This window comes from Shewanella sp. OMA3-2 (assembly GCF_021513195.1).
GTDB lineage: Bacteria > Pseudomonadota > Gammaproteobacteria > Enterobacterales > Shewanellaceae > Shewanella.
Map to the genome: position 1 here is coordinate 2,393,839 of NZ_CP090974.1, position 57,671 is coordinate 2,451,509.

Annotated in this window: 42 protein-coding genes, 5 tRNA genes and 7 pseudogenes (1 of these 54 running past the window's edge); 28 read left to right on the top strand and 26 right to left on the bottom strand. The window is 40.0% G+C overall.

Features of this window, described 5'->3' with window-relative positions; translation table 11 throughout:
• Nucleotides 1-141 precede the first annotated feature (141 nt).
• The 6 genes from L0B17_RS10650 (at nt 142) to L0B17_RS10675 (ending at nt 5,587) form a co-directional block, all read left to right on the top strand.
• Nucleotides 142-1,290, top strand: a complete 1,149-nt coding sequence (locus L0B17_RS10650; RefSeq protein WP_235089754.1) for a lytic murein transglycosylase — start codon at nt 142-144, stop codon at nt 1,288-1,290.
• A gap of 90 nt (nt 1,291-1,380) precedes the next feature.
• Nucleotides 1,381-1,863, top strand: a complete 483-nt coding sequence (locus L0B17_RS10655) for an FKBP-type peptidyl-prolyl cis-trans isomerase (RefSeq protein ID WP_235084699.1) — start codon at nt 1,381-1,383, stop codon at nt 1,861-1,863.
• A gap of 60 nt (nt 1,864-1,923) precedes the next feature.
• Nucleotides 1,924-2,151: a DUF3389 domain-containing protein gene (locus tag L0B17_RS10660; protein WP_226415690.1), complete on the top strand. Its 228-nt coding sequence runs from the start codon at nt 1,924-1,926 to the stop codon at nt 2,149-2,151.
• A 40-nt stretch (nt 2,152-2,191) separates the two neighbouring features.
• On the top strand, nt 2,192-2,863 hold the full coding sequence (locus L0B17_RS10665) for an alpha/beta hydrolase (RefSeq protein ID WP_235084702.1): 672 nt from the start codon (nt 2,192-2,194) through the stop codon (nt 2,861-2,863).
• Between the two features lie 335 nt (nt 2,864-3,198).
• A complete protein-coding gene (gene ushA / locus L0B17_RS10670; RefSeq protein ID WP_235084703.1) occupies nt 3,199-4,905 on the top strand; it encodes a bifunctional UDP-sugar hydrolase/5'-nucleotidase UshA in 1,707 nt (568 codons plus the stop codon).
• A gap of 232 nt (nt 4,906-5,137) precedes the next feature.
• The gene (locus L0B17_RS10675; RefSeq protein WP_235084706.1) at nt 5,138-5,587 is read left to right on the top strand and encodes an Hsp20 family protein; all 450 of its coding nucleotides are present in this window, start codon (nt 5,138-5,140) and stop codon (nt 5,585-5,587) included.
• Nucleotides 5,588-5,697: 110 nt separating this feature from the next.
• On the opposite strand, the gene soxR is transcribed toward L0B17_RS10675, so the two are convergent.
• The gene (gene soxR / locus L0B17_RS10680; protein WP_235084708.1) at nt 5,698-6,144 is read right to left on the bottom strand and encodes a redox-sensitive transcriptional activator SoxR; all 447 of its coding nucleotides are present in this window, start codon (nt 6,142-6,144) and stop codon (nt 5,698-5,700) included.
• A gap of 124 nt (nt 6,145-6,268) precedes the next feature.
• On the opposite strand from soxR, the pseudogene L0B17_RS10685 reads away from it, so the two are divergent.
• The 3 genes and pseudogenes from L0B17_RS10685 (at nt 6,269) to L0B17_RS10695 (ending at nt 10,895) form a co-directional block, all read left to right on the top strand.
• Nucleotides 6,269-6,684: pseudogene (locus L0B17_RS10685) on the top strand (VOC family protein).
• Nucleotides 6,685-6,696: 12 nt separating this feature from the next.
• A complete protein-coding gene (locus L0B17_RS10690; RefSeq protein WP_235084709.1) occupies nt 6,697-7,194 on the top strand; it encodes a flavodoxin family protein in 498 nt (165 codons plus the stop codon).
• A gap of 1,139 nt (nt 7,195-8,333) precedes the next feature.
• Nucleotides 8,334-10,895 carry a TonB-dependent receptor plug domain-containing protein gene (locus L0B17_RS10695; protein WP_235084711.1) on the top strand — a complete coding sequence of 854 codons (2,562 nt, stop codon included), beginning with the start codon at nt 8,334-8,336 and terminating at the stop codon, nt 10,893-10,895.
• A 98-nt stretch (nt 10,896-10,993) separates the two neighbouring features.
• Here L0B17_RS10695 and gloA read toward each other — a convergent pair whose 3' ends face one another.
• The 14 genes and pseudogenes from gloA to L0B17_RS10765 all read right to left on the bottom strand — a co-directional run bounded on the left by gloA (nt 10,994) and on the right by L0B17_RS10765 (nt 20,973).
• Nucleotides 10,994-11,404: a lactoylglutathione lyase gene (gene gloA / locus L0B17_RS10700; protein WP_235084712.1), complete on the bottom strand. Its 411-nt coding sequence runs from the start codon at nt 11,402-11,404 to the stop codon at nt 10,994-10,996.
• 404 nt (nt 11,405-11,808) lie between these two features.
• Nucleotides 11,809-12,450: an endonuclease III gene (gene nth / locus L0B17_RS10705; RefSeq protein ID WP_235084714.1), complete on the bottom strand. Its 642-nt coding sequence runs from the start codon at nt 12,448-12,450 to the stop codon at nt 11,809-11,811.
• Between the two features lie 8 nt (nt 12,451-12,458).
• Entirely contained in the window at nt 12,459-13,154 is a 696-nt protein-coding gene (locus L0B17_RS10710; protein ID WP_235084716.1) for an electron transport complex subunit E, read from the bottom strand.
• On the bottom strand, nt 13,147-13,770 hold the full coding sequence (gene rsxG / locus L0B17_RS10715; protein WP_235089756.1) for an electron transport complex subunit RsxG: 624 nt from the start codon (nt 13,768-13,770) through the stop codon (nt 13,147-13,149). Before rsxG ends, L0B17_RS10710 begins: the two co-directional genes overlap by 8 nt.
• A gap of 24 nt (nt 13,771-13,794) precedes the next feature.
• Nucleotides 13,795-14,847, bottom strand: coding sequence for an electron transport complex subunit RsxD (rsxD, locus tag L0B17_RS10720; protein WP_235089758.1), 1,053 nt, complete (start codon nt 14,845-14,847; stop codon nt 13,795-13,797).
• Nucleotides 14,848-14,849: 2 nt separating this feature from the next.
• Nucleotides 14,850-17,017: pseudogene (gene rsxC, locus L0B17_RS10725) on the bottom strand (electron transport complex subunit RsxC).
• Complete coding sequence (rsxB, locus tag L0B17_RS10730) at nt 17,017-17,592, bottom strand: electron transport complex subunit RsxB (RefSeq protein ID WP_443019886.1); 576 nt, start codon at nt 17,590-17,592, stop codon at nt 17,017-17,019. Before rsxB ends, rsxC begins: the two are co-directional and overlap by 1 nt.
• A complete protein-coding gene (rsxA, locus tag L0B17_RS10735) occupies nt 17,592-18,170 on the bottom strand; it encodes an electron transport complex subunit RsxA (RefSeq protein ID WP_235084718.1) in 579 nt (192 codons plus the stop codon). The genes rsxB and rsxA overlap by 1 nt, the downstream gene beginning before the upstream one ends.
• A gap of 147 nt (nt 18,171-18,317) precedes the next feature.
• The gene (locus L0B17_RS10740) at nt 18,318-20,216 is read right to left on the bottom strand and encodes an EAL domain-containing protein (protein ID WP_235084720.1); all 1,899 of its coding nucleotides are present in this window, start codon (nt 20,214-20,216) and stop codon (nt 18,318-18,320) included.
• 273 nt (nt 20,217-20,489) lie between these two features.
• A tRNA-Asn gene (locus L0B17_RS10745) sits at nt 20,490-20,565 on the bottom strand.
• A gap of 28 nt (nt 20,566-20,593) precedes the next feature.
• A tRNA-Asn gene (locus tag L0B17_RS10750) sits at nt 20,594-20,669 on the bottom strand.
• A 20-nt stretch (nt 20,670-20,689) separates the two neighbouring features.
• Nucleotides 20,690-20,765 (bottom strand) — tRNA-Asn (locus tag L0B17_RS10755).
• Between the two features lie 23 nt (nt 20,766-20,788).
• A tRNA-Asn gene (locus L0B17_RS10760) sits at nt 20,789-20,864 on the bottom strand.
• A 33-nt stretch (nt 20,865-20,897) separates the two neighbouring features.
• Nucleotides 20,898-20,973 (bottom strand) — tRNA-Asn (locus tag L0B17_RS10765).
• A gap of 1,179 nt (nt 20,974-22,152) precedes the next feature.
• On the opposite strand from L0B17_RS10765, the gene uvrB reads away from it, so the two are divergent.
• The gene (uvrB, locus tag L0B17_RS10770) at nt 22,153-24,171 is read left to right on the top strand and encodes an excinuclease ABC subunit UvrB (RefSeq protein WP_235084722.1); all 2,019 of its coding nucleotides are present in this window, start codon (nt 22,153-22,155) and stop codon (nt 24,169-24,171) included.
• Nucleotides 24,172-24,249: 78 nt separating this feature from the next.
• Here uvrB and asnS read toward each other — a convergent pair whose 3' ends face one another.
• On the bottom strand, nt 24,250-25,650 hold the full coding sequence (gene asnS, locus L0B17_RS10775) for an asparagine--tRNA ligase (RefSeq protein WP_235084723.1): 1,401 nt from the start codon (nt 25,648-25,650) through the stop codon (nt 24,250-24,252).
• A gap of 251 nt (nt 25,651-25,901) precedes the next feature.
• Here asnS and L0B17_RS10780 point away from each other — a divergent pair, with 251 nt between their 5' ends.
• On the top strand, nt 25,902-26,237 hold the full coding sequence (locus L0B17_RS10780) for a hypothetical protein (protein ID WP_235084726.1): 336 nt from the start codon (nt 25,902-25,904) through the stop codon (nt 26,235-26,237).
• Here the strand turns inward: L0B17_RS10780 and L0B17_RS10785 are convergent.
• Nucleotides 26,214-26,819 carry a CoA pyrophosphatase gene (locus L0B17_RS10785; protein ID WP_235084727.1) on the bottom strand — a complete coding sequence of 202 codons (606 nt, stop codon included), beginning with the start codon at nt 26,817-26,819 and terminating at the stop codon, nt 26,214-26,216. The genes L0B17_RS10780 and L0B17_RS10785 overlap by 24 nt on opposite strands.
• Before the next feature lie 191 nt (nt 26,820-27,010).
• Here L0B17_RS10785 and L0B17_RS10790 point away from each other — a divergent pair, with 191 nt between their 5' ends.
• Nucleotides 27,011-27,907 carry a DMT family transporter gene (locus L0B17_RS10790; protein ID WP_235084730.1) on the top strand — a complete coding sequence of 299 codons (897 nt, stop codon included), beginning with the start codon at nt 27,011-27,013 and terminating at the stop codon, nt 27,905-27,907.
• Between the two features lie 137 nt (nt 27,908-28,044).
• Here L0B17_RS10790 and L0B17_RS10795 read toward each other — a convergent pair whose 3' ends face one another.
• Nucleotides 28,045-29,454 carry an anti-phage deoxyguanosine triphosphatase gene (locus tag L0B17_RS10795; protein ID WP_235084732.1) on the bottom strand — a complete coding sequence of 470 codons (1,410 nt, stop codon included), beginning with the start codon at nt 29,452-29,454 and terminating at the stop codon, nt 28,045-28,047.
• Between the two features lie 254 nt (nt 29,455-29,708).
• On the opposite strand from L0B17_RS10795, the gene L0B17_RS10800 reads away from it, so the two are divergent.
• A complete protein-coding gene (locus L0B17_RS10800) occupies nt 29,709-30,374 on the top strand; it encodes an SDR family oxidoreductase (RefSeq protein ID WP_235084734.1) in 666 nt (221 codons plus the stop codon).
• A gap of 279 nt (nt 30,375-30,653) precedes the next feature.
• On the opposite strand, the gene yfaE is transcribed toward L0B17_RS10800, so the two are convergent.
• The 5 genes and pseudogenes from yfaE to ubiG all read right to left on the bottom strand — a co-directional run bounded on the left by yfaE (nt 30,654) and on the right by ubiG (nt 36,587).
• The gene (gene yfaE, locus L0B17_RS10805; RefSeq protein WP_235084736.1) at nt 30,654-31,028 is read right to left on the bottom strand and encodes a class I ribonucleotide reductase maintenance protein YfaE; all 375 of its coding nucleotides are present in this window, start codon (nt 31,026-31,028) and stop codon (nt 30,654-30,656) included.
• On the bottom strand, nt 31,018-32,148 hold the full coding sequence (gene nrdB / locus L0B17_RS10810; protein WP_235084738.1) for a class Ia ribonucleoside-diphosphate reductase subunit beta: 1,131 nt from the start codon (nt 32,146-32,148) through the stop codon (nt 31,018-31,020). Before nrdB ends, yfaE begins: the two co-directional genes overlap by 11 nt.
• A 76-nt stretch (nt 32,149-32,224) precedes the next feature.
• Nucleotides 32,225-34,512 (bottom strand): annotated as a pseudogene (gene nrdA, locus L0B17_RS10815) (class 1a ribonucleoside-diphosphate reductase subunit alpha).
• A gap of 646 nt (nt 34,513-35,158) precedes the next feature.
• Nucleotides 35,159-35,836 carry an HAD family hydrolase gene (locus tag L0B17_RS10820; protein WP_235084741.1) on the bottom strand — a complete coding sequence of 226 codons (678 nt, stop codon included), beginning with the start codon at nt 35,834-35,836 and terminating at the stop codon, nt 35,159-35,161.
• 28 nt (nt 35,837-35,864) lie between these two features.
• Nucleotides 35,865-36,587, bottom strand: a complete 723-nt coding sequence (ubiG, locus tag L0B17_RS10825; protein WP_235084742.1) for a bifunctional 2-polyprenyl-6-hydroxyphenol methylase/3-demethylubiquinol 3-O-methyltransferase UbiG — start codon at nt 36,585-36,587, stop codon at nt 35,865-35,867.
• A gap of 379 nt (nt 36,588-36,966) precedes the next feature.
• Here ubiG and gyrA point away from each other — a divergent pair, with 379 nt between their 5' ends.
• Together gyrA and serC are read left to right on the top strand one after the other, a co-directional pair.
• The gene (gene gyrA, locus L0B17_RS10830) at nt 36,967-39,690 is read left to right on the top strand and encodes a DNA gyrase subunit A (RefSeq protein ID WP_235084744.1); all 2,724 of its coding nucleotides are present in this window, start codon (nt 36,967-36,969) and stop codon (nt 39,688-39,690) included.
• Nucleotides 39,691-39,880: 190 nt separating this feature from the next.
• A pseudogene (gene serC / locus L0B17_RS10835) lies at nt 39,881-40,971 on the top strand (3-phosphoserine/phosphohydroxythreonine transaminase).
• Nucleotides 40,972-41,163: 192 nt separating this feature from the next.
• Here the strand turns inward: serC and L0B17_RS10840 are convergent.
• Complete coding sequence (locus L0B17_RS10840) at nt 41,164-42,354, bottom strand: amino acid aminotransferase (RefSeq protein ID WP_235084745.1); 1,191 nt, start codon at nt 42,352-42,354, stop codon at nt 41,164-41,166.
• A gap of 450 nt (nt 42,355-42,804) precedes the next feature.
• Between L0B17_RS10840 and aroA the strand changes: the two are divergent.
• The 9 genes and pseudogenes from aroA (at nt 42,805) to L0B17_RS10885 (ending at nt 50,930) form a co-directional block, all read left to right on the top strand.
• Nucleotides 42,805-44,087, top strand: a pseudogene (aroA, locus tag L0B17_RS10845) (3-phosphoshikimate 1-carboxyvinyltransferase).
• A 192-nt stretch (nt 44,088-44,279) separates the two neighbouring features.
• Nucleotides 44,280-44,965, top strand: a pseudogene (gene cmk / locus L0B17_RS10850) ((d)CMP kinase).
• A gap of 137 nt (nt 44,966-45,102) precedes the next feature.
• Complete coding sequence (gene rpsA, locus L0B17_RS10855) at nt 45,103-46,770, top strand: 30S ribosomal protein S1 (RefSeq protein ID WP_226409904.1); 1,668 nt, start codon at nt 45,103-45,105, stop codon at nt 46,768-46,770.
• A gap of 79 nt (nt 46,771-46,849) precedes the next feature.
• Nucleotides 46,850-47,137: an integration host factor subunit beta gene (ihfB, locus tag L0B17_RS10860; RefSeq protein WP_235084747.1), complete on the top strand. Its 288-nt coding sequence runs from the start codon at nt 46,850-46,852 to the stop codon at nt 47,135-47,137.
• A gap of 122 nt (nt 47,138-47,259) precedes the next feature.
• Complete coding sequence (locus L0B17_RS10865) at nt 47,260-47,568, top strand: lipopolysaccharide assembly protein LapA domain-containing protein (protein WP_235084749.1); 309 nt, start codon at nt 47,260-47,262, stop codon at nt 47,566-47,568.
• 2 nt (nt 47,569-47,570) lie between these two features.
• Complete coding sequence (gene lapB, locus L0B17_RS10870) at nt 47,571-48,731, top strand: lipopolysaccharide assembly protein LapB (RefSeq protein ID WP_235084750.1); 1,161 nt, start codon at nt 47,571-47,573, stop codon at nt 48,729-48,731.
• Between the two features lie 72 nt (nt 48,732-48,803).
• Nucleotides 48,804-49,502, top strand: a complete 699-nt coding sequence (pyrF, locus tag L0B17_RS10875) for an orotidine-5'-phosphate decarboxylase (protein ID WP_235084752.1) — start codon at nt 48,804-48,806, stop codon at nt 49,500-49,502.
• A 49-nt stretch (nt 49,503-49,551) separates the two neighbouring features.
• On the top strand, nt 49,552-50,364 hold the full coding sequence (locus L0B17_RS10880) for an SDR family oxidoreductase (RefSeq protein WP_235084754.1): 813 nt from the start codon (nt 49,552-49,554) through the stop codon (nt 50,362-50,364).
• Nucleotides 50,365-50,378: 14 nt separating this feature from the next.
• Nucleotides 50,379-50,930 carry a DUF2058 domain-containing protein gene (locus tag L0B17_RS10885; RefSeq protein WP_235084756.1) on the top strand — a complete coding sequence of 184 codons (552 nt, stop codon included), beginning with the start codon at nt 50,379-50,381 and terminating at the stop codon, nt 50,928-50,930.
• Nucleotides 50,931-50,974: 44 nt separating this feature from the next.
• Here L0B17_RS10885 and L0B17_RS10890 read toward each other — a convergent pair whose 3' ends face one another.
• Nucleotides 50,975-51,814: a hypothetical protein gene (locus L0B17_RS10890; protein ID WP_235084758.1), complete on the bottom strand. Its 840-nt coding sequence runs from the start codon at nt 51,812-51,814 to the stop codon at nt 50,975-50,977.
• A gap of 189 nt (nt 51,815-52,003) precedes the next feature.
• Here L0B17_RS10890 and L0B17_RS10895 point away from each other — a divergent pair, with 189 nt between their 5' ends.
• Nucleotides 52,004-53,758 (top strand): acyl-CoA dehydrogenase family protein, encoded by a 1,755-nt coding sequence (locus L0B17_RS10895; RefSeq protein WP_235084760.1) that lies wholly within the window; start codon nt 52,004-52,006, stop codon nt 53,756-53,758.
• Between the two features lie 97 nt (nt 53,759-53,855).
• On the opposite strand, the gene dacB is transcribed toward L0B17_RS10895, so the two are convergent.
• Nucleotides 53,856-55,385 (bottom strand): D-alanyl-D-alanine carboxypeptidase/D-alanyl-D-alanine endopeptidase, encoded by a 1,530-nt coding sequence (dacB, locus tag L0B17_RS10900; RefSeq protein WP_235084761.1) that lies wholly within the window; start codon nt 55,383-55,385, stop codon nt 53,856-53,858.
• Nucleotides 55,386-55,616: 231 nt separating this feature from the next.
• Between dacB and L0B17_RS10905 the strand changes: the two genes are divergently transcribed.
• From L0B17_RS10905 to L0B17_RS10915, 3 genes and pseudogenes are all read left to right on the top strand, one after another.
• Nucleotides 55,617-55,949 carry a DUF1904 family protein gene (locus L0B17_RS10905; protein WP_235084763.1) on the top strand — a complete coding sequence of 111 codons (333 nt, stop codon included), beginning with the start codon at nt 55,617-55,619 and terminating at the stop codon, nt 55,947-55,949.
• A 10-nt stretch (nt 55,950-55,959) separates the two neighbouring features.
• Nucleotides 55,960-57,273, top strand: a complete 1,314-nt coding sequence (gene pssA, locus L0B17_RS10910) for a CDP-diacylglycerol--serine O-phosphatidyltransferase (RefSeq protein WP_235084765.1) — start codon at nt 55,960-55,962, stop codon at nt 57,271-57,273.
• 70 nt (nt 57,274-57,343) lie between these two features.
• Nucleotides 57,344-57,671, top strand: a pseudogene (locus tag L0B17_RS10915) (tRNA-uridine aminocarboxypropyltransferase) (it continues 433 nt past the right edge of the window).

The window sequence follows — 57,671 nt, forward strand, 5'->3', positions numbered from 1 at the left end:
AAGCGCTTGTTAAGTTGGTGGCAATCAGTCACGATAATCGTACAATCTTATTCTTTATTAATTGGGTGCCACTTGAGTCTTATGCGCGTTAATCTCTCTATTACAGCATTATTATTAAGCGTCAGTTTTTCTCATTCTACGATGGCGAGTGATGATTTTGCACAATGTGTAAGTCAATTACAGTTAAAAGCAAAGCAACAGGGTATTTCACAGCAAACTATTGATACCACGGTTGCTAACTTAACCTTTGTGCCTAGGGTGATTGAACTTGATAATCAACAGCCCGAGTTTACCACCACATTTAAAGATTATTATGATAAACGTGTCACTGAATGGCGTATTAATGAAGGACGTAAGCTCTATGTTAAGCATAGCCAGTTACTAAGGCAGTTAACTGCTAAGTATGGTGTTCCTGGTCAGTATATAGTCGCGTTTTGGGGGCTTGAAACTAACTACGGTAACTATAAAGGTACTATGTCAGTGCTTAATTCGTTAGCGACTTTGGCTTGTGATCCTCGTCGCAGTGAATACTTTACCCAGGAGTTAATGCAAGCGTTAACCTTGAAAGAGCGTTACCAGTTTGCTGATAAAGATATGGTGGGGTCATGGGCAGGAGCGATGGGGCATACCCAGTTTATGCCAACTAATTATCTTAAATATGCAATTGATGGTGATGGCGATGGTAAGGCGGACTTATGGAATAGTACTGCTGACGCTCTAACCTCTGCGGCAAATTTTCTGCAACAATTGGGCTGGCAAGCTAATGAGCGTTGGGGACGAGAAGTGCAGTTACCGCAAAATTATAATTTTGCTTATATGGGCAGCAAAGATACGCAGTCATTAACAGATTGGGCTAAGTTAAATATCAAGCAATCAAATGGTAAACCATTATCAACACCCGATATGCAAGCGGCCTTGTATGTACCAGCAGGACATACTGGACCGGCTTTTCTAGGTTATGAAAACTTTAACGTGATTATGCGCTGGAATCGATCTGAATTTTACGCTATTGCGGTGGGTAAATTAGCCGATCAAATTAATGGTGGTGCAGGTATTTCTAAGCCTCTACCTGATCATCCGCGTTTAAATCGTGAAATGGTCCTGCAGTTACAACAAAAACTCACTGATGAAGGATTTGATGTGGGTAAACCAGATGGCATTTTAGGCCGGAATTCGGTTATAGGATTACAAGCTTATCAGCGTAAACATGGTCTAATAGCGGATGGTTATCCTGATAATACAACATTTGAGACGTTAGGAATAAACTTAAACAAATTGCCGACCCAATAAGCATTTGTTAAGCTCTTGCCACTTTTTTAATAGCCGTTAACGGTATAATCGACAGTTAACGCAAATACAGATGAATTTTAAGGACACGTAATGAGCATTAAAGACAATATGGTTGTGCAGTTTAATTACACGCTGCGCGATGAAAAGGGCGAAGTGTTGGAATCAAATGAAGGTCGCGATCCAATTGCTTATCTTCATGGCAACGACAACATGATGCCAGGTATTGAAGATGCAATTACCGGTAAAGCTATCGGCGACAAGTTCAGCGTTACACCTCCTGCGGCTGACACCTATGGTGAACGTCAAGAAGGTGCTGAACAACGTGTATCTGTTAAACATTTATCAGGCGCTAAAGTGTGGAAGCCTGGTATGGCGGCCATCGTTAATTCGGATCAAGGTCAACGTCAAGTGACCATCGTAAAAGTCGGCAAATTTATGGCGACTGTGGATGTTAATCATCCATTAGCAGGCCGTGAGTTAACGTTTGATATTGAAGTCGTTGGGGCACGTGATGCAACTGATGAAGAAATCGCCCATGGTCATGCCCATGGCGCCGGTGGTCATCACCATTAATTAGCTATTTTCGTTCCAAGCCTTTAATAGGCTTGGGACAAACCTTTAATAAGTACCCATATGATCCTCGAATTTTCCCAAGGTAAGCTCATCATTACCCCCAATGAAATACAATGTCGTCTTTTTGAGAACCATATTATTCTCAGCGCGGTTGTCGATGACATCAGTTGTTTTCATCATGGATTAGTTATCGCCGCTGATGCCGGTACGGTGAAGTGGACAATTAAACTGGATAATCCACAGCAGTTTGAGCAATTGTTACAAGAAACCGGTATTCATGCTCAATAATATCGACGGCACGTCACTTAATAAATAGATAAGGAATCACATGACTCAATCATCTCTAGAAGCCATTGTTGTTGAGCCTACGAGTAAGGCTGCATCTTGTGTTATCTGGTTGCATGGCCTAGGTGACTCAGGTGCGGGTTTTGCCCCTGTTGTGCCAGTATTAGGCTTACCTAGCGACCACAGTATTCGATTTATTTTCCCCCATGCGCCGGAGCAAGCGGTAACCATTAATGGTGGCTATATCATGCGTTCATGGTATGACATTAAAAGTATGGATTTACATGACCGTGCTGATATTACCGGTGTGCAGGCATCAGAGTTACAAATAAAACGTCTCATTGAACAACAAATTAGCGCAGGTATTCCGGCAAACAAAATTGTGTTGGCTGGGTTTAGTCAGGGTGGGGTAATGAGTTTGTTTACTGGCTTACGCTTTGAGCAATCTTTAGCAGGCATTATGGCTTTATCGTGTTATTTGCCTGGTGGAGAGCATCTGCCTGAACAACTTGCACAGGCTAATAAAGCCACACCAATTCTGCAAAACCATGGTGAACAGGATGAAGTTGTGCCCTTATTTGCGGGAAAAATGGCATATGATGCTTTGAATCATGCCGGTTACAACAGTGTATGGAAAACCTATCCAATGGCACACAGTGTGATACCTACCCAATTATCTGAAATAGGTCAATGGTTAAATAAAGTGTTGAATTAAGAAATAACATTTACTTACCTAGCTGTTCTGAATTTAAAACAATGTTACTTCGTTAGGTTGATTTTAAAATAATCATTTATTTATAAAGGCTTAACTCCATATAGGGGGTTAAGCCTTTATTGTTTATGGGTGAGGAATTCGATAACTGAAACAACCTTGTTCGGCACAGGCAATAGTTTAGTTTGTAACTCATTGTTAATATTGTACTAAGTGTCATTATTTTGTCATAAAGTTGTCACGTAAATTGGTCATTGTTTGCTATCATTTTGAGGCGAATTATAAATTCGCTTATCTATACAACTAAAAAACAAGATAAATAATAAATGGGGTTACATATGTCTAAAGTATTAATAAAAGGGATGTTAGCGTCAGCTATATTCGTCGCACTAGTGGGCTGTAATAGTGACGATGATGCTAAAGTTGCAACGACCTGTGCTGAAGCTGGAACTGATTGTAAAATCTTTACTGTACTTCACACCAACGATAACCATGGCCGTTTTTGGGAAAACAGCAATGGTGAATACGGCATGGCAGCGCGCAAGGCGTTAATAGATCAAATTCGTGCTGAAGTGAGTGCTAATGGTGGTGAAAGTATTCTTTTATCAGGCGGAGATATTAATACCGGTGTACCTGAATCCGATTTACAGGATGCCGTCCCAGATTTTATTGGTATGAACGAAATTCGTTATGACGCCATGGCTGTTGGTAATCATGAGTTTGACAACCCATTAGCTGTATTAGACTCACAGCGTTCTATTGCTAATTTTCCAATGCTAGCTGCAAATATTTATCATGCTGATGGCACCACACGTTATTTTGAACCCTACAAAATATTCGACGTTAATGGAGTGCGTATTGCAGTAATTGGTTTAACAACTAAAGATACTGAGAAATTAGGTAACCTGGAATACATTCAAGATATCAAGTTTACCGATCCAACCACAGAAGTCGCAAAAGTGATTGCTGAAATTAAAGCGAATGATAGTGCAGATTTAATTTTTGCCACGACCCATATGGGACATTATGCCGATGGCAAACATGGTAGCAACGCACCTGGTGATGTTGAAATGGCAAGAGCGCTTACTGCAGGTGATTTACAAGCGGTTATTGGCGGGCATTCACAAAATCAAGTGTGTATGGAGCCAGGTACCAATGAATACGCTGATTTCCAACCTGGTGATGACTGTGTGCCAGATATACAAAATGGCACCTATATCATGCAAGCCCACGAATGGGGCAAGTATGTGGGACGTGCGGACTTTGAATACTTCAATGGTAAATTAAATCTTGCTAGCTATAAGTTGATCCCAGTTAACCTGAAGAAAACAGTTGAAGATGCTGAAGGTAAAAAAACCACGGTATTTATTGGTGAAGAAATTGTACCTGATGCGGATTTAAAGCAATTACTGTCTTATTATCAGGCAAAAGGTCAAGGTCAATTAGGTGAAGTGATTGCTGAAACTGACGCTAAACTTGAAGGCGATCGCGCTATCGTTCGTGGTGAGCAAACTAATCTAGGTCGTTTAATTGCAGAAGCACAGCGCACTAAAGTTAATGCTGACTTTTCAATAATGAACTCTGGCGGAGTACGTGCATCAATTGCAGCTGGCAATATCTCTTATCGTGACGTATTAACCGTACAGCCATTTGGTAACATGGTTACCTTAAACACATTGACTGGTGCGCAAGTGTCAGAATACTTAGCAACAGTGGCGACATTCCAACGTGGTTCTGGTGCTTATGCACAAATTACCGGCGTTAAAATGACAGTCGACTGTGCTGCTAGCAGTGTTGATATCAGTGAAATCAATGGTAAGACGTATACTGCCGAGGGTAGCTACACCTTTACTGTACCAAGTTATAATGCCGCTGGTGGTGATGGCTATCCAAAACTTGAGTCTGTACAAACAGGTTATGTAGATGCTGAAGTGCTTTACACTTACTTTAAAGATAAAGGCATGATCGTTGCTGCTGATTTCGCGCCAGTAGGGGATATTGTTTACACTAACTCTAATAGTGTTTTAGGTTGTCAGTTAAACTAATTTCAAACAAACGTTAAAACATAAAAGACAGCTAATTTAGCTGTCTTTTTTTAATTTTTTTATTTTCCCTTGAATTAAAAAATCCCGTCCCTATATCTTATTTGTAACAAGATGAAAGTTAAAAACGCTCGATAGAGGTTTTGATATTTTGTTACCCATTGTGCCGAAAGGGCAATGAAACCCTGCCAATAATGGCTTAATTTTACATATTGCTTTAGACAAGGATATGATTATGCGTAATTTTTCTATTTCTCCAGATTTAACCCCACTGTACCGTAGCGCTATTGGCTTTGACCGTTTAGCTCAGCTCGCAGAGCATGCAGCAGCGAACAATGGTAATAACGGTTATCCTCCGTACAACATCGAATTACTCGGTGAAAACTTGTATCGTATAACGATGGCCGTGGCTGGTTTCAGTATGACTGAACTTGATATCACCAGTGAAGGTGAAAAGTTATTAGTTAAAGGTAACAAAGCCAATCAAAAAGATGAACGTAAATATCTTCATCAGGGCATTGCCGAACGAGGCTTTGAGCGAGTGTTTCAGCTTGCTGACCATGTCAAAGTTGTCGGCGCGGAATTAGAAAATGGTTTGCTGAACATTGATTTGGAACGCGAAATTCCAGAGGCGATGAAGGCACGTAAAATTGAAATTACTCGTTCTCGTATAATCGAAGAGTAACATTTGATTCACTGCAGATTCATTGTGTCAGTCCCCCCCAAATTAGATGACTAATTTCATCAGGGCTTAGTGTAAATGACTAAGCCCTTTTTGGTATTTATGGATATATTTTAATGAGCTATATCCAGTAATACCGCGCCATTACCTTTATTGGCTAACGTATCGTCTGGGTTATAAATAGGACAGCTGGTCATCGACAGGCATCCGCAACCAATGCAACCTTCAAGTGAATCCCTTAAATCTTCTAGTGCTGTAATTTGTTTATTTAATTGTGTTTTCCACGTTTGCGACAGTTGAGTCCAGTCATCTTTGTTTGGGGTTCTTTGGTTTGGTAGATGGCTAAACGCAGTCTGGATAGCCTGTAGGCTGATCCCAAACTGCTGAGCCGCTTTAATTACCGACACCCGCCGTAATACATCACGTTGATAACGACGCTGATTACCTTGATTTCGCAATGATTTAATTAAGCCTTTTTGCTCATAAAAGTGCAGTGTCGATACCTTAACACCACAGCGCTTTGCCACTTGTCCTACAGATAAATCGTACTCGTTCAACATATATAAGCCATGCAAGGAAAATGATTATTGATAAAATAACGAAAAAAACACTTTACCTCAAGTTAACTTGAGGTTTTATCCTGTGTCCAGATAATTTAACTGAAATTAAAAATAAGGACATATTATGCATTTAGAGCATGTAAATATCGTGGTAAAAGATTTAGAGCAAACATTAGCTTTCTACCGTGCCGCCATGCCTCATTGGCGTATTAGAGGAGGCGGTGAGTCAACTTGGTATGGCGTGCCACGCAAATGGGTACACTTTGGTGATGACAAGCAGTACTTATCATTTAGTGATTCTGGAACCGGTAAAGTGAGAGACTTACGTTCTAATGATTTGGGTTTAGCGCACTTTGCGTATGTAGTGACTGATTTAGACAGTTTAGTTAAGCGTTTAAATCATGCGGGATTTGAGGTGCGTATTTGGGGGGTATTGAGCCCCATGCAAAGAGTGTTTATTTTATTGACCCCAATGGTTTTGAAGTCGAGTTCGTACAGTATTTAACTGATCTGCCATCTGAGCGAAATATTTATCTATAACAAGGACGTCATATGAACACCGCAATTATTATCGGCAGTAGTCGAAGTAAGGGTAATACCGCTATGCTTGTGAAACAATATCAGCAAGCTGCTACCTCGAACGTCAGTGTGTATGACTTAAATACGTTCACTATAGGTGAGTTTGATTATACGTATCAAAACAAATCTGATGACTTCAACTCGCTATTTAAACAGCTACTGACGTACCAAAGACTCATTTTTGCGACGCCTGTTTATTGGTATTCACCCAGTGCAAGGATGAAAATATTTCTCGATAGAATTTCAGACTTACTCAGTCAAGAAAAAGAGATGGGGAGGGCGCTAAGGGGGAAGTACGTTGCCTTGTTAGCAACGGGTGGCGATGTAGAAGTAAAGCCGTGCTTTGAAGAGATATTTATTCACACATTTGACTACTTAGGCTGCGTTTATGATGGAATGCTATATATTCCATTTGATGGTAACACGCCAAAAATCCCCATGTATCAATTAGTTGAACAATTTGTCAGCTAAATTTTGTCATTGGTTTTTTGATAAAAGACAATAGAGGTTGTCTTTTATCTTCCACTCGATTGCTAACCTATAGTTTTTAACCAACAAAAAGTGGACTTTACAACCGCTTTATCTGCATCGCTTCAGTATCAGTTGATGTTTATCTTATTCTGGATCGACTGGCCATATCTGCACCGAAATGGTGCTCATGGTCTCAATACCACACTAGAACACCCACGAACATACAAGTTGCTATTTACGACTCAGCAATAGCGATTAAACATTCGAAAACTCCACAGCGAGATCGCGCATGTTTGCGTACATATCTACTATGTAAAACGAACGTAAATTACGCATTTAATCATCATGGCTTATACAAGCATGTCAGGTTAAATATGTGCATTAACCTTATTGCTCATCAGTGAATACTCATACTCTCGACCTGGTCGAAACTATAGGGTTTATATATAAATGAAATACGAAAATCTATTTTGTAGCCTAAGCTATAAATATCAAAAATATTCATGTTACCTTTGTTAAATAAACGCTACTATCTTTATTTAAATTAACAAGTGTATCATTTTAATTAAGTGGAGCGATTTGTTTAGGCTTGGTTTTCAGCATAAGTTGATTTAGTTATTAATGTCGAAGATGTTACGTTAATGTTTATCATTTAAAATAATTGATACAGAAATGAACCTCAGTGTAGGCAGGTAAAATTTTTTAAAAATATAAAGGTAATATTAAAGAGTTAAAATAGCCAGGTTACTCTGCTTTTGTTTGTAAACAGCCATTTTCACGTAATTACAGAATGAAAATAGTTCATTTTCAGTTTGTTAAAAGTCTTTTGTGTGATGCAGATCACATTTTTTGGGTTTGCTAGGTATATTAAATGTTACTTTTTTTATAGGTGATTCAACTTTAAAAACTAATTTTCCTAGAAGTATTGATGTTATATTGTAAAGTTAAAAGTAAATATGATTTTCTGTTAACAAATATACTTATTATTGGTTGATTAATTTTAACATCCCTTGTCGTTAATTAATTGTCTTTATGTTTGATCTATTCAATGAAATTATTCAGTATCTGGTCATCGTTATATTCAGTTAGATTTTAATTAACGATAAAATAACAATAAATATGACTGGGAGTTAATAATTATGATTCAAAAAACATTTCTTTCTTTAAGTATTAAATCAGCTTTAATTGCCTCAATTGCTGTTTCTTCAAGTGTATCAATATCTGCTTTAGCTGCAGAAAGTACGGCTAAAGTTGAACGTATTGAGGTCACAGGTTCTCGAATTCAACGTCAAGATATGGAAACCGCCTCACCGGTAACTGTTATTGATGCTGCAGCAATTAAGGCGGAAGGTTTTACTTCTGTAGATGAACTTCTACAAGCGCAAACTTCTATGGCAGGAGCTGCGGTTGGTTCAAGTACTAACAATGGCGCAGATGGTGTTGCTCAGGTTGATTTGCGTGGGATGGGATCGCAGCGGACACTGGTTCTACTCAATGGTCGTCGCATGGTTAATTCAGGATCTGGTGCCAACAGCTCGGTAGATTTAAACGCAATTCCTGTCGCGATGATAGCCCGTGTCGAAATATTAAAAGACGGTGCTTCTGCTGTATACGGCTCTGATGCTATTGCAGGTGTGGTCAACATCATTACTAAAAAAGATTTTGAAGGCTTTCAACTTGATGTTCAAGGTGGCATGACTGATAAAAGTGATGGTGAGAATGGCGAAATTAGTGCGCTTTATGGTATGAATACCGACTCAGGCAATTACACCTTTGGTGTTGCTTATTCTAAACGTGAAGGCGTTATTCAGTCAGATCGTGACTGGACTGACCCTGGTTATAGCTCATTTATCCCAACAGGTACATTAGGCGGTAAAGTACTCAATGATGCAGGTGAATGGGTTAATCGTGATAGTGGCTATGACTATACTCAAGACAGTTTTTATCAAACGCCGAATGAACGTACCAGTGTATTTGCCAATATGGTTCAAGAAATCAACGATGACACGATTTTTACCGGTGATTTTCTATATACCAAACGTAAATCCAGCCAGCAAATGTCTGCTCAACCAGCAGATATTATGCTAAATGTGTGTGGTGATGCTAACACTTTACCTGGTGAGTCTTGTATTACACTTGATGATGCTATGCTTGCTGGCAATATTGGCGCTGATGATACCGGTCGTGTTAACTATCGTCGTCGTATTACTGACGTTGGTCCACGTATTTATTCGCAAGACACAGATACATACCGTTTATCAGCTGGCTTAGCTGGTACCTTAGATGTTCATACCGGATTCAACTGGGATGCTTCATATACTTACGGTAACAACAAAGCAAAAACACAGGTCGATAATTCGATTAATGCCACCAACATGGAAGCATCAATTTATGCTAACCAAGATGCGTGGTTTAATGGTGATGCGTTAACTCAAGGTGTAATTGATGATATTAGCTTCACTGAACAAAATAGTGGCGGTAATGAGCAACATACTTTTTCTACAGGGTTAAATGGCGAGTTATTTGATCTAGATGCTGGTGCTGTGGCCTTTGCTATTGGCGCAGAGTATCGTTACGAGAGCGGATATTATACACCTGATCAAGTTATTCAAGACGGTGACAGTACAGCCGCGCAACAGGATGCAACAGATGGCGATTATAATGTGTTGTCTATTTTCCAAGAAGTGAGTGTGCCGTTCACCGATAAATTAACCGGTGAATTTGCGCTACGTTATGATGATTATTCAACGTTTGGTAAAGCGACCACCTGGAAAGTGGGTTTAACCTATGAAGCGACTGACGACTTAATGCTTCGTGGTGTTGTCGCTACAGGTTTTAGAGCCCCAAGCATCAGTGAGTTATACGGCGGAGACACAGGGTCGTTCGATTATCTAACCGATCCGTTAGGTGATGAACAAGATCCACAAATATTAGTTCGTTATACTTCTGATGATGATTTACAAGCTGAAGAGTCTGAATCATTAACCGCAGGTGTTGTGTATTCACCGAGCGCAATTGAAGGGTTATCTTTAACGTTAGATTACTGGAGCTTTGAAGTGACGAATGCGATTACACGTCTAGACGTGCAATCAGGCATTAATGCATGTTTAGTCGGCAACGACAGCACTGCATGTGAAACCTTTGGAATTGACCCTACGGCAGGAGCCGCTAAGTTTGATAACTTAACTAGCTCACTGACTAACGTAGGTTCTCAAGATACTTCTGGTGTTGATTTTAACCTAGCGTATACCTTTGAAGGCTTAGGTTTAGACTGGAAGATCAGCAACGATACAACTTACTTGCTTAATTTTGAGCAAGATAACCAAGATTATACCGGCACGATTGATGGTAATTTTGGCGCCTACGCTAAAGTGCGTAATAACTTCAGTATTCAGGCGTCTCAAGATGACTGGAGTGTGATGTATTTCAATCGTTATATTGGTTCAATGGATGACCACTATACTGATTATGATGAGAATGATAATCCAATTGCTGCGCTAGCTAAGGCTGATTCAGTGCTGTATCACAATATCTCTGGTACATATCATATTAATAACGATATGAGCGTCAGTGCAGGAGTTAAAAACTTAACTGATGAAGAACCTTCTAGAGTCTCAAATGGCTCAGATGGTGGCACCGTACCTGAAGTTTACGACGTAATTGGACGTCAATATTATGCTGGCTTCTCAATGAAATTCTAAGATTAACAATTGCTAGGTCATAAGGCTTAAGGGATAGAAGGAAGCCAGCGAAAGCTGGCTTTTTTATTGCAAATGTTTATTGCAAATAAAGTCAGTTCTTAGCCTAATGCGGCAGTAGCTGAACTTTTTTGAATTAACTCAATTTTGTAACCATCAGGATCTTCTACAAAAGCGATTTGTGTTTTACCACCGGCAACCGGTCCAGGTGCTCGAGTAATTTTGCCCCCAGCAGCTGCAATGGCTTCGCAACGTGCATAGATATCAGCTTCGCCTATTGCTAAATGGCCAAAGCCTGTGCCCAGATCGTATTGTTCAACTCCCCAATTATAGGTCAATTCAATCACGGCTTGCCCCGTTGACTCTTCGCCAAAGCCAACAAATGCTAAGGTATATTTATACTCAGCATTTTCAGATTTTCTCAGCAATTTCATTCCCATTACATCAGTATAAAAAGCAATACTGCGATCTAAGTTACCTACACGGATCATAGTGTGTAAAAGTTGTGACATGTTAATCGTCCTTCTAAAACGGGATAAGTAGTAAGCCAGAATAATATCAATAGTGAGCAAGGTATGACAGCGGTGAGTGTCGTATCTAGATTGATAAAGGTAGATATTTGCTTTTGGTCGCTTTTGTAAGAGGGATAAGTATAAAATATTAGCTTAACATCACAATTGTGTTGTTTTTTCCTATGAAATTATTCCTATATTGCTATTATTTATCCATAATAAATGGGAGAGTTAAACATGACAACTGAACTTAAAATGGCTTTAGGCACTACCGTGGTAATCGCAATTTGTTTTAGTGCTTTCTTCGTGTCACTATTTTAATCGCACCCTAATACCAATAAAACTTGCTCATAAAAAAGCCGCATTAGCGGCTTTTTTGATCTCGAATTTATCACAATAAAGGATTATTCGTCGGGATAAATTTTTTCAGAATACTCACATAAGTCTTCGATAATACAACTACCACATCGAGGTTTACGTGCCAGACACGTATAACGGCCATGTAAAATAAACCAGTGATGTACATCGACTTTAAACTCGTTTGGTACTACTTTGAGCATTTTAAGTTCAACCTGATCGACGTTTTTACCCGACGCAAATTTTGTTCGGTTAGCCATTCTAAAAATGTGCGTATCAACCGCTATAGTTGGCCAACCAAATGCAGTATTAAGGACAACATTAGCGGTTTTACGGCCCACACCAGGAAGGGCCTCTAAAGCCTCACGATTTTCTGGTACTTGACCGCCATGCAAGTCAATTAACATCTTGCAGGTTTTAATCACATTAATGGCTTTATTGTTGTACAGACCTATCGTTTTAATATAGTTCTTTAGGCCATCGACACCTAAATCGTAAATAGCTTGCGGAGTGTTGGCAACCGGAAATAACTTGTCGGTAGCTTTATTCACACTGACATCAGTCGCTTGTGCCGACAGTGTCACCGCAACTAATAATTCAAAAGGTGAACTGAAGTTAAGCTCGGTTTCTGGTTTAGGATTATTATCTCTTAATCGGGTTAGGATTTGAGCACGTTTATCTTTATTCATCAGTAATACTAACTCACTTTGGTTATTCTGACGCGGGCAACAGCTTCTGTTTGCACTTTAGGTTGGCGTAGCTTTACCGCATGATCAATCCAATTCTTAAGCGCGATTAACAAACCCATTGCAATAAAAGCACCAGGCGGTAGTAGGGCGAGTAAAAATGCATTGTCAACTTGCCATAAATGAATTGTTAACGATTTAGCCCACTCTCCTAATAACAAATCCGCGCCATCAAATAGCGTGCCTTGACCGATTATCTCACGGGTTGCTCCTAATACGATGAGTACCGCAGTAAACCCAACCCCCATCATTAATCCATCAAATGCTGAATGAGCAAGGGTATTTCTTGATGCAAATGCTTCAGCACGACCAATAATGACGCAGTTGGTGACAATTAATGGCAAAAATATTCCAAGGGATAAATATAAGCCGTAAGCGTAAGCGTTAATAATGAGCTGAACACAGGTGACCAATGCGGCAATAATCATTACAAAAACGGGAATACGGATTTCTTTAGGGACAAAATCACGCACTAGAGACACTAAAATGTTTGAACCAACTAAAACCAGCAAAGTGGCAAGGCCTAAGCCAAGAGCATTTGTGACTGTCGCGGTAACCGCTAATAGCGGACATAGTCCGAGTAGTTGAACTAAACCTGGGTTGTTCGACCATAAGCCTTGCTTGGCAATTTCTTGATATTTACTCATGGGTGTCTCCACAGCGTCGTCCGCCTTGGTACAGTTCTTTACGATTAGCTTCTACAAACATGACAGCATTGCGGATGGCTTTTACATAGGCTCTTGGGGTAATCGTGGCGCCAGTGAATTGGTCAAATTGACCACCGTCTTTTTTTACCGACCAAGATTTATCTTCTGGCGTCCAAACTTTACCAGTAAATTCTGTCACCCAGTTTGATTTTCTCAGTTCTATTTTATCCCCTAATCCAGGGGTTTCTTGATGGGTGAGGGTGCGTACGCCAAGTACGCGATTATCATTATCGATACCTATAATGAGTTTAATTGCCCCGTTGTAACCATCTGGAGCAATGGCTTCGATAGCGATTGCTGTCGGTTGCTGTTGTTTCATTGCAATATATGCAGGTAAGTCAGCAGATGTGCCGAGTAAATCAGCAGAGTTAACCCAAATACACTGAGAAACTAACTCATTATCATAATATTGAGCCAGGACGACTTGGATCAATGTTTGACTTAATTGAGCCAATTGTTGTTGAAGGATTGTGTCTTTGGTTAAGCCATTGACCACAGCCACTAAACCGGTACAACACAGTGCAAATACACCTAGAATTGTGCCGTTTTTAAGCATTGAATTATCTTTTAATGACACAGGTTAACTCCCTGAACGGTGACCATATGCTCTTGGTCGCACATAATGATCGATGAATGGCGCGCACATGTTTGCAAGCAAAACAGCAAATGCAACTGCATCGGGATAGCCGCCATAGGTTCTGATAACATAAATCAGTATCCCTATCATGGCACCAAATAGCAGCCGTCCTCGAGCACTGGTGGCTGCAGTTACTGGGTCGGTAGCAATAAAGAACACCGCCAACATAGTACCACCGGAAAATAAATGCATTATTGGGCTGACATGGGTATCTGGATTGAGTAAAAACCCAAAGCTAGCGCACACAAATAAAGCGACTAGTATGCCTGTGCTGATATGCCAGCGGATCACGTTGAGCTTCAACATGATTAATCCACCAATTAAAAAGCCAAGATTGACACCAAACCAGCCTGCGCCAACCATTCCAGAAAATATCGGTTTAGCTAAGCTTTCAGTGGTAGTTAACCCCATAGATAAATCTGTTTTAAGGGTATCTAACGGCGTAGCCATAGTCGTGCCATCAATCGCAAGATTGTGCCCAACGTTAACCAATTCTGCTGAAGAACCCATAATAGCGTGCCATGCATAGGACATATTAACCGAATCTTGTGCTACAGATATTGGAGGGACCCAATCGGTCATTTGCACTGGAAAAGAAATTAACAATAAAACATAGCCAGCCATCGCAGGGTTGAACAGGTTGTTGCCCAGCCCACCGTATAAATTTTTAACGATTATAATAGAGAATAGCGTACCAATAACGATAACCCACCAAGGTGCTAGCGGGGGAATTGCTATGGCGAGTAAAAGGGCTGTTACCAGGGCACTATTGTCTGCTAACGTAGGTATTACAGGCCTATTGCGCAAGCGCAATATGATAGCTTCTGCTGCATAAGCGGTAATGACCGCGAGTATAATTTGCAACAGGGTTCCCAAACCGAAAAAGTATAATTGAGCTGCAATACCAGGTAGTAAGCATAAGGCTACGCGTTGCATGACTTTAGCTGTTTGCAGCGTAGTACTTACATGGGGTGAAGAGGCAATTTTAAATGCCATGTTTAGTCCTTTTTCTCTACTTGTAGAGCTAATTTTTTGGCTTTTGCTTTAGCTATTGCCGCAGCGATTTTTGCTTGTTTGTCCGTTAAACTGATATCAATAACTGGTTTATCGATATCAGGTTCACCAACCACAATAGTTTTTGCAGGTTCCAACATAGAGTCAACAAGTGGCGTATCAATATTAACGGTCACAGTCTTCGCCGCTTTTTTGGCTTTTGCGCGTGCGACGGCAGCATTAATTCGGGTTTGTTTATCTGAATCTTGTGTAGGTAAATGAGGTTGTTCAATAGCCTCTACAGTTAGGCTATTAGTGATGGTTACTGTTTCAACTTGTTGTGTGAGTTGGGCTTTTTTAGCTTTAGCACGTGCAACGGCTGCGGCCACTCTGTCTTGCTGTGACAAGACGGTTTTTACTGGTTCAGTACTATTAACAGATGCCGAATCAAGTACTACGTCTGTTGTCACTGTATCGCTATTTTGCGCTTGAGCTGCTTTTTTGGCTTTTGCTCTTTGAATCGCAGCGCTGACAGCTGATTTTTTATCCGCTATGTTGTTAATTTCAGCATTAGGCTGTTGAGTCAGTTGTGTATTAGGCGTTGTTTCTGCCTGTGTGGCACTGACATCTTGCGCAGCGGATGCTTTTTTAGCAGCAATACGTGCCATAGCGGCGGCGACAGCATCTTTGTCTGTGGTTTTCATACTTGCTTGCCGTTTTGCGGCAGCTTCTTTAGCTTTGGCTTCACGTGCTAGCTTTTCATCTTCTAAACGTTGAAGTCGTGCTTCAAATCGCACTTTTGCTTTTTCTGCTTGGACTTTTTCTTCAGCTTCAATTTTAAGTGCTGATTTTGCAATACGATAGTATTCAACTAACGGTATGTCACTTGGGCACACGTAGCTACAGCAACCACATTCAATACAATCTTGTAAATTATAACTTGCTGCTTTGTCATACTCTTCGGCTTTTGCATGCCAGAATAATTGTTGTGGTAATAAGAGTGCCTGGCAAGCAATAGCGCATTCACCGCAGCGAATACAGGCTTTCTCTACAGTGTCAGGGCTTATTTCTGCAGCAGAAGGTGCCAAAATACAGTTCGTCCCTTTTAAAATGGGAACATGAGTATCTTGAATAGCGTAACCCATCATTGGGCCACCAATAATCACTTTTTGGTTTTGTGCGACGCTAAAGTCTACTTGTTCGAGTACCGCTGAGATTGGTGTTCCAATAGGTAACCAATAATTGCCAGGCGGTGAATATTATTACCTGTTAATGTGACCACTCGTTCAACTAACGGTTTTCCGTGAATGACAGCATCACTGATGGCGAATGCAGTGCCTACATTTTGCACTACTATTCCTAATTGAGACGGTAGACAACCACTAGGTACTTCTTTGCCGGTGATAATTTGAATAAGTTGTTTTTCGCCACCTGAAGGGTATTTAGTCGGTATGACAGTAACTCGAGTACTGTTTAATGGTAAATGACTATCAGTAATAGCCTGCTTCATTGCATTGGCGGCTTCAGGTTTATTATCCTCAATGGCAATAATAATACGTTGTGGCTTAAGCACGCGGTAGATCATTTCTATTCCTGCCAATATCTCATTGCTGTAATCGCGCATTAAGCGATCATCTGATGTGATATAAGGCTCACACTCAATACCATTGATAATCACAAGATCAATTTTATTGGTGGTATTTAGCTTAATATGAGTAGGAAAAGCAGCACCGCCCATACCCGCTATCCCAGCTTGTTTAATCTTAGCAATTATTTCATCATTACTTATTGATGACATATCTGCAGGTGTTAGCTTGCACCAAGTATCTAAACCATCAGCTTCTATAATACAGCTCATGACAGGTAAACCAGATGCATGGTTACTTGCAACAGATTCGATACCAATAATAATGCCTGAAGTCGGAGCATGTACCGGCAAATAGATAAAACCATTACCTGCAGTCAATACTTGACCTTTGAGGACAGATTGCCCTATATCAACAATTAATCGAGCTTGATCACCAACCTGAGGAATAGGCACAATAAATTGTTTCGCTAATGGCAGTCGAGCAATCGGTTGTTGATTAGAAAGTTGTTTAAGCTCGGGTGGATGTATGCCACCTGGAGACTGCCACAGTGAGCCTTTATCTAATTGTTCTAATAAAGTTAACACTATCTTTCCTCTCGACTTTCAGGCAACACAGTAATAGGAATAGTATTGAGCTTCCAGTCCCAATTTTTAAGGGTTGTTTCAACAGGGAGCATATCAATACAATCTACCGGGCAAGGCTCAACACACAAGTCACAGCCAGTACAATCTTTTGCAATAACGGTGTGCATTAGCTTACCTGCACCTAAAATAGCATCGACTGGACATGCTTGAATGCATTTAGTACAACCAATACATTCATCTTCACGAATGTAAGCCACTTTTTTTACTGACTCTTGGGACTCTGCATTTAGCGGTTCAGGTTCAACTCCCATTAATTCAGCGAGTTTTTCCATAGTGGCAGTACCGCCAGGAGGGCATTTATTGACTTTATCGCCATTAGCAACTGCTTCGGCATAAGGCCTACAACCAGGGTATCCACATTGACCACATTGAGTTTGTGGCAGTAAGGCTTCCACTTGATCGATTATCGGATCGCCTTCAACTTTAAATTTATCTGCAGCAAAGCCTAATATAAGACCAAAAACACTGGCCACAATAGTCAACACAGCTACTGCAATAAAAATGCTTGTTATCATTACTTTACCAGCCCTGCAAAGCCCATAAATGCGAGTGACATAAGGCCTGCGGTGATCATTGCTATTGCACCACCTTTAAAAGGTAAGGGGACATCCGCTGCAGCAAGACGTTCACGCATAGCAGAAAATAAAATTAGCACCAATGAAAAACCGACCGCAGCCCCAAACCCATAAACAGCGGATTGGATAAAATTATGGTCTTCATTAACGTTGAGTAAGGCTACGCCTAAAACCGCGCAGTTAGTGGTAATCAGAGGCAGGTAAATTCCGAGCGCACGATGTAAAGTTGCACTGGTCTTTTGAACTAACATTTCCGTGAACTGTACCACCACCGCGATCACAAGAATAAAACTCATGGTACGTAAATATGATAAGTCGAACGGTTGTAATAGAAACTCGTTAGTTAAATAGCTAAGAATTGAGGCTAAAGTGAGCACGAAAGTGGTTGCCATAGACATACCCACGGCCGATGCCAGTTTACTGGACACCCCCATGAACGGGCATAAACCTAAAAATTTAACTAATACAAAGTTGTTGACTAGTACGGTACCAATCAATAAGAGGAGATACTCTGTCATTGCTGCGCATTATTTAATAAAACATCTGGGTATTATCTAAGGTTTAGCACTGATAAACAACGGATAAAAAACAAGGTTAACGAGATAATCGTTAACCTTGCTATAAAATTGTTCATTTTGGTTGCCAAAAATGGGTTTTACGGCCTGTTACTCAGTGCTAATAACGTTGTCTGGCTTCGCTATATAGTAACCTTGCAGCCCATCGACTAACAATTTTTCTAAGGTCAGTTTTTCATCCTGACGCTCAACGCCAGTTGCTATGACCAAAATTTTAAGGCGTTTTGCGATATCGACAATCATTCGTATAAAAAATTTATTGTTATTATCAGATTCAATTGCACTACTGTAACTATTATCTAATTTTATATAATCAGGGCGAACTTCTCTGAAAAATTTAAATGAGGTAAAACCTAATCCAAATCGTTCAATTGCAACTTTTGCTCCCACTTTATGTATTTCTGATACAAAATTAGCACTCGCGGTTAAATTGGCTTGCATACCTGATTCATTAACTTCGAAAACAAACCTAGATGCTTCTTTGCGATGATGAGTTAATATCTCTTTTAACCAATAAACAAAGGATTCTTGTAAAGCTGACGTTGCGCTGATATTGACACCTAACATACCAGTTAACATCGGATTTTCTTTCATTAGGGTTAGGGTATTGGTCACAATCATTTTATCTAATTCAACGCTTAAGCCATATCGCTCAGACATGGCTATAACCGTCGCCGTTGGTAGATGTTTTTCTTCGGCATTATAAAATCTGGCTAATAATTCACGATATAAATCATTATCGGTATTACAAGGTAAAATAGGCTGTTGGAAAAACTTGACTCCCCTACGATTAATAATATCGTTAATTGTCACTTTCCAATGTTCATCACCAAAGTTCTCATTACCATCAAACTCCGCTAAAAAGTGATAATGGTTTGGGCCTAAGGTTTGCGCAATACTGACAGCATAATCTGACATAGCGACTAAAGTGTTCGGGTCATTATCAGACTGATAGGGGACAACACCTATGTGCGCAACTGAATCTTGTTGAGTACTTTGAGTATAATCATCAAATTGCTGTTTAAGCTTTTCAACATAGCTCGCGCTTTCTTTTAAAGTTATGCCATCTAAAAACACTGCAAAGTCGCCGCTAGAAATTCTAAAGTTTTCAGGTTTAGCGTGTCTAGTGGCTGCATGTCGAATGCAATGTGATAACTTGGCCAAATAGTCATCACCTGCAGTTCTACCGTGTAGCTGGTTGATATTAGCCAGTTCAGATGCTCTGATAACGACTAAAACTCCAAATAAATTTTTCTGTGATTGTGTGACTCTTTCAAGATGCGCGATAAATCTAGGACGGGTTGAGAAACTAGTAATCGGGTCTTGATAAGCGGCTTTAGTCAGCTTGTCGTTCTCCACTCTAATGACGTCTAAACTTTCTTTTAGTCTGGCACGGCACTTTTCTAATGCAAGCCCAAGAGGTTGCAATATGCCCCTTAAGCGTGACATCTCTACCGCCTGGAAAGAAAGCGTAGAAATGCTATCGATATATTGCGCTGCATACTTGATACGACGTTTATGTACCATAATGAGTATTACAAATAACAGCATCAGTAGCAGATACGCCAAAAATAGTAACAGGGTAACTTCTTCAAGTTGATACAGGCTGGTTTCTATCGCTGAAATTGGGCTGAGAACGATTTGCATACGGCCATCAGGGAAAGTGAAACTATATCCAAGATCAATGTTAAATATTTTATCGGCAAATGATTGATCTACTTTTACAAGCGAACCATAAGTAAAGTTATGAATGCTGTCAGAATTATGGACATATTGAAAAAACTGGAAGTCATAGTCTCTGCTGAATGTTTTAAATAAATCATCACCATTACCCGTCCAATAACTGTATTTTTCAACATATTCGGCAAAATGTTGTCGCGCAGCATCGCCTTGTATTTGTACCTGACGGTTTTCAATTGTGTAAATTCGATAAAAGAGTAGACCGAAGACGATTAGCAGCACAAATTGAAAGGATTTTGATAAGCCCATAACATATCCATTTTATAAAAGTGATCCTTTATGTACCAACACTAAAGGTAAAGCAATATTAAGACAATATACGCTTTCGAGTATCCTTGTACGCTCAATAAGCGGGTTCATTATAAGCATTTTGGAAGGATAACAGAATTTGGTAACTCAAATCATTAGCCTGAATAGACTATATTTTAGCACTTTATGAATTATTTGCTTAATACTAATAGGGGGGGGGAGGTTTTTAAAAATTAATTTTTGATCATAAACCATTCTTTCATAAACTAAGTATGGCTCCCCAGACTGGACTTGAACCAGTGACATACGGATTAACAGTCCGCCGTTCTACCGACTGAACTACTGGGGAATTGATATACTTAATACTCAGTTTTTGATGGCTCCCCAGACTGGACTTGAACCAGTGACATACGGATTAACAGTCCGCCGTTCTACCGACTGAACTACTGGGGAAATGATCAAATACGTTTAAGTGGCTCCCCAGACTGGACTTGAACCAGTGACATACGGATTAACAGTCCGCCGTTCTACCGACTGAACTACTGGGGAATACTTAAAACGCTATATTATATTGGCTCCCCAGACTGGACTTGAACCAGTGACATACGGATTAACAGTCCGCCGTTCTACCGACTGAACTACTGGGGAATGATATAATACTGTTACCAACAATTTTGCTAATGGCTCCCCAGACTGGACTTGAACCAGTGACATACGGATTAACAGTCCGCCGTTCTACCGACTGAACTACTGGGGAATAGTTTTTAGCAATGTATTGCTGAGAACGGAGCGCATAGTAAAACGCCTAGTTGCATGAGTCAACTCGAGTTATAGAAAAAAGTGCAATTTACTTGTTAACTGCTCATGTAATGTGCATCGTGCACGACTTTTCAGCATTTATTGCCAAATTCGGCTGTTTTAGTTGGTAATAATGTTTTATCAAATATCATCCTTTTTCGCTCAAGTAAGTGACGGTGTTGTTATTTCATCGGATAAATAACATTAATAGTGAGCTTAATGCCACGATCTAAGCCACATTTTGTGAACAGAACAGAACAGAACAGGACACAAAAGTATTACTACGTAAGTTATTTAGTGATTATTAATTTCACAGGCTGTCCTATTTCTTGTCTTCGTTATATGTATGCTTAACTAACCTGAACTCGGGATAATAAAAGGTTTTCAAACAGCCCTTTGTCTCGCTAACTGCATTGAATGAACTTGCAATAAGCTAGCTATTGACGCGTTAATTCGCCTTGTTTTAGCAAAACAAATGACAAGTTTGAAATATTTTAACCCTAATGCTTTGATATTAAGCATTCTGTTTCCATCTCTTATCCCGAGTTCAGGTTAACTAATGTTTACTCATACGATTGGACAGGGTAAAAAATAACATGAGAATGCTATCCCTTGCAGATAACCTTAGATTAACTTTCAAATGTAGTAAACTTTCATCCAGTCTAGTCGATGCTTAAATGAATTAACCATAACGTCAAGCCCGCACCCCGACTGAGGTTGTGTGAGTTATCCACTAAATCTGTGGATAAGCTTGTGGGTTACTCTGTTTTGCTGCCTGCAAACGCTGATTAAGCCTCGGTTCAACTTAAAATGGTAGATTTATTTGGCAAGCAATTAAGCTATTGTTTTTTATGATATAAAAAAATGCAAGCGGTTTTTCTGTTGTGACAGATCCCAAGTTGCAAAAATGTAATCAGTTTCAAACAAGCATTGTGCATTAAATTGCAGTTTCTACTGTGGTTTAGCTTAGTAATTGAGCTTTTTAGCGACAAAACAGATCTTGTTTGATTATTTCATGATTTGATCATTAAATTGTCACACTTTTACTTTTAAGGTTAAAAAGTCCTAAAATATTATCTAGGGTTAATGGCTATTTTTTATTATGATAATGACAATATTTAATCATTAGAGTACCTGCGTGTCAGAAAAGATTTTTCGTTTAGCCTCCCAATATACCCCAGCAGGTGATCAGCCAACCGCAATAGCGCAATTAGTTGAAGGGATACGTAACGGTATTGCCAGCCAAACTTTGCTAGGCGTTACGGGATCGGGGAAAACCTATACCATTGCCAATGTCATTGAGACTATGGGGCGCCCAACGATTATTATGGCACCAAACAAAACACTTGCCGCTCAGCTTTACGGTGAGATGAAAGAGTTTTTCCCTGATAATGCGGTTGAGTATTTTGTGTCTTACTACGATTACTATCAACCTGAAGCTTATGTGCCCGCGTCAAACACCTTTATAGAGAAAGATGCATCTGTTAATGCGCATATCGAACAAATGCGCCTGTCAGCGACTAAAGCACTTTTAGAGCGTAAAGATGTGGTGTTGATTGCCTCGGTTTCAGCCATTTATGGATTAGGCGATCCAGATTCGTATTTGAAAATGTTACTGCACCTTCGCCAGGGCGACTTTATGGGGCAGCGAGATATATTGATCCGGCTCAGTGAACTGCAGTACAAGCGCAATGATATTGAACTTCAGCGGGGGACTTACCGAGTGCGTGGCGAAGTGATTGACATTTTTCCAGCTGATTCAGAAAGAGATGCCATTAGAATTGAGCTTTTTGATGATGAAATTGAGCGTTTAAGTGAGTTTGACCCACTAACCGGACACATCATTAAACGTATCGTTCGCACCACGATTTATCCTAAAACCCATTATGTTACCCCAAAGTCAAAGATTTTGGCAGCAACAGAATTCATCAAAGAAGAGCTACGTGAGCGAAGAGAGTATTTGCTTGAAAATCATAAACTAATAGAAGCGCAGCGGATCACTGAACGAGTGCAGTATGATATAGAAATGATGGTAGAGCTTGGATATTGCTCTGGCATTGAAAATTATTCACGCTACTTGTCAGGCAGGGCACCTGGCGAAGGTCCGCCAACATTATTAGATTATTTACCCGCAGACGGTTTGCTTATCATTGATGAATCACATGTTACCGTACCGCAGATTGGTGCCATGTATAAGGGTGATAGAAGCCGCAAAACTAATTTGGTGGATTATGGTTTTCGACTCCCTTCAGCATTAGACAATAGGCCATTAAAGTTTGAAGAGTTTGAGAACTTAATGCCGCAAACCATTTTTGTATCAGCCACTCCAAGCCAATATGAGCTAGACAAAAGCGAAGGTGAAATTGCTGAACAGGTAGTTCGACCCACTGGTTTATTGGATCCTGTCATTGAAGTGCGACCGGTTGGAATACAAGTCGACGATTTGTTATCTGAAATTCATAAAAGGGTGGCGGTGAATGAACGTGTTTTAGTCACCACGCTAACCAAGAAAATGAGTGAAGACTTAACAGATTACCTTGATGAACATGGGGTTAAGGTGCGCTATTTACATTCAGACATCGACACTGTTGAGCGCATGGAGATTATTCGCGATCTTCGTTTAGGGCATTTTGATGTATTGGTTGGGATTAACTTATTACGTGAAGGTCTAGATTTACCTGAAGTATCGTTAGTGTGTATTTTAGATGCAGACAAAGAAGGTTTCCTGCGTTCAGAGCGTTCATTAATTCAAACCATTGGCCGAGCAGCGCGTAATATTAACGGTAAAGTGATTTTATATGCTGACAGAATCACTAACTCAATGGCCAAAGCCATCGGTGAGACTGATAGGCGCCGTGAGAAGCAGCGACTGCATAATGAAGCCAATGGCATTATTCCAAGGGGCGTGGTTAAAAATATCACAGATGTGATGGATATGGGTGACAGTAAGCCTAGCAAGCGAGCTAATAAAAACAGTCAATATGATAAAGTGGCTGAGCCTCAAACCCAATATGTCAGTATTGCTGATTTAAGTCATCAAATAGACCGACTTGAAAAACAGATGCATGAACATGCGAAAAATCTCGAGTTTGAACAGGCTGCAGCTGTTCGTGATGAAGTTAAACAATTAAGAGACCAATTGATTTTAACATCCTAGTTTTAAACACTTAGTGCTGTAAATTCAACGGATAAAAAAACGCGCAATGATAGCGCGTTTTTTATTATAAATAGGTGTTTAGAAGCTTGCAGAACGTGGCGAACGCGGGAATGGAATAACATCACGAATGTTGTTAACACCAGTCACATACGACACTAAACGCTCGAAACCTAAACCAAAACCTGAATGAGGCACTGTGCCATAACGACGTAGGTCACGATACCACCAGTAATCCTCTTGGCTCAGATCCATTTCAGCTAAACGCTTATCAAGTACGTCTAAACGCTCTTCACGCTGCGCACCACCGATAATTTCACCAATGCCAGGGGCTAAGACGTCCATTGCGGCAACCGTTTTACCGTCATCGTTTAAGCGCATATAGAAAGCTTTAATGTCTTTCGGGTAGTTTTTCACTACAACTGGCGCTTTAAAGTGTTCTTCAGCTAAGTAACGCTCGTGCTCAGACTGTAAATCGATACCCCATTCCACAGCGAACTCAAACTTTTTACCGCAGTTTTTAAGAATTTCAACAGCATCAGTGTAATCGACTTGGGCGAAATCACTGCTAACGAATGACTGTAAACGTTCAATAACGGTTTTATCAACTCGCTCATTAAAGAAATTTAAGTCGTCCATGCGCTCTTCAAGAACCGCTTTAAATGCAAATTTAAGCATTTTTTCAGCTAATTCAGCAGCATCATCCAGTGTGGCAAACGCCACTTCAGGTTCAACCATCCAGAATTCCGCAAGGTGGCGGGTCGTGTTGGAGTTTTCCGCACGGAAAGTTGGCCCAAAGGTATACACTTTTGATAAGGCACAAGCATAGGTTTCAGCGTTTAATTGACCAGATACGGTTAAGAATGACTCTTTTCCGAAAAAATCTTTATCATAATCGACTTTGCCGTCAGCGGTGCGGGGTAAGTTTTCCATGTCTAATGTCGACACGCGGAACATTTCCCCTGCACCTTCACAGTCAGATGCAGTGATAAGCGGGGTAGATACCCAGATAAAACCTTCTTCATGGTAGAAACGATGGATAGCTTGCGATAAACAGTTACGTACTCGGGCTACAGCACCAATAATATTAGTGCGTGGGCGTAAATGCGCAAGTTCACGCAAATGCTCAATCGAGTGACGCTTAGCTGACATGGGATATGTATCAGGATCATCGACAAAACCTGTGACTAACAATTCAGACACTTGTAATTCAAATGCTTGACCTGCGCCAGGAGAGGCAACGACTTCACCGGTCATTACAACAGAACAGCCTGCAGTCAATTTCAATACATCGTCATTGTAATTGGCTAGGCTATTTGGCACTACGCCTTGAATTGGGTCAAAACATGAGCCGTCATATACGGCCAAGAAAGAGATACCCGCTTTTGAATCACGACGAGTTCTTACCCAGCCACGTACAGTGACTTGCGAACCAACGGCGTGTTCACCTTTAAATACAGAAGCGACAGATGCAATGCTCATTGTTGCTTTATTCTCCAACATTAAAATAGTATGTGATTTTGTCTTTATCTTACCTTTATGGTGGCTTTTCTCAAGCTGAAAACGCTATTCTAGGAATATTTTGTTATAGTTTTAATTCACAGGTTTAAATACGGACTGAAATTAACCTAGTATTTGTGTTTGTTGCTGGGTGTGAGCCATTTGGCTTCTCTAATTTGGTTTGATTGAATTTGAGTTAATGGATTTTATTGAATAGTCGCTAAGGAAACAGCATGTCGCGGTTAGGTTTATTGCAAGTTATATTGACCATATTGTCTTTGTTAGGCTGGAGTTTGGCTATTTATGCCTTACTTATTTATGGTGAGGCAAGGCCGGATCGTGCGGTTGGTTACTTCCTATCAAAAGGGGTTGAGGTGCGGTTTAATTGGGATCCTGTTTTAACGGTAAAATTAGAATATATTATTTGGTGGTGTGCGGGGGTAAGTTTACTTAATTTGTTGGTTAACTTTTATGCAAAAACGACTACTCGAATGGGAGTCTGGTTTAATATTCCTTTGTTATTGCTAGTGTCCTTATCTGCAGGTTTATATATTCGCTTTGTTATTTAACAAGGGATAGTCACCAATATGGCGACACAGTAAGTCAATTATCGCTGCCGTCACCCCCCAAATAAATTTATCCTCAAATGGCATATAGTGCACTTGATAACAGGTGCCTTTGCGCCAGTGTTGGCCTAAATGACGATTACTCGTCTGTTTAAAATAATTAAGTGGCACCGTAAAACAGCTGGCTACTTCACCAGGATCAATTGTTAACACAAAAGGTTGTTTGATAATGCCAACGATTGGCGTGATTTGAAATCCGGTGAATGTTTTGTGCGGTGGGAACGAGCCAATTACATCTACATTACTTCTTTGCAGGCCAATCTCTTCTTGTGCTTCACGCAGTGCGGTATCGACTGCATCATGGTCGCTTTGTTCAAATTTGCCGCCAGGAAAACTAATTTGACCTGGATGATGACGTAAATGCATTGCGCGTTTAGTTAACACCAGATAAAGCTCACCATCTATCTGCTGAATAGGAATCAGCACCGCGGCTTCTCTGCCTGGGTAATGTGCGGGTGCAGAGGTAATGTTATTCACTGAAAGTGGTTGAAGTTGAAAACGGATCAAAAATTCATTTAATTGCATGTTGAGTGATTAATTCCGATGAGGCTTATCAATAATATGGTTTATTAACCTTAGTCATAATTAGGCTAACCTAGCTTATGTATATTAAAAAGCTTTATCTGATTTTTATGTTAAACGGATAAATTATCGAGCTATCTTGTAGTCAGTTAGCAACTTCAGTAGTCTTGTTTTCTTTTTTGGTGAAATATACTGTGATTGCTAATTTATTATTGTTGTTAACTGCTGCGGTTTGGGGCTTTGGGTTTGTGGCTCAATCCTTAGGGATGGAACATTTAGCCCCCTTTATGTTTAATAGTTTACGGTTTTTTATTGGTGCGCTGAGTTTATTGCCATTAATCTGGTATTTTGCCAACAAAAAAACCTTACTAGTGGGTCAAAAAAAATCACTTTTAATAGCCTCTATGAGTGCTGGCTCAGTATTGTTTATCGCCGCATCATTACAACAAGTTGGCTTACAGTATACGTCAGCGGCCAATGCTGGATTTATCACTGGCTTATACATTGTCATAGTGCCGATACTTGGGCTTATTCTTAAACATCAAACCGGCGTTAATACTTGGGTTGGTTGTGCTATTGCTGTGGTTGGCTTATATTTTTTAAGTATCAAAGACGATATGAGCATCGGTTATGGTGATTTATTACAGCTTATTGGAGCTGTATTCTGGGCAATACATATTTTGATCATCGACCATTTTGCCAAAAAACACTCGCCGATCCTACTGTCTCATTTACAATTTATTTTCTGTGGTTTATTAAGCATTACTGTGTCTATGATGATCGAAACTACTGTGATTGCTAACATAGGATTAGCCTGGGCTGCATTAGCTTATTCTGGGATTATTTCAGTTGGAGTCGGTTATACATTACAAGTTGTCGCGCAAAAAAATGCTCATCCCGCCCATGTCGCTATTATTCTCAGTTTAGAGACGGTGTTTGCTGCAATTGGCGGCATTCTTATTCTTGGTGAGAGCTTAGATGCTCGAGCATTACTTGGATGTGGATTGATGTTGATAGGCATTTTAGTATCACAAATACCATTACGCTATTTTGTCAAATCTTGGGGTCAACAAAAGCAACCTATGATGTAAACTATTTTAGTGGTCTGGCTTCTATTTAGTTGCCGGCCACTTTCTAAATGCCCAAAATAATAAACAAATAAGTTAATGCAACACAGCGCATAGATTCAGCTTATGTTGCATTGACCTGCTAGTAGGGGGCATTCAGATTAAAGTTCACGGCTGAGATCTAAAATACCTGAAGCTTGTCCGCCAAAGAGTTGTTGATGTAATCTTGCTGCAAATCCATCAGTCATGCCAGATATGTAATCTGCCATCACTCTCATCGGATTATTATCTTCAAGGGCAGCCTTAGTCCAACGCTCGCCAGTATTTAAAGGCAGTAGTCGTTCGGGGTCGGATGCAAATGCTTCAAATAACTCCATTACGATTTGTTGACCTTTGTACTCGAGCATTTGAATTTCAGGTTTGCGTATAACAAATTTAAATACAAACTGCTTTAAGACATTTAATGTAAGTGCAAAATCGTTTTCTAACTCAGCATTATACTTTAATAAATGCTCGTCAAACTCAGGTTTAATTTGAATGTTTATCGCGGTAACAAACGCATTAACGAGTGTACCTATCGCGTCTTTTCGTAAATGATGTTGATGCGAAAATAGCTTGTCACCGATAGTGTTAAATTCATTCTTAAGCCAATTGTCTTCAATGTCTTGCAGTTGACTCATGACATCTTGTTGCCATTGACTAAGGCTAACAATACCCATGACAATTGCATCTTCAAGATCATGTATCGCATAGGCTATATCGTCTGCTAACTCCATAATAGAGCAATCAAGTGATTTGAACTTAGTTTTTAAGTGTGGGTAGTCAGGATGAATAAGACTTTGCTCACTGGACAGGAACAATTGCTGATCATGATCAGTCAAGCTAGACAGTACCCAATCGAGTATTGGTTTATCGTCATCAAACACGCCTTTTACTGGCGGCCATTGTGATGGTTTTAATTGGCGATGATGTTTAACCGGATCTTGATGGGTATTAATTCTTAACTGAGAGTAGGGCGCAGGATACTTCAGTACACCTAATAACGTTCTGCGGGTTAAATTCATACCAGTATCAGGAGTATAAGGCTCAAGTCGGGTTAATATTCTAAAGGTTTGTCCATTGCCTTCAAAGCCACCGTGATCGCGCATCATATAATGTAATGCAACTTCGCCCCCATGACCAAAAGGAGGGTGACCAATATCATGTGCTAGACATAGTGACTCAATTAAACTCATTGAATTTAATAAATATTTAAGATTTGGATACTTACGTCTTAGCTGCGCTGCGATTCCAGTGCCTATTTGAGACACTTCAAGTGAATGGGTTAGGCGAGTACGATAAAAATCGTTCATCCCAATACCTAATACTTGGGTTTTTGCTTGTAGGCGCCTAAATGCAGCCGAGTGAAGAATACGGGCTCTGTCTCGCTGGAAAGGGCTGCGATGATCATTTCTACGTTGCTTGTCTTCACCGAGAATACGTTGATGCCATATATTTTCATGGGCTTTAATATCATTTGGCAGAGTTAGGCTAGCTAATGGTGTAGTAGAAGTGTTTGACGACGATGACATAGCCTGGTGTCCTTATGTATTAATGTAAATGACAGGTTTAAACATACTGTAGTTAAGGTACTAGAGTTAACAGAAAGTCTCTATAAAATAATAACCTGATTTAACATTACTTTACGCATTAGTATCTTGCTATGCTAGCGAATAAATTTGGTTAGCTAAGAATCGCATTTAACCTCAACTCTGGTTTAGGGGGGAGTTCAATAATCGTCGGTAGCGCCACCATTTATGTCAACCAACAATAATAGGTAAAGTGAATGAGCAAAAATGTCGTCATAACAGGTGCAAACCGTGGCATAGGTTTAGCGTTTGCCCAAGGGTTTAAAGATTTAGGTTTTAACGTATATGCATTATGTCGTCAAACATCTGATAAATTAGCTGCGTTATCAGTCAATGTTATTACAGGGGTTGATGTCGCAACCGACTCAGGTATCACTGCAATGGTAAACGGCTTACAAGGTATTAATATTGATATATTGGTTTGTAATGCGGGTATCTTACGTGATGAAAGTCTGCTTGATTTAAATGTAAGTAGCATTAGAGAACAGTTTGAAGTGAATGCACTAGCGCCATTGCTAATTGTAAATACTTTATACGATCAATTAAGTGATGGAAGTAAAGTGGCAATGATCACATCAAGAATGGGATCTATCACAGACAACGGTTCCGGTGGGCGCTATGGATATCGAATGTCAAAAGCAGCGTTAAATGCCGCGGCTATGTCATTGAGTATTGATTTAGCCAATAGACATATCGCTGTGGGTATTTACCATCCAGGGTATGTGCAAACGGACATGGTTAATCATAATGGCGATATTTCAGCAACAGAGTCGGCTGACCGACTGATAAAACTAATTAGTCAACTTGATCTGAGTCAAACAGGGATATTTAAACATGCAAATGGTCAAGTTTTACCTTGGTAAGCGGTGCTTTTTGATGTGAATACAAAAGGCCGGACTGTTGGAGTGACTCATAATACCTGATAGCTTTAGCTGCTGCATACTTGTAGTAAAGGGGATTTCTAGTAACAAATATATCTAGATGACTAGATGACTAGATGACTAGGGGCTAAAAAATTCATATCAAACTGATGTAAATTCAACTTTAAGAAAAAGTTATGGTTAACATCTTGATTTTAAATTTGTTATATTATCTTTACTATGAGTTTATTTAACACTAACGGATTCTGAGCCCTAGGTTATCTAGGCTGAAAGTGATTTCAGTCCCTTCTTTGGATTTTTTTTCATTGGCTGAGTATGATTGGCTTTGCTTGTACAAACGGGTTCAATACTGTCTTTTGACAAGGAGAGATTTAAATCTGTTTTTGGGATACAACAACAGGGTAGGCATTCATCTTGCTCAAGCTCAGCCAATGGCTGTTTGATATAAGTCACTTCACCAGAAATGACTTTTGTCTTACAGGCACCGCAAAATCCATTACGACACTCTGAAAAAACGTTTACTTTTTTGTGCTCAAGCGCTTCAAGCAATGTCGCTTGTTTACCATCAAACAAAATGGCCGGTTGTCCCTTTAAGCTAACAATCGGCGCAGTAATGAAGAAGTGTTTATAAGTCAAAATCTAAAAACTCATCGCCGTCGACAGCAGAGTCAATTTGACCTACAAGATAAGATGATACTTCAACTTCTTGTGGTGCAACTTGCACAGCATCACTTTCTAACCAGTTTTTCATCCAAGGTAGTGGATTAGATAACTCTTCATAAGGAAGTGGTAAGTTGACTGCTTTCATACGTTGGTTAGTAATATACTCAACATACTGGCAAAGTATTTGTTCATTTAAGCCGATCATTGAACCGTCTTTAAACAGATATTTAGCCCACTCTTTTTCTTGTTCTGCAGCTTTATGGAATAAGTCATAAGATTCTGAATAACACTCTATGGCAATTTCAGCCATTTCAGGATCATCTTTACCACCTTGCATTAAACTTAAAATGTGTTGAGTGCCATTTAAGTGAAGCGCTTCATCACGTGCAATTAAGCGAATGATTTTAGCATTACCTTCCATTAATCGACGTTCAGCAAAAGCAAATGAGCATGCAAAGCTAACGTAAAAACGAATAGCTTCTAATGCGTTAACTGACATCATGCACAGATACAAGGTTTTCTTAAGGATACGTGAGTTAACCGTTACTTCTTGGCCAGCGATTAAATGCGTACCTTCACCATGTAAATTATGAATCTGGGTGAGAAAAATCAAATCATCGTAATATTTTGCAATATCACCAGCACGTTTTAAAATTTGCTCATTTTCAACAATATCGTCAAATACAACAGACGGATTGTTAACAATATTGCGAATAATATGAGTATACGAGCGAGAATGAATGGTTTCTGAAAACGACCAGGTTTCAATCCATGTTTCGAGCTCAGGTAGTGACACTAACGGTAAAAGCGCCACGTTAGGCGAGCGACCTTGAATAGAGTCAAGCAAGGTTTGATATTTAAGGTTTGACAGGAAAATATGCTTTTCATGTTCAGGAAGACTGGCAAAGTCAATTTTGTCTCGGCTGACATCAACTTCTTCTGGTCGCCAAAAGAACGATAACTGCTTTTCGATTAATTTTTCGAAAATCTCGTATTTTTGTTGATCGTATCGCGCCACATTAACAGGCTGACCAAAGAACATAGGTTCTTGAGTCGCATCATTAGGTGTTTGACAAAATGTTGAATAAGCCATGGTTCTTTTCCCAAAAAAGCGGGGAGTGCTCCCCGCATTTAATTCCTTAATAAAGTGATACCAATAACCCAGCGGGCTATATCTTACACGCACCACCGGCACAATCATCGTCTTCTTTTTCGATGGATATTATCTCATCTTGTTGATCTGACGCACCGTCACGGGTGTTGTGATAATACAAGGTTTTCACCCCAAGTTTATAAGCTGTGAGCAAATCTTTTAGCAGCGTTTGCATCGGTACTTTACGACTTTGGAACTTCATTGGGTCGTAATTAGTGTTGGCCGATATTGCTTGGTCAACAAACTTCTGCATAATACCTACTAGCTGCAAATAACCGTCATTATTTGGCATGTTCCAAAGTAATTCGTATTTATCCTGTAGCGAGTCAAAATCAGGCACAACTTGTTTTAATTGACCATCTTTACTGGCTTTGACGCTGATTAGGCCGCGTGGAGGCTCAATGCCATTGGTTGCATTAGATATTTGTGATGATGTTTCTGACGGCATTAATGCTGATAATGTCGAATTACGTAAACCATGCTGTAAAATATCGGCTCGTAAACCTTCCCAGTCCAAATGTAATGGCTCATCACAAATTTTATCTAAGTCGCGCTTATAAGTATCAATAGGTAAGATACCTTTAGAGTAAGTGGTCTCGTTAAATAACGGACAGGCGCCTTTCTCTTGGGCAAGCTTCATTGACGCTTTTAATAGATAAAATTGAATCGCTTCAAATGTTCTATGGGTGAGGTTATTGGCTGAACCATCGGAATAACGTTTACCATTTTTAGCAAGGTAATTAGCGTAGTTGATGACACCTATACCTAAAGTTCGACGATTCATCGAGCCTAATTGGGCTGAAATAATCGGGTAATCTTGATAGTCCAACAAATTATCTAACGCACGTACAGCGAGTTCAGCAAGCGGTTCTAACTCTTCTAGATTCTTGATGGTGCCTAAGTTCAGTGCAGACAAAGTACAAAGGGCAATTTCACCGTTAGGATCATCAATATTCTTCAGTGGTTTAGTTGGCAATGCTATCTCTAAACACAAGTTAGACTGTTTGATCGGTGCAACTTTTGAGTCAAATGGGCTGTGGGTATTACAGTGATCAACGTTTTGGATATAGATACGGCCTGTGGAAGCGCGTTCTTGCATCATTAACGAGAATAACTCAACGGCTTTAATTTGCTTTTTACGCACAGCAGGATCTTGTTCATATTGCACATACAAACGCTCAAACTCAACTTGATCCTCAAAAAATGCATCATATAAACCGGAACATCAGACGGACTAAATAGGCTGATGTTCTCGCCTTTTATTAAGCGCTGATACATCACTTTATTTAACTGAACACCATAATCTAAATGGCGAACACGGTTATCATCAACACCGCGGTTATTTTTCAATACCAGTAAAGATTCAACTTCTAGGTGCCATATTGGGTAGAACAGTGTTGCAGCTCCACCACGTACACCGCCTTGTGAGCACGATTTAACCGCGGTCTGAAAATACTTATAAAAAGGTAAGCAACCGGTATGGAAAGCTTCACCACCCCGAATAGGGCTGCCTAATGCGCGAATACGACCAGCGTTAATACCAATCCCAGCACGCTGGCTGACATATTTAACAATAGATGATGCGGTAGCATTGATAGAATCTAAGCTGTCGTCACACTCAATCAGTACACATGAGCTGAATTGACGGGTGGGGGTGCGCACACCAGCCATAATCGGTGTTGGTAAAGATATCTTGAAGTTTGATGTCGCATCATAGAAATCTTTAACAAACTGTAAACGAGTGTCTTTCGGGTATTTTGAAAATAAACATGCTGCAACCAATATATAAAGGAACTGAGCACTTTCATACACTTCATGGGTGACACGGTTTTGGACTAAATACTTACCTTCTAGTTGCTTAACTGCAGCATAAGAGAAGTTCATGTCACGCCAATGATCCACATAGCTATCTAATATGTCTAATTCTGCGCGACTGTAATCAGCCAAGATGTGCATATCATACTTGCCCATTTCAACCAATCTGGTGACATGGTCATATAATTTAGGCGGCTCGAACTGGCCGAATGCTTTTTTACGTAAATGGAATATCGCTAAGCGGGCTGCCACAAACTGATAATCAGGTGATTCAGGGGAAATAAGATCCGCAGCGGCCTTAATAATCGTTTCATGAATGGCTTCTGTGGGAATACCATCAAAAAATTGCAGGTGCGATCTGAGTTCAACTTCTGATACAGATACGTTTTTTAATCCCTTGGTTGCCCAAGTAATCACGCGATGGATTTTGTCTAAGTCGATATTTTCACGTTCGCCACAGCGTTTAGTGACAGTCATATTGCTATTCATTGCAGAGAGGCCTTGATTATATCTGTTATTGTGATTGAGCGCTTAATACCAAAAGCGATCGTGTCTAACCACGTTTACGTTTCCATGTAAAAACAATCATCCTAAAGCATTAAAGACAACGGATTGTGACATTTTAGCACGCTAAGTCACCCGTTCTGCTTATTTCAATGAGTCATTTTTTGTGACTCACTTGTGTCTGTGATTGTATTTGACACACAAGATATGGTGTTATTTAAAATCTAACATACAAGATAGTGAGGTTGAAGGCTTTTTGCAAGCCACAATTTATAGAACATCTTGTGGATAAGTTGAGGATAATCGTCAGGGTTAGTAAAAGCTAACCCTACACCCCAAATTTATATAGCTTTTCTGTGAGCTGAAGAATTATTGTCCATATTTTTAAAAGAATTTGATCGCTAAAAATATCAGCGATCGATTCTATTGGTCGATTTTTAGATTGATCTTTGCATCAATATTTGAGTTAGCTTAAAAGATAGTTAATAAGACCCTGATTACCGATAATAATGGACAAATTACCGTCAAAAAAGTGTGTGCAGCAAAAGGTTTGATCGCAATTAACAACATGCTCAAACAAGTATAACGCTTACCCAATAAGGTTAAATCATATGGTTTTAGATAGCAGAGGTTAAGCCAGGTTGTCGTTTAATACAAAATAGTCGTGTAAACATCGCGTGGTGTTAAAATGAAGTTGCCCAGGCCACAGATGAGGTTTGTCTTGGGGTGACAAATATCCCCAATGTGCGATACCGCCAATCATGTTGGCGTTTTGAGCGGCGATAAGATCGCGCTCAGCATCACCTAAATAAAGAATCGATTCAGGGCAGAGATTCATCTGCTGCGCTGCAAGTAACATAGGCGCACTATGTGGTTTAGGATGCAAGGTACTGTCGCCACTAATGAGGGTTTTTATTCGCGACATTAAGCCCAATTTTTGAACCAAAGGGCGGGCAAAGCAAGCATGCTTATTAGTAACAATGCCATAAGGCATATTATGGTTATCAAAATAAGTCAATAACTCTGCTAAGTGTTCGAACAAGCAACTTCTATCGCCATTAATAAGCCGATAATGATGTAATAGTGCCTGTTGTAGCTGCTTTTGCTCATCGTCGTCGATATCGGGTAATGCAGCTTTAACTAGCGCTAAACTGCCATGCGTTGCAGCATGCTTTACTGTTTCAAGACTGCATGAAGGATAACCCGCATCAGCCATACCTAGATTAAGAGCATAGACCAAATCGGGCGCAGTATCGGCAAGTGTGCCGTCTAAATCGAATAACACACCTTTAATCGCGGGCTTTGACATACAGACTCCTAAACGGCATTAGATAAGTCTAATCGACTCTTTGTGTAGCAATCATGTAATTAACATCAACACTATTAGTGTACTTAAACACACCGGATAGTGGGTTGTAAGCTATACCTAATGCGTCTTTACATAATAAGTCTGTTTTATCTACCAGGTTAATTAATTCAGAAGGGCGAATAAACTTGCTGTGATCATGTGTGCCTACTGGCAGCATCTTAAGTAGATACTCTGCGCCGACGATCGCGGTTAAATAAGACATCCAATTACGATTGATAGTAGAGAAAAACACATAACCATCGGGTTTGACCATATCACAACATGCTTGGATCACAGATAGTGGGTTGGGGACATGTTCTAACATTTCCATGCAGGTCACTACATCATAATAGCCTTTATGACCATCTCTGTGTTCTTCAGCGGTGCTTTTTATGTAATTGACCGTGACTCCGGTTTCTAACGCATGTAAGCGAGCCACTTCTAGTGGTTCATTACCCATGTCTAAGCCATCTACATGGGCACCAATTTTAGCCATACTCTCAGATAAAATTCCGCCGCCGCAACCAATGTCGAGCACTTTTTTACCAAAAATACCCTGTGCGGTTTGATCAATATAGTTTAAACGTAACGGATTAAGCTGATGCAAGGGTTTAAAAGAGCCATTAGGATCCCACCAGGTTTGCGCCATTGCTTCAAATTTAGCAATCTCATCGGGGTCGACATTTATATTCGCAGCAGTTTCAGTAGACATGAGGTACCTAGATATCGTTATGCATTATGGATGACATTATATCCATTGAGACGGTTTTTAATAGGGCTAAAATAGATCAATGCATATGATCCCAGTCAACTTTTTCCATGTTCAGGTGGTTATTTAAACAATCTAGTGGTGAGTTTGTTCATTCAATGCTCAATACAAACGTTTTTAAACCACTAAAACGAGACTTGTTAGGGGGCTAAGTTACTGCTAAATGAGTAAGTTAGCCTTTTTATTAACTCTAAAGTCAATTTGGTTTAGGTTTGCTCTGGCGACATTAAATATCTGTGTTAGAATGCCAAATCACGTTTTAAAGCTTGACGATAGTATAGATTAAAACTCGTCAGCTCAATTTCAGGGGAACGCGCAGTTTATGACTGATCTGGCTTCATCTATTTCGCCAATTAATATTGAAGACGAACTCAAAAATTCGTATCTAGATTACGCTATGAGCGTAATTGTTGGTCGTGCATTGCCTGACGTGCGTGACGGCCTAAAGCCGGTACATCGCCGTGTCTTGTTTGCAATGAGCGAACTTAAAAACGACTGGAACAAACCTTATAAAAAATCCGCTCGTGTTGTCGGTGACGTAATCGGTAAGTATCATCCACATGGTGACACTGCTGTTTATGACACTATTGTTCGTATGGCACAGCCATTCTCATTACGCTACACCTTAGTAGACGGCCAAGGTAACTTTGGTTCTGTTGACGGTGACTCAGCGGCTGCAATGCGTTATACCGAAATTCGTATGCAGAAATTAGCCCATTCATTATTGGCTGATTTAGAGAAGGAAACCGTCGATTTTGTCCCTAACTACGACGGTACAGAATTTATTCCTGCAGTATTACCGACTCGAGTACCTAACCTACTCATTAACGGTTCATCAGGTATTGCTGTCGGTATGGCAACCAATATTCCACCGCATAACTTAAACGAAGTCGTTAAAGGATGTTTAGCCTTAATTGAAGAGCCTAGCTTATCAATTGAACAGTTAATGGAATATATTCCAGGCCCTGACTTTCCTACAGCGGCATCAATTAACGGTAGAAAAGGCATTATTGATGCCTACAATACTGGCCGTGGACGCGCTATTATGCGCTCAAAGGCAGATGTTGAGACTGATGAGAATGGTCGTGAACGTATTATTGTTCATGAAATTCCATATCAAGTTAACAAAGCGCGCCTGATTGAAAAAATTGCTGAGCTTGTTAAAGATAAAAAAATTGAAGGCATCAGTGGCTTACGTGACGAGTCTGATAAAGACGGTATGCGTATAGTTATTGAAATTAAGCGTGGTGAAGTGGGCGAGGTTGTGCTAAATAACCTTTACGCTCAAACTCAGATGCAGTGTTCGTTTGGTATTAACATGGTTGCCTTAACAAATGGCCAACCTAAGTTATTTAACCTGAAAGAAATGCTTGAGTGCTTTATTCTTCATCGTCGTGAAGTGGTTACCCGCCGTACAGTATTTGAATTGAAAAAAGCCCGTGAACGTGCTCATATCCTTGAAGCATTGGCCATCGCTTTAGCTAACATCGACCCAATTATTGCGCTAATTAAAGCCTCGCCAACACCTGCCGAAGCGAAAGCCAAGTTGGTTGCCCAAGGTTGGGAATTAGGTCACGTACAAGGCATGTTAGAAAAAGCCGGTGATGATGCTGCTCGTCCTGAATGGTTAGAGCCTGAATACGGAATCCGTGATGGCGCATACTATTTAACTGAGCAACAAGCACAGGCAATTCTTGAATTACGTTTACACCGTTTAACGGGTCTTGAACATGATAAAATTCTTGCTGAATATGAAGAGTTATTGATTGTTATTGCTGCTTTGTTACTGATTTTAAGCAGTCCTGAGCGTTTGATGGAAGTCATCAAAGAAGAGCTAGAAGAAATTCTTGAGCAATACGGTGATGAGCGCCGCACAATAATTAACGCTAATGAAATTGATATGAGTCTTGAAGACTTGATCAATGAAGAAGATGTTGTTGTGACCTTATCACATTTAGGCTATGCCAAGTACCAACCTCTTTCTGATTACCAAGCACAGCGTCGCGGTGGTAAAGGTAAAGCAGCGACTAAAGTAAAAGATGAAGATTTTGTTGAGAAACTATTAGTGGCAAATACCCACGATACGATTCTTTGCTTCTCTGACTTTGGTAAAATGTACTGGCTTAAAGTGTATCAATTGCCATTGGCTAGCCGTACAGCACGTGGTCGCCCAATTATTAACTTATTACCTTTATCTGAAGGTGAGCACATTACCGCGATATTGCCGGTTCGTGAGTATGCCGATGACAAATACATCATCATGGCAACCGCACACGGTACTGTTAAGAAAACCGCACTAACAGCTTACAGTAACCCACGTGCTAATGGCATTATTGCCGTTAACTTGAAAGAGGGCGATCAGCTTATTGGTGTTGATATTACTGAAGGTAGTGATGACATCATGTTGTTTTCTAATACGGGCAAAGTGGTTCGATTTAATGAAAAAGCACGTGACTCTGAAACCGGTGAAGTGAAAATTGATGCTGAATCGGGTGAAGAAATCATTGCCCTGCGTCCAATGGGCCGCACAGCAACGGGTGTTCGTGGTATTAAATTAGAAGATGGTCAGCGTGTGGTATCACTTATTGTGCCTAAAGGTGATGGTGCTATCTTAACGGTAACTGAAAATGGCTACGGTAAACGTACTGAGCTCAGTGAATATCCAGCTAAGAGCCGTGGTACTAAAGGTGTGGTTTCAATTAAAGTGAGCGATCGAAATGGTGCCGTAGTTGGTGCTGTGCAAGTTGGCGCTTTTGACGAAATCATGTTGATCAGTGACAAAGGTACTTTAGTCAGAACCCCTGCTGAAGGTGTATCAGTCATTGGTCGTAACACCCAAGGTGTGACAATTATTCGTACTGCAGAAGACGAGAAAGTGGTTGGCTTACAACGTATCGAAGAAATTCAGTCTGATGAAGAATTAGATGACGAAGGTAATCCAATCATCGTAGTGCCTACGGCAGAAATAGATGATGCGGCTACTGATGTTGATGCTGTTGAAACAAGTATTGATACCGAAGATAAAGATGAGTCAGACGAACAATAATAATATTGTCAGTGTTGATTAATTGAAAACGAGCGCCTTTTGGCGCTCGTTTTATTTTACGGAAAAAATTTCATCAAAAACATTCAAGAAAGCGCTATTCAACTGTAAATAAAGTCCTTAGTATTACTGTCATAGAACATCAGCAATCTATTAATAACCTATTAACTATAGTCGAGTGAAGGAGTTGTCTGTGAGCACAATTTATAATTTCTGTGCAGGTCCTGCGATGTTACCGCAACCGGTAATGCAAAAAGCACAACAGGAATTAATTGATTGGAATGGGCTAGGGGTCTCCGTGATGGAGATAAGTCATCGCAGTAAAGAATTTATTGCCTTAACACAAGAAGCAGAAAAAAATCTTCGCGAGCTAATGAACATTCCGCAAAATTATCATGTGTTATTTATGCATGGTGGTGGCAGAGGTCAGTTTACCAATGTGGTCACTAATTTTTTAGGCGATAATGGCCGAGCTTTGTATTTAACGTCGGGCCAATGGTCCAGTTCAGCGGTAAAAGAAGCTAAGCGCATTGCAGGCGAGTCGCAGATTGATGAACTCAATATCGTCGAAACCATTAATGGTTTACATAAAGTATGCCTACCCGATTTAATGAACATAGATAAAGACTATCGCTTCGTACATTATTGTGCCAATGAAACCGTTGATGGTATTGAAATATTTGACACATTAAGCTGTCCTTGGCCTGTGGTTGCTGACTTATCATCGACTATCATGTCCCATGAAATTGATGTTAGTAAATTTGGTCTTATTTATGCTGGTGCACAAAAAAATATTGGCCCATCAGGTTTGTCGATAGTGATAGTACGTGATGATATGTTAGCAATGCCAACCTTAGTACAATCATCAGTAATGGATTACACCATTACCAAAGATAACGATTCAATGTTTAATACTCCACCTACGTTTGCCTGGTATTTAGCGGCCGAAGTCTTCAAATGGTTAAAAGGTGTGGGGGGGTTGCGGCAATTGAGCGTATCAACCAGCAAAAAGCGGCACTGCTTTATGCCTGTATTGATGAGTTAGCTTTTTATAAAAACGGTGTGGCGATTGATAACCGCTCAAGAATGAATGTGACCTTTCAATTAGCTGATAGCGCTCTTGATGCTGAGTTTTTAGCGGAAGCAGAAAAAGCGGGCTTAGTCGCGTTAAAAGGCCATAGAATAGTAGGTGGTATGCGCGCCAGTCTATATAACGCAATGCCGTTAGAAGGTGTGAAAAAGTTAATAGATTTTATGCAATCATTTGCAAAAAAACACAGTTAATCAAATTTTTTCATAACAAAAAGGGCTGAATTATCAGCCCTTTTTTGACGTTAATCTATTACAATGTACTCAATTGGTAATTGTTTTCATCGCAGAATAACCGCTAAATTAATAACCAGTAAAACAACTATAATTAATAAAAAATAGTCATTAGAGAGCAATAATTAAACTCATTAATTAATATCTAGCCAGTTATAATATTGATGCAATTGATTTAGCAAGATAATCCACATTCGACTCACTGATCCCTGCGATACTTATCCGGCTAGAACCGACCATATAAATACTGTGTTGAGATTTAAGTGTTTCAACTTGAGTTTGGTTAATGCCTAAGAAAGAGAACATTCCTTTTTGCGCGGCAATAAAGCTGAAATCCTGGCTAACACCCTGTTCAATCAGTTTGTTAACTAACATAGCGCGATTACCATTAATGCGATTACGCATCACAGCCAATTCATCAAGCCACTGTTGTTTTAATGTTTCATCAGCCAATATGGTTTCAACAATTGCAGCCCCATGTGCCGGCGGCATTGAGTAAATGCAACGAACAACATACAACAATACTGAAAAAGCCACATCAGACTGGGCAGCATCTTTACCAATAATCGAACAAGCTCCGATACGTTCACGGTACAAGCCAAAGTTTTTTGAACACGAACTACATAAAATCATGTTCTCAACGGCTTTAGCCATTTCTCGCACGCCGTAGGCATCTTCATCTACACCGTCACCAAAACCTTGATAGGCCATATCAACTAATGGCGTAAAACCTTGGTGTGCAGTCACCTTAATGACTTCATCCCATTGTGCTGTGGTTAAATCCATACCACTTGGGTTATGACAACAAGCATGTAATAGCACGACATCATCTTTTGAAACCTGTTTCAACGCGGTCATCATTTGTTCAAATTTAAGCGTCTTAGTATCGTAGTCGTAATAAGGATACGTTTTAACAGTGATCCCCGCTGCTTCAAATAGACCGGTATGGTTAGCCCATGTAGGATCGCTAACCCATAACACAGCATTAGGGCGACAGCGTTTAATGAAGTCTGCAGCAACACGCAGCGCGCCAGTGCCACCAGGGGTTGAAACAGTTCGAATACGGTTCGCTAGAAGAGCCAGGTGGCTTTTACCGAAAGCCAGTTCAGTCATTAATTGATTAAATAAAGGGGAGCCCGTTGGACCAATATAGACCTTAGTATCTTCAGTATCGATACGACGCTGCTCTGCAACTTTGACACAATCTAGAATAGGTGTGTGACCCTTTGGATCTTTATAGACGCCTACACCTAAATCAACTTTATGAGAGTGATTATCTGCACGGTATTGGGTTAATAATCCTAAAATAGGATCGGCTGGTAAGGCTGTTAATAATTCAAACATGTGGATACCTTTTATTAGCGCTGTTTACTCATACTATTTTTAATTATCGCGCATACTTAGCGAATTGCTCCTAGGATAACGTGCTTTAAACATATAGTTAAAGTATTAATCTACACAAATGATTTTAATTTTTAGTTGAGTATTTTTCAGTTGGAAACTTATGCTGACAAATAAATAATTCTGTTATCTTTGAGACTATTCTGCTGTAATGGCTACCCATTACGAATAATGTCTTTTGGATAGAAATAATTAACATTTTTGTGACTTTAAGCCAAATCAATACCTAAAACTCAATCACAATGAATAAGTATATTTATGTGATGAGTATTGCTTGTATCGTGCTTATGTCGTAATTAATTTGTTCCACTTCCTTTATCTCTTAACGATAGGGAAGGGATGTTTGAAACCTGGTTAACCAAAGTTTAATCAATTGATAGAAGAAGAAAGCAAATGAAGCAACTGCATTTAGAGCCGATCGCTAACATGAATGGCGAAATAAATATTCCAGGTTCCAAAAGCATTTCCAACAGAGCATTGTTGCTTGCCACATTAGCTAAAGGCACGACAACACTAACCAACCTGCTCGACTCTGACGACATACGCTATATGTTAACGTCTTTAAAACAACTTGGCGTTGAATTTGAACTCAGTGAAAATAATACAGTTTGTAAAGTGAAAGGGCTTGCGGGAACATTAAACAGTGAAACACCCCAGACACTATTTTTGGGTAATGCTGGTACCGCCATGAGGCCACTTTGTGCCGCATTAACATTAGGGCAAGGTGAGTTCACTTTAACCGGTGAGCCTAGAATGGAAGAACGTCCAATCGGTGACTTAGTCGATGCGTTACAACAGCTTGGTGCTCAAGTTCAATATCTTAAAAACACTGGCTTTCCGCCATTAACCGTTAATGCTACCAGGTTAAATGGTGGCAATGTGGAAATTGCGGGTGATTTATCAAGCCAATTTTTAACGGCACTACTAATGGTTGCACCTCTAGCAAAAGATAGCGTCAATATCATGATTAAAGGGGAATTAGTCTCAAAACCTTATATTGATATAACAATAGCCCTAATGAAACAATTTGGCGTAGAAGTGATTAACCACAGTTACCAGCGTTTTGAAATCGTAGCAGGGCAGCAATATATTTCACGGGTAAAGTGTTAGTGGAAGGAGATGCTTCATCTGCTTCTTACTTTTTAGCTGCTGGAGCAATTCAAGGGGGTGAAGTTAAAGTCACTGGCGTCGGTCGGTTAAGTATTCAAGGCGATGTTAAGTTTGCTGACGCACTAGCGCAGATGGGGGCAGACATTGAGTGGGGCGATGATTACATTATCGCCAGAAAGTCAGCACTAAGTGCAATCGAAATGGACATGAACCATATACCAGATGCAGCCATGACCATTGCGACAGCGGCATTATTTGCCAAAGGCACCACCAAACTGACTAATATTTACAACTGGCGCATTAAAGAAACAGACCGTTTAGCTGCCATGGCAACAGAGCTGCGTAAAGTAGGTGCTATTGTTGATGAAGGCTATGATTACATCACCATTACGCCACCAGAACATATTAATACTGCAGCAATTGATACCTATAATGATCACCGTATGGCGATGTGTTTTTCATTATTGGCACTTGCAGACTGCGGGATCACAATTAATGACCCTGACTGCACCTCAAAAACATTTCCTACCTTTTTCAAAGAGTTTAAACGTTTAACTGACTGTTAAAATAGATTAAATCCCTAAAAATCAACCTTGAATTATGGGGTTAATAAAGCACAAGTGTTCTATTAACCTCCACTTCTAAGTTAATTTTATCTTAGCAACGGCTTTTTATTGAAAATTGTTATACAATGCTGCCGCTTATTTTTGGCTAAACCCTTTTTTTATATTCAGGGATGATGTTTTTCGGAGGAATTTATGACTGAACGGGCTCCAATCGTGACTGTGGACGGTCCAAGCGGTGCAGGAAAAGGGACAATTTGCCAATTATTATCCAAACATTTAGGTTGGCATCTATTAGATAGTGGCGCGATTTACCGCGTATTAGCGCTTGCGGCGATACATCATCATATAGAATTAAGTAATGAAGAAGCGTTAACCTTAATGGCTGCCCATTTAGATGTGCAGTTTTTGACTAACGCAGACAGTAATGCCATTAAAGTGGTGCTTGAAGGTGAGGATGTGACGACAACCATCCGCAGTCAAGAATGTTCAGATGCGGCCTCTAAAGTCGCCGCTTTACCGCGAGTTCGCGAAGCATTATTACGTCGTCAACGTGCTTTTTCTGCTATGCGGGTTTAGTTGCCGACGGCAGAGATATGGGAACGGTTGTGTTTCCTCATGCCCCAGCCAAGATATTCCTGACAGCTTCAGCCCAAGAGCGTGCTGAAAGACGCTTTAATCAGTTGCAGGACAAAGGCTTCGATGTTAAAATCGACCGCCTTTTAGCTGAAATTATCGAACGAGACGAACGTGATATCAATCGTTCAGCTTCTCCGTTAGTGCCAGCTGAAGATGCCTTAGTGGTAGACACAAGTGGCATTTCAATCGAAGGCGTACTGGCTCTAGTGTTAGAGCACGTAAATAAAAAAATTACAGACTAGTTAAGATAAAGAGTAACTTTATTAGTTATTTAAGCTAAACTAGCTGTAGGTATTCGCGTTATGGATGACGTGGATTATATTACTAGACTCCACATCTAGGATGGATGGTGGTTTATTACATAAAGTAACCCTAAAACATGACTGAATCTTTTGCTGATCTATTTGAACAATCCCTTCTAACTCTGGAGTTTCGTCCAGGTTCTATCGTTCGTGGTACTGTTGTTGCCATCGAAAACGGTATGGTACTTGTTGACGCAGGCCTTAAGTCTGAAAGCCCAATCAATGCTGACGAATTCAAAAACGCACAAGGCGTTTTAGAAATTCAAGTTGGCGATGAAGTTGATGTTGCGCTTGACTCTGTTGAAGATGGCTTCGGTGAGACTCAATTGTCTCGCGAAAAAGCTAAGCGTCATGAAGCTTGGATCGTTCTAGAAAAAGCGTACGAAGATGCTGAAACTGTAATCGGTATCATCAATGGTAAAGTTAAAGGCGGTTTCACTGTTGAATTAAACGGTATCCGTGCCTTCTTACCAGGTTCTCTAGTTGACGTGCGCCCAGTTCGCGACACCGCTCACTTAGAGTACAAAGAATTAGAATTCAAAGTTATCAAGCTTGATCAGAAGCGCAACAACGTTGTTGTTTCTCGTCGTGCTGTTATCGAATCAGAAAGCAGTGCTGAGCGTGATGCACTTCTTGAAAATCTACAAGAAGGCCAAGCAGTTAAAGGTATCGTTAAGAACCTTACTGACTACGGTGCATTCGTAGATTTAGGTGGTGTTGACGGTCTATTACATATCACTGATATGGCGTGGAAACGTGTTAAGCACCCATCTGAAATCGTTAATGTTGGTGACGAAATCAACGTTAAAGTACTTAAGTACGATCGTGAACGCACTCGTGTGTCACTAGGTCTTAAGCAACTTGGCGAAGATCCATGGTTAGAAATCAGCAAGCGCTACCCAGAAAGCACACGTCTTACTGGTCGCGTAACTAACTTAACTGACTACGGCTGTTTCGTGGAAATCGAAGAAGGCGTTGAAGGTTTAGTACACGTTTCTGAAATGGATTGGACTAACAAAAACATTCACCCATCTAAAGTTGTTAACTTAGGTGATGAAGTTGAAGTGTTAGTATTAGACATCGATGAAGAACGTCGTCGTATTTCTCTTGGCCTTAAACAGTGTAAAGTTAACCCATGGGATGACTTCGCAACTAAGTTTAACAAAGGCGACAAAGTATCTGGTAAGATCAAGTCAATCACTGACTTCGGTATCTTTATCGGTCTTGACGGTGGAATCGATGGTCTTGTTCACTTATCTGATATTTCTTGGAACGGTACTGGCGAAGATGCAGTGTCTGAATACAAGAAAGGCGACGAAATCCATGCAGTGGTTCTTTCAGTAGACCCAGAGCGTGAACGTATCAGCTTAGGCGTTAAGCAAACTGAAGATGATCCATTCAATGCATATTTAGCTGACAAGAAGAAAGGCACCGTAGTACACGGTACCGTTGCTGCTGTTGATGCTAAAGGTGTTACAGTTGAACTAGCTGATACTGTTGAAGGTTATATCCGTGTTGCTGATATTTCTGCTGAGCGCATCGAAGATGCATCTACTGTATACTCAGTAGGTGATGCTATCGAAGCTAAGTTCATGGGCGTAGATCGCAAGAATCGTTCTATCAGCTTATCTATCAAAGCGAAAGATGAAGCAGAACAGAAAGAAGCTATCGCTACTTTGAACAAGCAAGATGACGCGGTTATCAGCAATGCAATGGCTGAAGCGTTTAAAGCGGCTCGTAAGTAATCGAAAATCGCCTGTTGTATGGGGAGAGAAACTCCCCATTAGGCGACTGTGTTTGGCTTGGAAATAGGAAATAACTAAGATGACAAAATCTGAACTTATCGAAAAACTCGCCACTAGGCAGTCGCAACTGTCGGCGAAAGAGGTTGAAGCTGCCATAAAAGAAATGTTGGACCAAATGGCGACAACATTAGAAGGCGGAGATCGAATAGAAATCCGTGGATTTGGTAGTTTTTCTCTTCATTATCGTGCACCACGTGTTGGCCGTAATCCTAAAACTGGTACCTCAGTTGAGTTGGATGGCAAATATGTACCGCACTTTAAGCCAGGCAAAGAACTGCGCGAACGTGTCGATGCGGTTAATCAATGATTAACGCTTGAATAAAAAGCCTCCAATAGGAGGCTTTTTTGTACCTATTGAAAGTCAAAGCTGGTCAGCGCTGTAAATATCTTAGATAATCATTACATTGCTTTGTTCAGATGGAGAATCACGTGAAGTCTTTTTTTGCAATCCTTATTATTGGGCTGTTGTTTATTTTGGCATTATTGTTTGGCGCTAAGAATGAGCAGATAGTGACATTGAGTTATTTTATCGCAGAAGGTCAGTACCGTTTGCCGGTTGTGCTAGCTGTAGTATTTTTATCAGGTTTTATGTTGAGTTGGCTATTAGCCAGTTTTTACATCATGAAAATGAAGTTGGCACTGCGTAAAGCCAATAAAAGCCTAAGCAAGCTTGGTCATATTGCGACTGTGCCAACTGAGCGCACAGCAGAGCAACTTAATGCGGATACCATTAGCTAACTATGCTTGAGATTTTGTTCTTATTATTGCCTATCGCAGCCGGTTATGGCTGGTACATGGGGCGCAGAAGTATTCTGCAACGCGATAGTCAAAAAAGTAAAAAGCTAAGCCGTGACTATTTTACCGGCTTAAATTTTTTGCTTTCTAATGAGTCAGATAAAGCCGTAGATCTCTTTATTAGTATGTTAGATGTTGATGATGAAACAATTGACACTCATCTTTCATTAGGGTCGTTATTTCGCAAGCGAGGGGAGGTTGACCGTTCTATCCGTATTCATCAAAATCTTATTGCTAGACCAAACCTAACGGCAGAACAACGTGATATAGCGATGATGGAGTTAGGTAAAGATTATATGGCTGCTGGTTTTTATGATAGAGCAGAAGAAATATTTCTTAATCTCGTTAATCAAGATGATCACAGTGAAGAAGCCGAATCACAGCTTATTTCAATTTATCAGGTCACCAAGGAATGGCAAAATGCCATTGATGTGACCAAAAAATTGCCCAAAAAACGCCAACAAGTATTTAAAGTCACCACTGCACATTTCTACTGTCAGCTTGCTGATGAAGCGACAGACCAGCTCGTCAAAATTAAAAAACTTCAACTAGCCATTAAACAAGATGCTAATTGTGGTCGCGCATGGCTTGCTCTAGCGAATATTTATCTTGATAGCGATCAAACAAGTGAATGTAAACAGTCATTACAGCAATTAATTGATGCTGATATAGCACTGTTTCCAGATAGTATAAAAATTGCTAAGCAAGTATATCGCCAGTCATCTGATTGTGAGGGCTATGAGCAACTTTTGAACCGAGCATTAAAACAAGGTGCTGGTGCCAGTGTCGCAATTGCATTGGCAGAACATCAGATTTCAAAAAATAATAGTGATACAGCAGAAGCAATGATGTTAGATAATTTATATCGACATCCTACCATGAAAGGTTTTCAGCACTTAATGAAGTTACATATTAAGCAAGCTGAAGATGGTAAAGCTAAACAAAGCTTGTCTATGCTTGAAAAGTTAGTTGAACAACAAATTAAGTTTCGACCTGGCTACCGCTGCCGAGAGTGTGGCTTTCCTGCCCATGCCTTATATTGGCATTGTCCTTCTTGTAAGCATTGGGGCAGCATTAAGCGAATAAAAGGGCTTGATGGGGAATAGGGTTTTCTTGTTGCCATCTGATTTTTCCGTAAATAATAATTTAGACAATTAATTGTAAACGTTGGAGAAAGTATGACTAATAAACCTATTGTTGTGGCTTTAGATTATAACAACAAAGCTGAAGCCTTAACGCTTATTGATAAACTTGATCCTGCCTTATGCCGGTTAAAAATTGGCAAAGAAATGTTCACCTTATTTGGGCCTACACTCGTTAACGATATTCATCAGCGTCAATTTGATTTGTTTTTAGACCTCAAATTTCATGACATTCCTAATACCGTAGCTAAAGCCGTTAGTGCTGCTGCTGATCTGGGTGTGTGGATGACGAATGTGCACGCAAGTGGTGGTTTAGCCATGATGCAAGCTGCAAAAAAATCCCTACAGGAATATGGCAAAGATGCGCCATTATTGATTGCTGTGACCGTATTAACCTCAATGTCTGATGAAGACTTAGCTTTACTTGGAATAAATGTCCCCGCATTTGAACATGTATTGCGTTTAGCTAAGTTAACACATCAAGCGGGTTTAGACGGTGTGGTGTGCTCTGCCCAAGAAGCCAAATTATTGAAATCGACTTTCGGTCAAAATTTTAACTTAATTACCCCAGGCATTCGCCCTGTTGGCAGTGATGCAGGCGATCAACATAGAATTATGACGCCACCACAAGCTATTGCAGCAGGTTCTGATTATTTAGTCATAGGTAGACCGATTACCCAGGCCGTCGATCCTCTTGCTGCGCTGACGGCAATACATCAATCTTTACAAGTCTAGTTGTATCGCTAATATCTAGCTAACTTACTGAACGTATTAAGGATAAAGTATGTTTGATTATACAAGTCAGAATGTCGTTGTTGTGGGTGGTACTTCAGGTATCAATTTACACCTTGCCATTAGCTTTGCGCAAGCTGGAGCCAATGTTGCTGTCGCCAGTCGAAATACAGATAAAGTGAATGCTGCAGTAGAATTGTTAAAACAAGCCAACCCGAATGGCACTCACATCGGCGTCAGTTTTGATGTACGAGATGAAAGTGCTTTAGCGATAGGGTTTGCCACAATTGCGCAGACCTATGGTCATATTGATGTATTAGTCAGTGGTGCGGCTGGTAATTTTCCAGCCAGTGCAGCTAAGTTGTCTAATAATGGCTTCAAGTCGGTGATCGATATTGATCTTATTGGCAGTTTTCAAGTGCTTAAACAAGCTTATCCTTTACTAAAACGCCCTAAGGCTTCTGTTATTCAAATATCAGCACCTCAAGCCTATATCGCCATGCCCTTACAGGCTCACGTTTGCGCAGCAAAAGCTGGAGTGGATATGTTAACCCGCACTTTAGCTTTAGAGTGGGGAATAGAAGGAATCAGAATAAATTCAATTGTGCCTGGACCAATTGAGGGGACCGAAGGGTTTAATAGACTGGCACCCAGTGAAGCATTACAACAAAAAGTCGCTTCAAGTGTGCCATTGCAACGTAATGGTCAAAAACAAGATATTGCCAATGCAGCATTATTTTTAGCTTCCGATATGGCTTCTTATATCACAGGTGTTGTATTGCCCGTGGATGGTGGTTGGTCACTTGGAGGCGCCAGTATCGCAATGAACGAACTAGGCAGTTTAGCAGCAAAACACGGTTTATAATTAAGGGTTATTCAATGGCAAATGCATTACAAGATCAATTACTCAAAGCGGGTTTAACCAGCAAACAAAGTGTTAAAAATGCCAAAACGCAAAAACGTCGAGATAAGAAAGCCAATGTAGACGATGGCAGTGCGGTATTAAAGCAACAAATTGCAGAGCAAAAACAGCTGCAAGCTAAAAAAGATAAGCAGTTGAATGAACAACGTTTTAATGAAGCTAGTGAAAAGGGGCAAGTAAAAGGTTTAATCTCTGAATTCATGAAATTCGCTATTTCTATTCCAAAAGATGCAGAGACTAAATTTAATTACACCTTAGATAAAAAGATTTTTTCTGTCTATATTAATGACAAAATTCAAAGCCAATTATTAAATGGTTCATTGGGTATTATTCGTTATGAAGACAAAAGCTATTTAGTGCCTCATAAATTAGCTGTTAGAGTTAATTTATTGGTGCCGCAGTGGTGCGGATATTTGTGGGATTCGAGTGCACAAGATACTGTCGCACAAGTGGCTGATGCAGATGATCCATACGCTAATTATGCTATTCCTGACGATTTAATGTGGTAAATAATTACCTCAATATAAACAAGCCTCGAGTCATTGAGGCTTTTTTATACCCTTAATGCTTTAAATGCCAAAATTTGTTGGCAATATGCGAGATGATGGCGTATATCATCTAGATATTGAGAGGCATTAAAATCCATTAAAAACCAATTAGATAAACCATTTTCTGGTGTTGGATTATAAAATAACTTTTCACATTCAAGTAGATTATTGATGTTAGCGGATTCAAGCCAAAAATGGACTTCTAAGCTCGCTATTTGTTGTAGGATATTGAGCTGTTCGATATAGTCATCAGGTTGCGCCACTTGGCATTTTAACGCTGGAGTGCGTCTATCATTTTGCTCACCCAGTAATGCTGAAAATGGATTAAACCCTTCTGGGTTTACTATTGTAGTGTCAAATTTAGGTTTAACATAAAGATCAGGCCAATGCAGGTGAGGATGAGTTAGCGCTATACCTAATGCAATGCGTCGCTCACCTAGCCAATTGTGAACCATACACGGTAAGGTTTCAGCTTCCTCCATGTTTATGCTTCTTGCTAATGACGGCAATAATGACATGCGGGTTAAATAGACAGTTTTAGAGACCATCGCCGACATCACTGCGGTAACGAGCCCAGATGATGGCCAACAATTAATTCTTTTGACCAAACTATCAGCCACTGTCGTTAATATTTGCACAAAAATAGCGTCGTTATTACTTCTTTCTACTGTAAATGCAGCGTTAACACCTGCATAAGGACCGTTACAAATCGTAATGGTGTTTTTATGCTGAGTGGCATTAAAGGTGATTGACACACCATTAGCTGATGGTAGCCAATCGCCATCAGCATTGCCAATTATGGTAACTTGTTCAAGAGAGTCATAAAATTTTTGCAGCGGCATCATTACATCTACATTGCTAATTACTGCCGATATTCTAACTTAAAAATGACCTAAAACGATTAAGCATTAGTAAATATATCGACTAGCACAATTTTAAATCAATATCGCAAATGAGCCAGTTTGCACTTGTATTTAACGGGTAAATTATATAGATTTAAACACATGTTTTAATTATTCGTTTAAGAGACTGATATGAACCCATACCAAGCGCCACTAAAGGACATGCAATTTTTGTTAGAAGACGTTTTTGATGCAACGAGTACGTGGCAACAATTACCAGAATTAGCTGATATGGTTGATATGGAAACTGCAGTTGCTATTCTTGATGAGGCCAGCAAAATTAGCCGTGATTTACTTCATCCTATTAATCGAAGTGGTGATGAGCAAGGTGTTGTCCAACATGGCGATCAAATTATCACTCCAGACGGATTTAAAGAAGTTTACAATCAGTTTTCTGAAGGCGGCTGGGTTGGTCTTTGCGGTGACGCAGAGTTCGGCGGCATGGGTATGCCTAAAATGCTGGGTATTTTAGTCGATGAAATGGGCTACAGCGCCTGTAACTCCTTTGTACTTTATAGCTCGCTCACCGCTGGTGCTGCATTGTGTATCAATGCCCATGCAAATGATGAATTAAAACAAACATACTTACCTAATTTATACTCTGGCCAATGGGCTGGTGCGATGGATATGACTGAGCCGCACGCGGGATCAGATTTACGTGGTATACGAACTAAAGCCGTCCCTCAAGCTGATGGCACTTATGCGATTACCGGTAATAAAATTTTTATCACAGGTGGCGATCAGGATCTAACCGATAACGTCATTCACCTAGTGTTAGCAAAATTACCTGAGTCTAAAGGTATTTCATTATTTTTAGTGCCTAAAATAAAAGTTAACAAAGATGGAAGTTTAGGCGAGGCTAATGGTGTAACCGTTGGTTCAATTGAACATAAGATGGGCTTGAAAGCCTCGGCAACTTGCGTGATGAACTATGATAATGCCATTGGCTATTTAGTCGGTGAGCCAGAGCGTGGTTTAGTCTGTATGTTTACCATGATGAACTATGAGCGCTTAGCCATTGGTATACAAGGGTTAGGAAACGCACAAGCAGCTTATCAAATGGCCAGCGAATATGCCAAAGAGCGTCTACAAGGTGTCGCGGCTGGCACTAAGCCAACCGGTGTATCAGATCCGCTAATAGTTCATGGTGATGTACGTCGTATGTTATTAACCATTCGTGCGATGACAGAGGCTGGGCGTGCACTATCGGTATTAACTGCTAAGCAACTTGATTTAGCTAAGTATGGCGAAGGTGAAGTAAAAGCCAAGGCTAGCCAGTATGTCGGCTTATTAACCCCAGTAGCGAAAGCATTTTTAACCGATAGAGGCCTAGATGCTACCATCATGGCGCAACAAGTTTTTGGCGGTCATGGTTATATTCGTGAAACAGGTATAGAACAATTAGTGCGTGATACGCGTATTGCTCAAATTTATGAAGGCACCAACGGCATTCAAGCTATAGATTTCTTAGGTCGTAAAGTAACAGGTGATAATTTAGCTACGCTAACGCTATTTATTGAAGAATCACTTCAAACGTTAAAAGCACTTACCCATGTATCTGAAAAACATGTTGCTGCTGTTTCTGCGCGATTTAACGCATTATTAGATACAGCCACTTATATTAACGATAATAAAGTGACTCAGCCCGCACTGATTAACGCCTGTGCTGTTGATTATTTAGATGCATTTGGCCATACATTATACGGTTATTTCTGGTTAATTATGGCGGATAAGTCAACTAACCATGTAGACAAAGACTTCGCGATTCAAAAACGCTACTTAGCTGACTTTTATATTAGTAAGTTATTGGTTAAAGCGGATTACCATCTATCGCAAGTTAATCAGGGTGATGCCTCAATTATGCAGATGCCGGCCGAGATGTTTTAACAAACAATCGCTTGCAACTTGATAACAACACCAATTTAAAAAGCACCTAAAGGTGCTTTTTTGTTAGCCGTTATTTACTCCGTTTCCACATTATTTTTTACGGTATAGAAGGTTCTTTTGGCAAGTCCACTTTAGGATAATGCACTAATGGCATATCCATTAAGTTTTGTAATAAAATAGCCGAAAAAGGGGCTTTTTGTTTTCGTTTTATTTTCGGACTCAAACCATTTTCTATCAACACAAATAAATACTTCTTACCATTAGAGGCCTCAAACTGGCCCGCTAGGTTTGATACCCCTAACATACTGCCAGTTTTCGCCATAACTTTGTATTTTAACGGCGGTTTATTGAAATAACGCTTGTACTTCAAGGTGCCTTTTATTCCCGCAATAGGCAGACTTTGGAGTAGGTATTGGTAGTCCTGGTGAGTAGCAATGACTTTTAAAACGGCCATAACATGTTCTGCTGATAATAAATTATATCGAGACAGTCCTGAACCGTCAGCAATATTAGCTATTTCAAGTTCAATACCCAATTCCTGTAAAATTACGACCAAAGCTTGTGTGGTCTGCTTAAAGTTTAAGGGCTCCTGCTTAAACGCTTCGGCACTAGTTCGTAATAAAGCTTCTGCCATCAGGTTATCTGATTTAAGCAACATCTCGTCAATAAGTGTAGGTAATGGCTCTGACAAATGTGTGGCGATAGGCTGCAAATTGTTATTTGATATAGGCAGTGTTGCATTAACCATAACTTGGCCTGTCAAAGCTATTTTTTGTTGCTTAAAAATAGCCTTGATAACATTAACGGCATAACCCTGAGGCTCGTTAATCGCAATAGCTAATGGCAAAGATTTAGCACCAGCATAACAACCTTTAAGGGTGTAATGGTTGCTGTCTTTTCTTATTAACTGTAAGTCGCAAGGAAGGGCATTTTTTTGATATGGAGTGAAAACGGCTTCGTTTTCAATATATATCGGTTTTTTACCCATAACTTTTAAGCTTGCTTTTTTGTTATAGCCATTTGCGCTTAGCCTAGCGAAAACACAATTTTTATCAATAATAAAACTTGAGACTGGTGCCGCATAGCAAATGCCTAAGTCATCCCACACCCAACCCGGTGCTTGAAGTTGTGCTTGATGATGGCCAATAAGATGTATGTTGCCATCAACAGTGTGAATACCTGCTTGTTTTAATTGTTCAATCAAGGCAATCAAATGGCGTTGCTTTAAGGTTGGATCGCCAGAAAAAGTAATATAAAGATCATTTTTCAATTTACCATTAGTGATATTTAGTCTTTGCTCGCTTAACAGTTGAGTTCTATATTGAAATGATTGCCCAAGTTGTTTTGCACTCACTAAAGCCGTTAATAATTTTTGTATACTGGCAGGATTCATCAATGCATTTGAGTGTTGTTGGAATACGCTTCTATTATCCGCTAAATCCCATACACTTAAGGCTATAATTGACGACTCAGGCTTGATTAAATTCATTATTGCAGCAATATGCAGCTGATCTTCAGGAATCGCCTGTTCTATGTGAGTATGAGTTAACGCTGCTTGTGCAAAGCAATCTAAGCCAGTTAACAGCAAAGCAGTAATGAAAAGGTTCAGCAATCTATGTAAACGCATATGTGAGCAACTAAGATAATCAATATTGGTTAAATTACGGCAATTGTAAGTGTTTTTAAATGGTTTGTATAAAATAAAAAATTTATAAGCTTCAGCTCACTTTACGCCATAAAAATGAACATTTAAAACACTAAATATGCAGGTAGAAGGGGTTTTGACAGAAATTTCTTGCTCAATAGTTGTTAAATCGGTACTTTCTATGCCAATTTGTTCATAGTGAGAATTAACGATATGCCCCATATTACAATACGTGGTGTTAACCAACACGTTGCGGAGCAGATCAGTCAACCATTATTTGAGCAACTTTCTACACTCTGTGGCAATGCTAAGAGTAGTTATACGTTAGAGTGGTTTGAATCAAAGCAATTTAGTGGTGCGAGTCCATTTTCAGGAATCGTGTTGATTGAAATATCTTGGTTCCCCCGTGATAAACTTATTCAAGATGCTGTCGAGTACGCCGTTCGCGATACTATATTAACGGCACAATCATCGATTAAAGATATTGCTGTCATCTTTCATGTTTTAGCGCGTGAAAGTTATTATCGTAATGGTACACAATTTTAAGGAGGATGCCTTGCTGGACAAGCTAGGTGGAATTTCATTATCGGCTGATGCGTTAAATTGGTTATTAACACCCAAAAATTTCAAACAAACGTTAATGACTCAAATCGCTTCAGCTAAAACATCAATTTATATTGCTGCTTTGTATCTTGAAGATGACGAGGCGGGTAGGGAAGTGTTACAGGCCTTATTAACCGCCAAAGCCAATAACCCTGGACTCGATGTCAAAGTACTAGTTGATTATCATCGGGCTAGAAGAGGACTCATTGGCCAAAAAGGGGATAGCGGTAACTATATCTTATATAAAAAAGCCGTCGCTGCAGCACAATACCCAATTGATATTTTAGGGGTTCCGGTAAAGTCCCGTGAATTTATGGGGGTGTTGCACCTAAAAGGTTTTATTATTGATGACACTGTTATTTACAGTGGCGCAAGTATCAATAATATTTACATGCAGCATGGCGATAAATATCGTTTTGATAGATATCACCTGATTAAAAGTGCTGAACTTGCGCAAAGCATGCGCGCCATGATCGAAGAATACATTATTAGTGATCCAGCGGTAACAGCATTAACACAGCCAGCAGAAACCGAAGTTGCTAGTGACAAGAATGACATTCGCAATTTTAAAAGCCGTCTATCGCAAGCTCACTACGAATATACATCTACTCGTATAGGCAATAGAGTTACACCACTTGTAGGGCTTGGGAAAAAGGATAATGTTTTAAATCAAGTGATTATTGATTTGGTTGACAGTGCATCAAAACGCCTTTTCATTTGCACACCTTATTTTAACCCCCCCGCTGCGTTATCTAAAGTGATAAACAAAAAGCTTAAAGAGGGCGTTAAAGTGGATATTGTTGTTGGTGATAAAACCGCTAATGATTTTTATATTCCACCAGAAAAAGACTTCTCAACCATTGGCGCCTTACCTTATATGTATGAACAGTCATTACGTAAGTTTGCCAAACGCCAACAGTGGGCCATTGAGTCAGGGCTACTGAGTATCCACTTGTGGAAGCATGAACATAACTCATATCATTTAAAAGGTATTAGTTGTGATGATAAAAAACATTTGATAACCGGTTCTAATCTCAATCCAAGAGCATGGGCGTTGGATCTTGAGAATGGCCTATTACTACATGATGAATCCGGCAGCTGGAAACAACAATTTATAGATGAGCAAAGTCATATTCTACAATATACGGAACGCTTATTTCACTACAGTCAATTAGATGCATTACGCACTTATCCGCAGCCGGTTCAAAAAATAATGAATCGAATACGGCGACTAAAAGCAGACTTTTTGTTGAAACGTATTTTATAATAGTCCGATACTTACCTCAAAATCATCACTTATTAACGTGGTGATTTTTTCATTGCAAGAAGTGAAGGTTATGACTGACAAGTCAAATGAACCACAACATGCTGTACATAAGCTATACCAACATAGAAAAGCACTATCAACTAAACCATTTGGTGCCAGAGGTAAGAAATTAATTCGTTGTGACTTGTGCCTGTTAGGTGAACAATTTTGTACCTGTGCTTTACGTCAGTTACTGACATCAACAGTGAGTTTTTTGTTGATAATGTATAATGATGAAGTGTTAAAACCGACTAATTCTGGCCGATTAATTGCCGATCTTATTCCGGACACTCACGCTTTTTTATGGGACAGAACCAATCCGCATCAAGCAATGTTGGCACTATTAGATAACCCAATTT

Coding starts and splice junctions, on each gene's coding strand:
- asnS (WP_235084723.1), bottom strand. CDS start 25,650: ATGAGCATTGCATCTGTCGCTTCTGTATTTAAAGGTGAACACGCCGTT.
- L0B17_RS10675 (WP_235084706.1), top strand. CDS start 5,138: ATGCGTAATTTTTCTATTTCTCCAGATTTAACCCCACTGTACCGTAGC.
- L0B17_RS10660 (WP_226415690.1), top strand. CDS start 1,924: ATGATCCTCGAATTTTCCCAAGGTAAGCTCATCATTACCCCCAATGAA.
- L0B17_RS10690 (WP_235084709.1), top strand. CDS start 6,697: ATGAACACCGCAATTATTATCGGCAGTAGTCGAAGTAAGGGTAATACC.
- rsxD (WP_235089758.1), bottom strand. CDS start 14,847: ATGGCATTTAAAATTGCCTCTTCACCCCATGTAAGTACTACGCTGCAA.
- gloA (WP_235084712.1), bottom strand. CDS start 11,404: ATGTCACAACTTTTACACACTATGATCCGTGTAGGTAACTTAGATCGC.
- L0B17_RS10820 (WP_235084741.1), bottom strand. CDS start 35,836: ATGTCAAAGCCCGCGATTAAAGGTGTGTTATTCGATTTAGACGGCACA.
- lapB (WP_235084750.1), top strand. CDS start 47,571: ATGCTTGAGATTTTGTTCTTATTATTGCCTATCGCAGCCGGTTATGGC.
- rpsA (WP_226409904.1), top strand. CDS start 45,103: ATGACTGAATCTTTTGCTGATCTATTTGAACAATCCCTTCTAACTCTG.
- rsxG (WP_235089756.1), bottom strand. CDS start 13,770: ATGCTTAAAAACGGCACAATTCTAGGTGTATTTGCACTGTGTTGTACC.
- L0B17_RS10840 (WP_235084745.1), bottom strand. CDS start 42,354: ATGTTTGAATTATTAACAGCCTTACCAGCCGATCCTATTTTAGGATTA.
- L0B17_RS10905 (WP_235084763.1), top strand. CDS start 55,617: ATGCCCCATATTACAATACGTGGTGTTAACCAACACGTTGCGGAGCAG.
- pyrF (WP_235084752.1), top strand. CDS start 48,804: ATGACTAATAAACCTATTGTTGTGGCTTTAGATTATAACAACAAAGCT.
- ihfB (WP_235084747.1), top strand. CDS start 46,850: ATGACAAAATCTGAACTTATCGAAAAACTCGCCACTAGGCAGTCGCAA.
- dacB (WP_235084761.1), bottom strand. CDS start 55,385: ATGCGTTTACATAGATTGCTGAACCTTTTCATTACTGCTTTGCTGTTA.
- L0B17_RS10880 (WP_235084754.1), top strand. CDS start 49,552: ATGTTTGATTATACAAGTCAGAATGTCGTTGTTGTGGGTGGTACTTCA.
- L0B17_RS10655 (WP_235084699.1), top strand. CDS start 1,381: ATGAGCATTAAAGACAATATGGTTGTGCAGTTTAATTACACGCTGCGC.
- L0B17_RS10780 (WP_235084726.1), top strand. CDS start 25,902: ATGTCGCGGTTAGGTTTATTGCAAGTTATATTGACCATATTGTCTTTG.
- gyrA (WP_235084744.1), top strand. CDS start 36,967: ATGACTGATCTGGCTTCATCTATTTCGCCAATTAATATTGAAGACGAA.
- L0B17_RS10785 (WP_235084727.1), bottom strand. CDS start 26,819: ATGCAATTAAATGAATTTTTGATCCGTTTTCAACTTCAACCACTTTCA.
- L0B17_RS10890 (WP_235084758.1), bottom strand. CDS start 51,814: ATGATGCCGCTGCAAAAATTTTATGACTCTCTTGAACAAGTTACCATA.
- L0B17_RS10710 (WP_235084716.1), bottom strand. CDS start 13,154: ATGAGTAAATATCAAGAAATTGCCAAGCAAGGCTTATGGTCGAACAAC.
- L0B17_RS10895 (WP_235084760.1), top strand. CDS start 52,004: ATGAACCCATACCAAGCGCCACTAAAGGACATGCAATTTTTGTTAGAA.
- L0B17_RS10885 (WP_235084756.1), top strand. CDS start 50,379: ATGGCAAATGCATTACAAGATCAATTACTCAAAGCGGGTTTAACCAGC.
- nth (WP_235084714.1), bottom strand. CDS start 12,450: ATGAATAAAGATAAACGTGCTCAAATCCTAACCCGATTAAGAGATAAT.
- L0B17_RS10795 (WP_235084732.1), bottom strand. CDS start 29,454: ATGTCATCGTCGTCAAACACTTCTACTACACCATTAGCTAGCCTAACT.
- ushA (WP_235084703.1), top strand. CDS start 3,199: ATGTCTAAAGTATTAATAAAAGGGATGTTAGCGTCAGCTATATTCGTC.
- nrdB (WP_235084738.1), bottom strand. CDS start 32,148: ATGGCTTATTCAACATTTTGTCAAACACCTAATGATGCGACTCAAGAA.
- soxR (WP_235084708.1), bottom strand. CDS start 6,144: ATGTTGAACGAGTACGATTTATCTGTAGGACAAGTGGCAAAGCGCTGT.
- L0B17_RS10800 (WP_235084734.1), top strand. CDS start 29,709: ATGAGCAAAAATGTCGTCATAACAGGTGCAAACCGTGGCATAGGTTTA.
- ubiG (WP_235084742.1), bottom strand. CDS start 36,587: ATGTCTACTGAAACTGCTGCGAATATAAATGTCGACCCCGATGAGATT.
- L0B17_RS10740 (WP_235084720.1), bottom strand. CDS start 20,216: ATGGGCTTATCAAAATCCTTTCAATTTGTGCTGCTAATCGTCTTCGGT.
- L0B17_RS10695 (WP_235084711.1), top strand. CDS start 8,334: ATGATTCAAAAAACATTTCTTTCTTTAAGTATTAAATCAGCTTTAATT.
- L0B17_RS10665 (WP_235084702.1), top strand. CDS start 2,192: ATGACTCAATCATCTCTAGAAGCCATTGTTGTTGAGCCTACGAGTAAG.
- rsxB (WP_443019886.1), bottom strand. CDS start 17,592: ATGATAACAAGCATTTTTATTGCAGTAGCTGTGTTGACTATTGTGGCC.
- rsxA (WP_235084718.1), bottom strand. CDS start 18,170: ATGACAGAGTATCTCCTCTTATTGATTGGTACCGTACTAGTCAACAAC.
- L0B17_RS10650 (WP_235089754.1), top strand. CDS start 142: ATGGCGAGTGATGATTTTGCACAATGTGTAAGTCAATTACAGTTAAAA.